Source organism: Shewanella sp. HL-SH4, assembly GCF_051164845.1.
Classification (GTDB): domain Bacteria; phylum Pseudomonadota; class Gammaproteobacteria; order Enterobacterales; family Shewanellaceae; genus Shewanella; species Shewanella glacialimarina.
In genome coordinates, this window is sequence record NZ_CP195037.1 from 2,784,631 (window position 1) to 2,842,301 (window position 57,671).

The 57,671-nt window shown below is 39.7% G+C and carries 52 protein-coding genes, 1 tRNA gene and 1 pseudogene (2 of these 54 only partly in view); 33 read left to right on the forward strand and 21 right to left on the reverse strand.

Annotated features, from left to right (window positions below):
* Positions 1–60, reverse strand: partial view of an ATP-binding protein gene (locus tag ACRWQL_RS13175; protein WP_434950422.1) — the beginning only. It extends 1,563 nt beyond the left edge of the window; the window shows 60 of its 1,623 coding nt (coding positions 1–60); it begins with the start codon at positions 58–60; its stop codon lies beyond the left edge, outside the window.
* A gap of 211 nt (positions 61–271) precedes the next feature.
* On the opposite strand from ACRWQL_RS13175, the gene ACRWQL_RS13180 reads away from it, so the two are divergent.
* Complete coding sequence (locus ACRWQL_RS13180) at positions 272–883, forward strand: superinfection exclusion B family protein (RefSeq protein WP_434931960.1); 612 nt, start codon at positions 272–274, stop codon at positions 881–883.
* Positions 884–1,040: 157 nt separating this feature from the next.
* Here the strand turns inward: ACRWQL_RS13180 and ACRWQL_RS13185 are convergent, their stop codons facing one another.
* Complete coding sequence (locus ACRWQL_RS13185; protein WP_434939202.1) at positions 1,041–1,178, reverse strand: DUF3149 domain-containing protein; 138 nt, start codon at positions 1,176–1,178, stop codon at positions 1,041–1,043.
* 404 nt (positions 1,179–1,582) lie between these two features.
* On the opposite strand from ACRWQL_RS13185, the gene ACRWQL_RS13190 reads away from it, so the two are divergent.
* Together ACRWQL_RS13190 and ACRWQL_RS13195 are read left to right on the forward strand one after the other, a co-directional pair.
* Positions 1,583–1,667, forward strand: a tRNA-Leu gene (locus ACRWQL_RS13190).
* 276 nt (positions 1,668–1,943) lie between these two features.
* Positions 1,944–2,078, forward strand: coding sequence for a hypothetical protein (locus ACRWQL_RS13195; RefSeq protein WP_434950424.1), 135 nt, complete (start codon positions 1,944–1,946; stop codon positions 2,076–2,078).
* Between the two features lie 74 nt (positions 2,079–2,152).
* Here the strand turns inward: ACRWQL_RS13195 and ACRWQL_RS13200 are convergent, their stop codons facing one another.
* The 5 genes from ACRWQL_RS13200 to ACRWQL_RS13220 all read right to left on the reverse strand — a co-directional run bounded on the left by ACRWQL_RS13200 (position 2,153) and on the right by ACRWQL_RS13220 (position 8,273).
* A complete protein-coding gene (locus ACRWQL_RS13200; protein WP_434950425.1) occupies positions 2,153–6,007 on the reverse strand; it encodes a S8 family serine peptidase in 3,855 nt (1,284 codons plus the stop codon).
* 236 nt (positions 6,008–6,243) lie between these two features.
* Entirely contained in the window at positions 6,244–6,705 is a 462-nt protein-coding gene (gene asnC / locus ACRWQL_RS13205) for a transcriptional regulator AsnC (RefSeq protein WP_235088016.1), read from the reverse strand.
* Between the two features lie 69 nt (positions 6,706–6,774).
* Positions 6,775–7,452 carry a bifunctional tRNA pseudouridine(32) synthase/23S rRNA pseudouridine(746) synthase RluA gene (gene rluA, locus ACRWQL_RS13210; protein ID WP_434950427.1) on the reverse strand — a complete coding sequence of 226 codons (678 nt, stop codon included), beginning with the start codon at positions 7,450–7,452 and terminating at the stop codon, positions 6,775–6,777.
* Positions 7,453–7,538: 86 nt separating this feature from the next.
* Positions 7,539–7,829, reverse strand: a complete 291-nt coding sequence (locus tag ACRWQL_RS13215; RefSeq protein ID WP_434950429.1) for a hypothetical protein — start codon at positions 7,827–7,829, stop codon at positions 7,539–7,541.
* Positions 7,830–7,850: 21 nt separating this feature from the next.
* Positions 7,851–8,273: a hypothetical protein gene (locus ACRWQL_RS13220; protein WP_434950431.1), complete on the reverse strand. Its 423-nt coding sequence runs from the start codon at positions 8,271–8,273 to the stop codon at positions 7,851–7,853.
* Between the two features lie 237 nt (positions 8,274–8,510).
* Here ACRWQL_RS13220 and ACRWQL_RS13225 point away from each other — a divergent pair, with 237 nt between their 5' ends.
* The 3 genes from ACRWQL_RS13225 (at position 8,511) to ACRWQL_RS13235 (ending at position 12,358) form a co-directional block, all read left to right on the forward strand.
* Positions 8,511–10,292, forward strand: coding sequence for a flavocytochrome c (locus ACRWQL_RS13225; protein ID WP_434950433.1), 1,782 nt, complete (start codon positions 8,511–8,513; stop codon positions 10,290–10,292).
* Between the two features lie 279 nt (positions 10,293–10,571).
* Positions 10,572–11,561, forward strand: coding sequence for a 2-hydroxyacid dehydrogenase (locus ACRWQL_RS13230; RefSeq protein ID WP_434950435.1), 990 nt, complete (start codon positions 10,572–10,574; stop codon positions 11,559–11,561).
* A gap of 59 nt (positions 11,562–11,620) precedes the next feature.
* Positions 11,621–12,358, forward strand: coding sequence for a dienelactone hydrolase family protein (locus tag ACRWQL_RS13235; RefSeq protein ID WP_434950437.1), 738 nt, complete (start codon positions 11,621–11,623; stop codon positions 12,356–12,358).
* 120 nt (positions 12,359–12,478) lie between these two features.
* On the opposite strand, the gene ACRWQL_RS13240 is transcribed toward ACRWQL_RS13235, so the two are convergent.
* Entirely contained in the window at positions 12,479–13,018 is a 540-nt protein-coding gene (locus tag ACRWQL_RS13240; RefSeq protein WP_434950439.1) for a mechanosensitive ion channel domain-containing protein, read from the reverse strand.
* A 123-nt stretch (positions 13,019–13,141) separates the two neighbouring features.
* Between ACRWQL_RS13240 and ACRWQL_RS13245 the strand changes: the two genes are divergently transcribed.
* From ACRWQL_RS13245 to ACRWQL_RS13265, 5 genes are all read left to right on the forward strand, one after another.
* Complete coding sequence (locus ACRWQL_RS13245; protein WP_434950440.1) at positions 13,142–13,885, forward strand: spermidine synthase; 744 nt, start codon at positions 13,142–13,144, stop codon at positions 13,883–13,885.
* Between the two features lie 224 nt (positions 13,886–14,109).
* Entirely contained in the window at positions 14,110–14,679 is a 570-nt protein-coding gene (gene ahpC / locus ACRWQL_RS13250; protein WP_434927205.1) for an alkyl hydroperoxide reductase subunit C, read from the forward strand.
* Between the two features lie 150 nt (positions 14,680–14,829).
* Entirely contained in the window at positions 14,830–16,395 is a 1,566-nt protein-coding gene (gene ahpF / locus ACRWQL_RS13255; protein ID WP_434939194.1) for an alkyl hydroperoxide reductase subunit F, read from the forward strand.
* Between the two features lie 174 nt (positions 16,396–16,569).
* Positions 16,570–17,655 (forward strand): GGDEF domain-containing protein, encoded by a 1,086-nt coding sequence (locus ACRWQL_RS13260; RefSeq protein WP_434950442.1) that lies wholly within the window; start codon positions 16,570–16,572, stop codon positions 17,653–17,655.
* Between the two features lie 293 nt (positions 17,656–17,948).
* Entirely contained in the window at positions 17,949–19,568 is a 1,620-nt protein-coding gene (locus ACRWQL_RS13265; RefSeq protein ID WP_434950444.1) for a methyl-accepting chemotaxis protein, read from the forward strand.
* A 1,099-nt stretch (positions 19,569–20,667) separates the two neighbouring features.
* Here ACRWQL_RS13265 and ACRWQL_RS13270 read toward each other — a convergent pair.
* Positions 20,668–22,863 (reverse strand): annotated as a pseudogene (locus tag ACRWQL_RS13270) (S46 family peptidase); the annotation flags it as partial.
* Between the two features lie 126 nt (positions 22,864–22,989).
* Between ACRWQL_RS13270 and dnaB the strand changes: the two are divergent.
* Together dnaB and alr are read left to right on the forward strand one after the other, a co-directional pair.
* Positions 22,990–24,399 carry a replicative DNA helicase gene (dnaB, locus tag ACRWQL_RS13275; protein ID WP_434927201.1) on the forward strand — a complete coding sequence of 470 codons (1,410 nt, stop codon included), beginning with the start codon at positions 22,990–22,992 and terminating at the stop codon, positions 24,397–24,399.
* Positions 24,400–24,483: 84 nt separating this feature from the next.
* Positions 24,484–25,575 carry an alanine racemase gene (gene alr, locus ACRWQL_RS13280; RefSeq protein ID WP_434927200.1) on the forward strand — a complete coding sequence of 364 codons (1,092 nt, stop codon included), beginning with the start codon at positions 24,484–24,486 and terminating at the stop codon, positions 25,573–25,575.
* A gap of 113 nt (positions 25,576–25,688) precedes the next feature.
* Here the strand turns inward: alr and ACRWQL_RS13285 are convergent, their stop codons facing one another.
* Complete coding sequence (locus tag ACRWQL_RS13285) at positions 25,689–26,156, reverse strand: chemotaxis protein CheX (RefSeq protein WP_226413222.1); 468 nt, start codon at positions 26,154–26,156, stop codon at positions 25,689–25,691.
* 257 nt (positions 26,157–26,413) lie between these two features.
* Between ACRWQL_RS13285 and dusA the strand changes: the two genes are divergently transcribed.
* The 3 genes from dusA to ACRWQL_RS13300 all read left to right on the forward strand — a co-directional run bounded on the left by dusA (position 26,414) and on the right by ACRWQL_RS13300 (position 28,466).
* A complete protein-coding gene (gene dusA / locus ACRWQL_RS13290; RefSeq protein WP_434950446.1) occupies positions 26,414–27,412 on the forward strand; it encodes a tRNA dihydrouridine(20/20a) synthase DusA in 999 nt (332 codons plus the stop codon).
* Positions 27,413–27,769: 357 nt separating this feature from the next.
* Complete coding sequence (locus ACRWQL_RS13295) at positions 27,770–28,081, forward strand: hypothetical protein (protein ID WP_434950448.1); 312 nt, start codon at positions 27,770–27,772, stop codon at positions 28,079–28,081.
* 184 nt (positions 28,082–28,265) lie between these two features.
* Positions 28,266–28,466, forward strand: coding sequence for a PspC domain-containing protein (locus tag ACRWQL_RS13300; RefSeq protein WP_434927148.1), 201 nt, complete (start codon positions 28,266–28,268; stop codon positions 28,464–28,466).
* A gap of 157 nt (positions 28,467–28,623) precedes the next feature.
* On the opposite strand, the gene ACRWQL_RS13305 is transcribed toward ACRWQL_RS13300, so the two are convergent.
* Entirely contained in the window at positions 28,624–29,358 is a 735-nt protein-coding gene (locus tag ACRWQL_RS13305; protein WP_434927147.1) for an enoyl-CoA hydratase-related protein, read from the reverse strand.
* A gap of 35 nt (positions 29,359–29,393) precedes the next feature.
* Between ACRWQL_RS13305 and ACRWQL_RS13310 the strand changes: the two genes are divergently transcribed.
* The 4 genes from ACRWQL_RS13310 (at position 29,394) to pyrC (ending at position 32,963) form a co-directional block, all read left to right on the forward strand.
* Entirely contained in the window at positions 29,394–29,882 is a 489-nt protein-coding gene (locus tag ACRWQL_RS13310) for a copper chaperone PCu(A)C (protein ID WP_434931174.1), read from the forward strand.
* Between the two features lie 12 nt (positions 29,883–29,894).
* Positions 29,895–30,866: a DUF2333 family protein gene (locus ACRWQL_RS13315; protein WP_434929137.1), complete on the forward strand. Its 972-nt coding sequence runs from the start codon at positions 29,895–29,897 to the stop codon at positions 30,864–30,866.
* A gap of 2 nt (positions 30,867–30,868) precedes the next feature.
* The gene (locus ACRWQL_RS13320; protein ID WP_434927145.1) at positions 30,869–31,642 is read left to right on the forward strand and encodes a TIGR04219 family outer membrane beta-barrel protein; all 774 of its coding nucleotides are present in this window, start codon (positions 30,869–30,871) and stop codon (positions 31,640–31,642) included.
* 289 nt (positions 31,643–31,931) lie between these two features.
* Positions 31,932–32,963 carry a dihydroorotase gene (pyrC, locus tag ACRWQL_RS13325; RefSeq protein WP_434950450.1) on the forward strand — a complete coding sequence of 344 codons (1,032 nt, stop codon included), beginning with the start codon at positions 31,932–31,934 and terminating at the stop codon, positions 32,961–32,963.
* Between the two features lie 90 nt (positions 32,964–33,053).
* Here pyrC and ACRWQL_RS13330 read toward each other — a convergent pair whose 3' ends face one another.
* The 4 genes from ACRWQL_RS13330 to ACRWQL_RS13345 all read right to left on the reverse strand — a co-directional run bounded on the left by ACRWQL_RS13330 (position 33,054) and on the right by ACRWQL_RS13345 (position 38,656).
* Complete coding sequence (locus ACRWQL_RS13330; protein WP_226413344.1) at positions 33,054–33,725, reverse strand: hypothetical protein; 672 nt, start codon at positions 33,723–33,725, stop codon at positions 33,054–33,056.
* A gap of 311 nt (positions 33,726–34,036) precedes the next feature.
* Entirely contained in the window at positions 34,037–34,744 is a 708-nt protein-coding gene (locus tag ACRWQL_RS13335) for a response regulator (RefSeq protein WP_434950452.1), read from the reverse strand.
* A 29-nt stretch (positions 34,745–34,773) separates the two neighbouring features.
* Complete coding sequence (locus ACRWQL_RS13340) at positions 34,774–36,381, reverse strand: ATP-binding protein (RefSeq protein WP_434927142.1); 1,608 nt, start codon at positions 36,379–36,381, stop codon at positions 34,774–34,776.
* A gap of 514 nt (positions 36,382–36,895) precedes the next feature.
* Positions 36,896–38,656 carry a hypothetical protein gene (locus ACRWQL_RS13345; RefSeq protein ID WP_434950454.1) on the reverse strand — a complete coding sequence of 587 codons (1,761 nt, stop codon included), beginning with the start codon at positions 38,654–38,656 and terminating at the stop codon, positions 36,896–36,898.
* Positions 38,657–38,849: 193 nt separating this feature from the next.
* Here ACRWQL_RS13345 and ACRWQL_RS13350 point away from each other — a divergent pair, with 193 nt between their 5' ends.
* Together ACRWQL_RS13350 and ACRWQL_RS13355 are read left to right on the forward strand one after the other, a co-directional pair.
* Entirely contained in the window at positions 38,850–38,972 is a 123-nt protein-coding gene (locus ACRWQL_RS13350) for a hypothetical protein (protein ID WP_434950456.1), read from the forward strand.
* A 70-nt stretch (positions 38,973–39,042) separates the two neighbouring features.
* Positions 39,043–39,513, forward strand: a complete 471-nt coding sequence (locus tag ACRWQL_RS13355; protein ID WP_434950458.1) for a hypothetical protein — start codon at positions 39,043–39,045, stop codon at positions 39,511–39,513.
* Positions 39,514–40,050: 537 nt separating this feature from the next.
* Here ACRWQL_RS13355 and ACRWQL_RS13360 read toward each other — a convergent pair.
* Positions 40,051–41,094, reverse strand: coding sequence for an IS110 family transposase (locus ACRWQL_RS13360; RefSeq protein WP_434950460.1), 1,044 nt, complete (start codon positions 41,092–41,094; stop codon positions 40,051–40,053).
* Positions 41,095–41,228: 134 nt separating this feature from the next.
* On the opposite strand from ACRWQL_RS13360, the gene ACRWQL_RS13365 reads away from it, so the two are divergent.
* From ACRWQL_RS13365 to ACRWQL_RS13385, 5 genes are all read left to right on the forward strand, one after another.
* Positions 41,229–41,528 carry a hypothetical protein gene (locus ACRWQL_RS13365; RefSeq protein WP_434950461.1) on the forward strand — a complete coding sequence of 100 codons (300 nt, stop codon included), beginning with the start codon at positions 41,229–41,231 and terminating at the stop codon, positions 41,526–41,528.
* Positions 41,529–41,621: 93 nt separating this feature from the next.
* Positions 41,622–41,975 carry a hypothetical protein gene (locus tag ACRWQL_RS13370; RefSeq protein WP_434927139.1) on the forward strand — a complete coding sequence of 118 codons (354 nt, stop codon included), beginning with the start codon at positions 41,622–41,624 and terminating at the stop codon, positions 41,973–41,975.
* Between the two features lie 79 nt (positions 41,976–42,054).
* Positions 42,055–42,486: a hypothetical protein gene (locus tag ACRWQL_RS13375; protein ID WP_432309461.1), complete on the forward strand. Its 432-nt coding sequence runs from the start codon at positions 42,055–42,057 to the stop codon at positions 42,484–42,486.
* 266 nt (positions 42,487–42,752) lie between these two features.
* Positions 42,753–43,547, forward strand: a complete 795-nt coding sequence (locus ACRWQL_RS13380) for a hypothetical protein (protein WP_226413351.1) — start codon at positions 42,753–42,755, stop codon at positions 43,545–43,547.
* A 2-nt stretch (positions 43,548–43,549) separates the two neighbouring features.
* The gene (locus ACRWQL_RS13385; protein ID WP_059746163.1) at positions 43,550–44,020 is read left to right on the forward strand and encodes a hypothetical protein; all 471 of its coding nucleotides are present in this window, start codon (positions 43,550–43,552) and stop codon (positions 44,018–44,020) included.
* 439 nt (positions 44,021–44,459) lie between these two features.
* Here ACRWQL_RS13385 and ACRWQL_RS13390 read toward each other — a convergent pair whose 3' ends face one another.
* Positions 44,460–45,503 (reverse strand): IS110 family transposase, encoded by a 1,044-nt coding sequence (locus ACRWQL_RS13390; RefSeq protein WP_434950460.1) that lies wholly within the window; start codon positions 45,501–45,503, stop codon positions 44,460–44,462.
* Positions 45,504–46,115: 612 nt separating this feature from the next.
* Here ACRWQL_RS13390 and ACRWQL_RS13395 point away from each other — a divergent pair.
* The 4 genes from ACRWQL_RS13395 (at position 46,116) to ACRWQL_RS13410 (ending at position 51,133) form a co-directional block, all read left to right on the forward strand.
* Positions 46,116–46,796 carry a hypothetical protein gene (locus ACRWQL_RS13395; protein ID WP_434950463.1) on the forward strand — a complete coding sequence of 227 codons (681 nt, stop codon included), beginning with the start codon at positions 46,116–46,118 and terminating at the stop codon, positions 46,794–46,796.
* A gap of 2 nt (positions 46,797–46,798) precedes the next feature.
* Complete coding sequence (locus tag ACRWQL_RS13400; RefSeq protein ID WP_434950465.1) at positions 46,799–49,150, forward strand: EAL domain-containing protein; 2,352 nt, start codon at positions 46,799–46,801, stop codon at positions 49,148–49,150.
* A gap of 19 nt (positions 49,151–49,169) precedes the next feature.
* Complete coding sequence (locus ACRWQL_RS13405) at positions 49,170–50,390, forward strand: hypothetical protein (RefSeq protein WP_434950467.1); 1,221 nt, start codon at positions 49,170–49,172, stop codon at positions 50,388–50,390.
* 155 nt (positions 50,391–50,545) lie between these two features.
* Positions 50,546–51,133: a hypothetical protein gene (locus ACRWQL_RS13410; protein ID WP_434950468.1), complete on the forward strand. Its 588-nt coding sequence runs from the start codon at positions 50,546–50,548 to the stop codon at positions 51,131–51,133.
* Between the two features lie 161 nt (positions 51,134–51,294).
* On the opposite strand, the gene ACRWQL_RS13415 is transcribed toward ACRWQL_RS13410, so the two are convergent.
* Positions 51,295–52,737, reverse strand: coding sequence for a DUF4892 domain-containing protein (locus ACRWQL_RS13415; protein ID WP_434950470.1), 1,443 nt, complete (start codon positions 52,735–52,737; stop codon positions 51,295–51,297).
* Between the two features lie 77 nt (positions 52,738–52,814).
* A complete protein-coding gene (locus ACRWQL_RS13420) occupies positions 52,815–53,444 on the reverse strand; it encodes a helix-turn-helix domain-containing protein (RefSeq protein ID WP_434927134.1) in 630 nt (209 codons plus the stop codon).
* Between the two features lie 668 nt (positions 53,445–54,112).
* On the opposite strand from ACRWQL_RS13420, the gene ACRWQL_RS13425 reads away from it, so the two are divergent.
* Together ACRWQL_RS13425 and ACRWQL_RS13430 are read left to right on the forward strand one after the other, a co-directional pair.
* The gene (locus ACRWQL_RS13425) at positions 54,113–54,544 is read left to right on the forward strand and encodes a DUF4339 domain-containing protein (protein WP_434927133.1); all 432 of its coding nucleotides are present in this window, start codon (positions 54,113–54,115) and stop codon (positions 54,542–54,544) included.
* A gap of 23 nt (positions 54,545–54,567) precedes the next feature.
* Positions 54,568–55,407, forward strand: coding sequence for a DUF4339 domain-containing protein (locus ACRWQL_RS13430; protein ID WP_434950471.1), 840 nt, complete (start codon positions 54,568–54,570; stop codon positions 55,405–55,407).
* Between the two features lie 254 nt (positions 55,408–55,661).
* Here the strand turns inward: ACRWQL_RS13430 and ACRWQL_RS13435 are convergent, their stop codons facing one another.
* The gene (locus ACRWQL_RS13435; RefSeq protein WP_434950473.1) at positions 55,662–56,684 is read right to left on the reverse strand and encodes an ABC transporter substrate-binding protein; all 1,023 of its coding nucleotides are present in this window, start codon (positions 56,682–56,684) and stop codon (positions 55,662–55,664) included.
* 381 nt (positions 56,685–57,065) lie between these two features.
* Positions 57,066–57,671: the 3' portion of a DUF72 domain-containing protein gene (locus ACRWQL_RS13440; protein WP_434950475.1), read on the reverse strand. It continues 276 nt past the right edge of the window; 606 of the gene's 882 nt are visible here — the last part of the coding sequence; its start codon lies beyond the right edge, outside the window; its stop codon occupies positions 57,066–57,068.

Genomic DNA, 57,671 nt, shown 5'->3' on the forward strand with positions numbered 1-57,671 from the left:
CGAAAGCATAAGCTTTCGACCGATAGGGCTAGTGAATAGTTGGTTGGAAAATTTCAGCATAGTTTTATTTATTTAATTAATCTAAGTGCTTATATAATAAGTTAGTTCAAAATTTATATTATAGCTATATTTAATTTATTACTTTTATATTGATTTTTTCAATTTCAGAGCAAACTTTATTATATTGATGTTTATTAATTTACCGGCTAAAGGTGGCATTAAATTTGCTTTGAAGAAATTAGATGTTCAAATTTCTGACACTGAGGCTGTGATGAAAAAAGCGATGATTAAAGCAATTAGCTTAAGTAATGCAAAGCGTACTTTCATGAGTGCGATGTTATGGTTGGTAGTGTTATGCTTGGGGTTATTATTTGCCCCGAAAGATCTTTTGTCTCAGTTAGCCCTTGCTGAAATTGTCGCACAGTATAACTATCTGATTGGTTTAGCTTTAATCGTGGGGGCGGCATACTTTTTAAGTCAATTGGTGAGCTTTGTTGCTGATGAGTCCATACAGCATTTACGTCAAAAAAGAACAGTTGAAACTATAGAAGCTAAAGTAAAACTACTTGATCCTGCCGAAAGGGCGTTGTTGAGAGAGTTCTTTTTACAAGGTGCAACTATATTAGCATTGCCCCAAAATGAGTTGGCAGTTAAAAGTTTATTGCATACCAATATTCTCGAAGAGCTGGGTAACCAGCGCCATTATGCGATTCAAGGTCCTACAGCAGAGTATAAAATCTCCATGCCTGCGAGGATTTATTTAAACCGTGACGTGCTACGTTTACCTGCAGGAGAACCTACACAAGAAGAGTTGACTTATTTATTGAAGACCAGACCTCACTTCATCAGTGGCCTGGTACAACCTCGCAAACATGCAGCTTAATAGTCTTCATTTTTAGAGACAAGGGCGTCATCAACTCTGTTTTATAGAAGTTTGTGTAACAAGAGAGGGGCTGAATTAGCCCCTAAAATGGATCAAAATTTATAATTATCGTAAATGACTAAGAATAACGAAGAGGTATAATATTACAGTACTAATGTTAATCATCATTGCCTGGAGCAGACTTCACAATAAACATCCACATTAAGTAAGATACAATTCCCAAAGTACTAAAAATGACAATCATAGACATTAATCCAATTGGGTTTCCAAACATTAAATCTAACCAAAATGCCATGATAGCTATCCTTTTATTTGTGAAGTCCCAGTTATCATAATGCTGAAATAAAATTGCAAAACTGATCTTGATCAATGATTGACTCTATTATTAGGTATACCAGTGTGTAAATGTGATCTTTATGGCGTTTATGCGCTCTAGCTGGTAGAAATTAGCTTCTGCTCACTACAGCGAACTTTTTAAATTAGTGGTGTTTTTTACAGCTTATTTTGAGGAAGCGTTGAGAATTTAGGCAATTGTTCACTTTTGTCAGTAAAGTCAACCCAAAGGACTTGCCATTGTCATAAGCATGGGTATAATTCTGTTCACTTAATTGATACTCATTAAGTGAAGTAATACTAGAGTTTTGCAAAGATATTTTTTTAAGATTTCTTTGCAAAGCTAAATGTAGCTTAAAAGGCACTGCCCGAGTGGTGAAATCGGTAGACACGTCGGATTCAAAATCCGATTTCGAAAGAAGTGACGGTTCAAGTCCGTCCTCGGGTACCATTATTTAAAGCCCTGTTCTTAATTGAATGGGGCTTTTTTATGCTTATTTAGTGATACTTGATACAAGTACACCCCTTCCTTTAATTTTATTTCTGCTCTTACTGTACTATGAGATTATTACATCTAATTTTTAGAAAAGAATAGATAGCCGTCAAAGTCATTTAATCGAGAGTTCTATTATCTGCATTTTACCGTCAAGACTAACTCTAGAGTCTTAGCTAAGCATATCAAATAGCGGAGTATCAATTCCCTGAAGCAGAACGCATTGTGAGGCAGTTGCAACAAACTGCAGCAGAGGGGCTGACTCGTCAGTTTACAATGGTTGGCTCAAGTTTCTGGTTTAGCAAGTTTGCTGAAATAGAACAGTTTGATGCGACATCTCATGCAGATGTTTTAGATGAAGATGAATAAATTGAATTAAGCTTAACTAATAAAAACCAGTTGCCGGAGCAACTGGTTTTTGTTTTACGAGCTAAGGTTATTTATTAGTGCTTACGACGACGGAATGCCGCTAAAGGTAATAATAAAGTTGTTAACCAGCCTAAAGAACCACCATCATCATCTCTTGGTAAAGATTGAACAGTTACTTCTCCAGTATTACTTTGTAATGCTCCATCACTAGCAACAACGCTGAATGAATATGTTCCCACTTCAGAAGGAGCAAAACTAATGCTCGCCTTAGTTGGGTCAAATGCAAGAGAAGGGCCTCCTGTTTGAGTCCAGCTATATGTTAACTCTGAGCTATCTATATCAGCAGCATTTGAGTTAACTGTAACAGTTTGTCTTACAAGGCGATCAACAGCAGATGGTGCAACTGTTGGCGCATCGTTAACATTACTAACATTGAACATTACTTTAGTTGGAGTGATCTTATTACCCGCATTATCTTCAGCAGTATAAGTCAGTGTATCTGTTCCAAAGAAATCATTCTTAGGTGTATAAGTTATCTCACCCGTTGAGGTTACAACAGCTGTACCATTTGTAGGATTAACAGTAATAGCAGCATTAGATAAATCGCCTGATGCTGAAATATCAATTACACTTTGTGCTTTTGCTGTCATACCAGCACCCGATACTTGAACTCGAGCCACTTTTTGGTCGACTTTAGTATCATTCAGAAGCACATTCATTGATGCAGAACTGTCTTCAACAACCTCCAGTGTATCTGCTTGGCCAAGGTTAAACTCAGTGGTTTTTACCTTGTAAGCTAACTCGACACTACCTGCTGAAGCTGCTGAAATTTCTACATAATCATTTGCAGCTACAGTTCCACCAGTACCATTGAAGTGGTAAGTTGTACCAATCGATCCACCGATGTTTTCTGCGCCGATTGTTAGTGCCGCAGGCATTGTTGGAACTTTGAAGTAATTAAATGTCACTTCTTCAGCCGCACCGGTTTTAAACCATACGCTGAAGCTATATTGATCACCTGAAGTGTCACCATATAACTGTGCGTCATTCCATTCAACAACAACCCATTGTGAAGTACTACCATTTACGACACCAATAGACATTGCTCCGCCACCAGTATCACCAACAGATCCATCGCTTAAATCGAAATCAGACCAGAATGGGGCAACAATGTTGTTAGGAGTGCCAGAATCAGGTAGCTGCTTGTTAGCATATGTGCCAGCAGTTGCGCTGCTACCAGGGATAACAATACCATTGTCAGACATGGTAATTTGAGTATATTCTTGGCCGTTATACTTATAGGCAGGAACATTAAATACAAAGTTAGCTTCATCACAACCATCAGCACATACTGGGGTAAACGACAAACCTAAATCTGTAATATTTGGATAAGAACCCGTTCCTTTAGCTGAAACCATCTTAGGAAGTTTCATGTTACCAACCCAAGTAATTACACCTGTTTCTTCATTAACGCTCATACCATTCTGAGTCGCATCTGCCATGTTAACCATAACATCATCTTTGCTTGTCAGTTTTGTGCCTTTAGGGGCTGTAGCTGTGATGGTGGTATTACCGTTAAACATAGTGTTATTAACAACAGCCTTGATTTCAAACTCATCAGCAGTGGTAATATCTGCATCAGTTGTAAAGGTGTTGATTAAAGAAGAGTCACTAGTTTCTCTAGCAAGTACAGCTAGAGGTAGGTGTGCACCTTGTTTGCCACCATTGCTAGTTAGCATGATGTTACCAAATATCCATTCACCGTAAGTGCTGTACGAAGTGTCAACGGTCACAGTGAAAGTTGCAGAAGCGCCTGCAGCCAGTTCCAATGTCGTTGGCGAAATCATGATGCCAGCAGAGTCTGCTTTAGCAGTTAAAGCCCATGATGTTGCTTCTGCACTTTTGTTGTTAACTGTACGTGTGAAGGTACATACACCTACACATGAATCAGCAGCAATAGAAGGCTTATCGAAAGTTAACACTGCTTTAGCTGCAGCGTCTAAATCCATACGGCCAGCGCCCATAGCAAATGGTGATGCTGGCGTAACACCGTCATCATCTAAAATGCCAGCCATTGTAGCTGTAGAGGTCAATGCGGTTTTAATATCAACTGCAGACCAGTCAGGGTGTAATTGCGCCATTAAGGCTGCAGCACCAGCAACATGAGGACTAGCCATACTTGTACCAGTAATGGCATTAAAAGGTTCTCCGCCATCATCTGGAGAGAATGCAGATAAAATATTTGTTCCAGGAGCGGCTAAATCTGGTTTTAGTATATTTTCATTACCGTTCGGTCCGCGAGAGCTCGACTGGTTGATCATATCAGCAAGGCCCTGCGATACAATACGCTTAATCTCTGCAGAAATCGTACCAGAGGTAGCAGCGTCACCTAATGAGTCAACAATAGCAATACCGTCAGCTTTTGAAATCATAACAGATGGAAAAGTTTGACCTGGCATTGACATAGTAAATGGTGCGCCTGGAACGCTATTATATACTACAAGAGCTTTAGCTCCTGCGTTTATAGCGTTTTGTGCTTTTATGCTAAAGCTACAGGTACCACGAGAAATCAGTGCTATGCCGTCTTTGAAAGAATCAGCGGCAAAAGGATCACAACCATTGACATTTTCTGCATTGATATTTTTAGCCGCAATAATTGGTGCGGTAATATCTAGTTCAAAAACAGTATCCGAACCCGGGATAGCTAATAAGTCTTCGCCACCAGCATTAAATGCGTTAGCAAAAAAACGACCAGTAGTGCTGTTTGCTACAGTAATACCTGATTCGATACAAGCGGGACAACCAATAGTTTTAGCGCCATTACCGTCATTACCAGCTGCACTAACAACAACAATGCCAGCAGCTTCGGCAGCTTCGAACATTACTTTGTATGGACTGTTAGCAGGATCACCACCAGCACCGCCGCCCCATGAGTTGTTAATTACATCAGCGCCATCATTTACAGCGTGTTCTAATGCTTCCATAAGCATAATGTTAGAACCACTACCGCCAGAACAGTCTTCTTTGTTGTAAAGCGCTTTATAGGCCATTAAGTAAGCCGCTGGAGCAACACCTGAAAGGGTGACATCAACGCCTTCATAAGTTACATCAACTTTATTACCTACTGCAGTACCAGCAACGTGAGTACCATGACCACCATAACCTAGTGGGCTCATATATTCGTCAGCACAAACTGGGAATGTAGGAGCAGACCAGCGAGCTACAATGAGTTTGTTGTTACAAAAGCTGGTATCAACTGTTGAACAGTAATCATCTGTTGGAAGAGCACCTTTTGGCGCTTCAAAGCCGTCATCTGTAAACATTGGGTTTTCTGGGCGAATACCACCATCAATGATAGCAACCTTAACGCCTTTACCAGCATTTTCCATGCCGTTAACTGCATTCCACATTGCTTGGCTATTGATTATCTCATGTGAAGCATCCATTTGTGCTTCATACATTGTTTCAGGGTAAACAGACTTAACACCAGGAATTGCCATTAATGCTTCAATGGTTAGGCCCTGGCCGGCAATAGATACACCATTAAATAGTGTCTTAAACTTACGCTCTACTTTTGCATTACCGGCGACTTTAGTTAACGCGCTAGCAAAGTTGTTTTGCTCAGTAGCTAGATATGAGGCGTAGTCTTTGACTGGAGCCGATTGAATGTCAATCTTACCATCTTTAGATTCGATTGCTGTGGCTGCTAGGTTTTTAATGCCACCTTGATAAAGAGCTACTGCTGGAGAAGACAGTTCAACAATAAAGCGTTGAGGAGCTGTTATACCATTTGCTTTAACAGTAGATTTTTTATAATTGTCAGTGGATTGTAATTCTGGAGAATACTGTAAACCAGTATAATCAGTGCTTGCATAAGTAACACTTGAAATTAATGCCGCTGATATTGCGAGTGATAGTTTAGTCTTCAAAACGTCTTCCTTGTTCAAGTCACCCTCAATGTGTGTCTTAAGAATTGAATAACAATCCGTTAGATAGGTCGTGGGGTGTAATTGTAATATTTTTATAATGATTATGTTGCACTACCTAGTGCGCCGTAATCATTTTTATCACAACCGAGCAACAAATGTAATGCGGTTGGGGAAAAAATTATTGTTTTTATTATACGGAATAGCATGTTGCTTGTATTAACTTATAGCTAATTGTTCTAAGGCTTAACCGCTCTTACGATGGGGTTTTGTAGGCTAATTAAGGTTTCTGTGGACTGAATTTCGTCTATTGATTGTATACGATTAATCAGTACATGTTGTAATCCATCTATAGATTGGCACATTACCTTTACAAAAATGGAGTAATTACCCGTAGTATAATATGCCTCAACCACTTCATCTAATGCATTTAATTTTGCTATTGCGGCTGGATAATCACCGGCACTTTTCAAATTAATGCCAATAAAGCAGCAAACATCGTAACCCAATGCTTTAGGGTTAACGGTAATTTGTGCCCCTGTTATGATGCCTGCTTGTTTCATTTTTTCAACGCGGACATGAATGGTGCCAGCACTCACTGAAAACCGTTTAGCCAGTTCGGCAAATGGCGTACGTGCATCTTCCATTAATGCCGATAAAATTTGGTTGTCAAGTTGGTCGCGCTGAAATGAGCTATCCACAGTAAAATGCCTATTTTCTATTTGAATAGGCATTAATTTACGTCTTTAGTTATGTAATTACTATCAAAATTACTGTTCAGTGATTGGCTCTATAAAATTGGGTAACGAACTAAAGTGCATTGGCTGCGCCGAGTAAGGATGTTTTATAGATAACTCGGTGGCATGTAGCAGTAAGCGTGGTGCCAAACTTTTTGCTAATGGGTCTGCATAGAAACCGTCTCCAAGAATAGGATGACCTAATGCCATCATATGCACACGGAGTTGGTGTGAACGGCCAGTAATAGGGGTCAATTTTACTAGGGTTGAACGCTTAGCGTAGCTGATAATGTCAATCAGTGTTTCAGAGGGCTTTCCCACCAAATGGTCGACCTTTTGTTTGGGACGGTTAGGCCAGTCACAAATTAATGGCAGCGATACACGGTTCACTGATGGCTTCATATGGCCTGCTACACGGGCAAAGTATACTTTGTGGGTTTCTCGATCTCTAAACTGACGTTTTAATTCTCGTTCAGCATTTTTTCGTAAGGCTAAGACGATAATCCCTGATGTCGCCATATCTAAACGGTGAACGATTTGTGCATTAGGATAATCACGTAATACGCGAGAAAAAACACTGTCATGGTATTGCGCTTCTCTGCCTGGAACCGACAGCAAGCCAGACGGTTTATTGATCACAATAATATCTTTATCTTGATGGATTATATCCAACCAAGGTTCAGTTGCTGGTTGGTAGATAAAGTCTGCCATGGTGTGTCTCTGTAGCGGGAGGTATGAAAGGATGGCAAAGATACTGATCCACCTTATAAGATGCAAGTGGATCATAAAAAGCTAACTTAAGAAAAAGCTTCGCCATTGACCAGCATAATGGTAAATGTCCACACCACAAATGCTAATGGAATATGCACTAGCGCATAAAAACATTGATCTAATCGACTCATCCCCTTTGCGAGCCAAATTAAATAACCATGAAATAAAATAACAAATGGAAACAACGTTATTAGGGGGTAAAGTGCAAATGGACTCGCATCGGCAAAGATACTGTGACTCAGTAAAGCCCAAAACACCATAAAAGTGGTTGTTAGTGGGGGCGTCGCAGTGCGATATTGTTCTGGATAGGGGAGCATCCTGTGTCCTTTGATGAGAGACTAACCTTTAATCTCTTTTTTACCATGGATAACCTTGCGATGCACTATTGAATAATGACGCAGACCAGCAGGACCATGTGACACCAGCACCGAAAGTAATACTAAAAGAGTAATAATTTCTACCTGCCAATCAGTTAGTGGCATCAACAAAAATAATAATCCAACCTTGGTAAGCGTCAGCACCCCTTTTAATTGAATCAGCCAGTGCCAATCTCTGATAATTTCCCATGTTATCAGCAAAATCCCTGTTGTCAGGGTGATTATCCAGTAAGGCAACCATAAACTTTTATCAACGTGCAGTAATATGCCGCCACCAGCACCAACAACACCAATAATATGTAACGCCCTAAGGCCCGTTTTGGTTAATCGTTCAAACCAAAAGCGTGTTTCGGAAAGCCGTTGCTGTTTTGCATGTTTGCTCATTAAAGCTTCTTATCATCGGTTGATTCTAATCATATTAACAACCCCAAAGTTAATTAGCAGAAATCAGCTTATTTTTTGAGAGGTAAATCAATATCTGACTATGTTAAACAATGCGCTGACACGCAAATATATCCATAGATTGAATGAGGTTATTGATGTGTGACCTTGCTAGCAGTGTACCTCTTTAGAGGGTGGTATGTTAGTTGTACGATTAATGCCGCAAGGCAGGGGGATATAATGCTAACACACACAACAAAATCACTATTAGCGTTACTGGTTTCGGGTGCGTTAAGTTCAGCTGCATATGCAGCACCAGAAAACTTAGCCGATTTTCATGCTGAAATGGGGAGTTGTGATACTTGTCACGTTAATAAAAAAGGGCCAACTGACGACAACTTAACCTATGAAAATGCCCAATGTACCAGTTGTCACGGCACTCTAAAGGAAGTTGCCGAAACAGAGCGAGAAGGTATTGTTTCACCACATCAATCACATTTAATTGGCGATGTTAGCTGTACCAGCTGTCACTCTGGGCATGAAAAGTCAGTCACTTACTGTGACTCTTGCCATAGCTTTGAATATCAAATGCCATTTTCGGGGAAATGGCAGCGTGAGTTTGTGCCAGTTAATGCCGACAAAACAGCACAAGATCAAGCGATTGCTAAAGGCGCAAAAGAAACGACCGATGTGGTTATTATTGGTTCAGGTGGTGCGGGTTTAGCGGCGGCCGTTGCTGCACGTAATCATGGTGCTAAAGTTATTTTATTAGAAAAAGAACCAGTGGCTGGCGGTAATACAAAATTAGCCGCAGGGGGCATGAATGCGGCTGAAACCAAAGCACAAGCAACACTGAAAATTGAAGATAAAAAACAAGTTATGATCGATGACACCATGAAGGGGGGCGGTAATCTTAATGATCCTGCATTGGTAAAAGTGTTAGCGAATAATTCATCTGATTCCGTTGACTGGTTGACAGCATTAGGTGCAGATTTAACTGATGTTGGCCGTATGGGAGGCGCGAGTGTTAATCGTAGTCATCGTCCCACTGGTGGTGCAGGCGTTGGCGCACATGTGGCACAAGTACTTTGGGATGCTGCAATAAGCCGTGATACTGATATTAGGCTTAATAGTCGTGTTGTGCGCATTATTGAAGATGCATCCGGCAAAGTCACCGGTGTCTTAGTTAAAGGTGCATACACAGGTTATTACGTGATAAATGCAGACTCGGTTGTTATTGCAACAGGTGGCTTTGCTAAAAATAATGAACGTGTGGCTAAGTATGACCCTAGCTTAAAAGGCTTTAAATCTACTAACCATGCTGGTGCTACTGGCGATGGATTAGATGTTGCTGAGTTAGCAGGCGCTGCAACCAAAGATCTTCAATACGTACAAGCGCATCCAACTTACTCACCTGTGGGTGGCGTTATGGTGACTGAAGCAGTCCGTGGTAATGGTGCAATTTTAGTTAACCGTGATGGTAAACGTTTCGTTAATGAGCTAACCACACGTGACAAAGCATCGGCTGCTATTTTAAATCAAAAAGGTGCCAGTGCTTACTTAGTATTTGATGACTCAGTGCGTAAAAGTTTGAGTAAAATAGAAGGTTATATTCACTTACATATAGTTAATGAAGGCAAAGATTTAAACGAGCTTGCTAAAAAACTCAACATGCCTGACGCAGAGTTAACCAAAACATTAGCTGATTACAATGGAATAGTTAAAGCGGGCAAAGATACTCAATTTGAACGTCAAGACTTACCTCGAGAATTAGCATCTGCTCCTTATTATGCTATCGAAGTGGCGCCAGCTGTGCACCACACCATGGGTGGGGTGGTTATTGATACTGAAACCGAAGTAAAAGGCGTCAGTGGTAAAAATATTCCTGGGATGTTTGCTGCTGGAGAAATTACTGGTGGGGTGCATGGTACCAACAGACTCGGCGGTAATGCGATTTCAGATATTGTCACTTTTGGTCGTATTGCCGGAGAGCAAGCAGCAAAATACGCTAAAGAGCATTAAGATAAGCCGTTATTTGTTTTGCAATTGGCGATTTACATTCTCAGCGAGCCCTTCCTCAGGCTCGCTTTTTTGTTGTTATGGCCCGCCATAAATAGGGCGAAACTACTCACATTTTCGATTTTTGTAGCGACTTATTAACGACAACAATGCGTCATTCACATACACTGGATGCAAAATTGAGTTTGCTGACAAACTGGCTGGTAGACCTAACGCGCTTTTAACTAAGAGTGAGTCTAGAAATACAGCAGTATTGTTAAGCCTTTAGCTGTAGGACATATTATGAGAATTGGTTTTTTTAGTGCTAAAACATATGATATTCATCACTTTAATCGCACAAATAAAGAGTTTGGTGCACAAATTGAATATTTTGATTATCGACTTTGCATGCAAAATGCCAAACTGGCAGAAGGCTTTCAAGTTGTTTGTGCTTTTGTTAACGACTCATTGTGTGAAGAAGTATTAGTTGAGTTAGCCAAAGGTGGCACAAAAGTCATTGCGATGCGCTGTGCAGGCTTTAACAATGTTGATTTGGTTGCGGCAAAGCGTTTGGGAATCCAAGTTGTTAACGTCCCTGCTTACTCGCCTGAATCTGTCGCTGAGCACAGCGTTGCGTTAATGCTAACCCTTAATCGTAAAATTCATAAAGCGTATCAACGTACACGTGATGCTAATTTTGCCCTAACAGGGTTAGTTGGTTTTAACATGTTTGGTAAAACTGTTGGTGTTATTGGTACCGGTAAAATTGGTCTAGCGACCATTAAAATACTCCAAGGTTTTGGTTGTAAAGTTTTGGCATATGATCCCTATCCTAACCCCGCGGTTACTGATTTAGGGGTTGAATATGTCAGTTTGGATGAGATTTATCCGGTATGCGACATCATCAGTCTACATTGCCCTTTAACTGCGGATAATCATCATTTATTGTGTCAAAGCAGTTTTCATAAAATGAAAAAAGGGGTGATGGTCATTAACACCAGCCGTGGCGGTTTACTCAATGCGATAGATGCAATGGAAGCCTTAAAAGAAGGTCAGCTTGGATCATTAGGGCTAGATGTTTATGAAAATGAGAAAGGATTATTTTTTGAAGATAAATCCAGTGAAATAATCCAAGACGATGTTTTTCGCCGCTTATCGGCGTGTCACAATGTTATCTTCACTGGGCATCAAGCCTTTTTAACCGAAGAAGCCTTAAACGCGATAGCCTTAACCACTTTGAATAATGTTAAAGCGCTGCTAGCAGGTGACAAATCTGGCAACGAGCTCTGTTAACAGAGACTCATTATTGATAGATTGGCGTCTTATGGCGCCAATTTTTTGCAAGAGGCATTATGATTATTTCAACCCAAGTACATGATATTACCACGCCTACAGGCACAATGCGCACCACGGTATTTCGCCCTGATCAAGCAGGGCAGTTTGCGAGTGTGATTTTTTATTCTGAAATTTTTCAGTTAACTGCGCCAATAGCGCGTACCGCAGCCATCATGGCGGGGCATGGTTTTGTCGTGTTGGTGCCTGAAGTCTTTCATGAACTTAATCCTATAGGGACAGTATTGGCTTATGATGATGCAGGCAAAGATAAAGGCAACCAAGATAAGTTTGCCAAACCGCTTGAGCACCATGACAGTGATACCCAGGCATTAATTGATTTTGCACGTTCGCAAACCTATTGCAGTGATAAAGTTGGCACAATGGGTGTATGTATTGGCGGTCACTTAGCGTTTCGTGCTGCATTGAATCCTGATATTAGGGGCGCATTTTGTTTATATGCAACCGATATTCATTCTAATACGTTACCGTGCAAGCCTGATAATGATTCGCTTACCCGTGCGAGTGATATTAAAGGTGAGTTGGTGATGGTGTTTGGCAAGCAAGACCCACATGTTTCAAGTGAAGGGCGTAAAGCTATTTATCATCAGTTAGAGCAAGTAAACGCTAATTTTAGTTGGTTAGAAGTGAATGCTCAACACGCCTTTATGCGCGATGAAGGCGAGCGTTACGACCCCGCATTAGCTATGCAAATGTATTTGCAAGCGGTGGCTTTTTTTCAGCGAACCTTGAATTAAACTTCTCTGTTTTAATGGTGTTATTATCAAAAATCACTCGAAAGCGTAAAATTGACACTATGATAGACAACAAAAAGGCGCTTCAGGCGCCTTTTACGTTTTACAATTGAGGTTAGTTTATTATAACCGTTTGGGAATAACCCGTTTAGCGGTGATTTTTTGTTTGGTCGGTGCCTCATTCGCTAGCTTAATCACCCCTTTTTGGAGCATCAAACTATTTGGGTAAGTCATTACATCACCTGAGTCGCGTTTAAGCAGAATATGAAATAAGGATATTTCGACGATTACTCCAGACATATCTTCATCTTTTTCAACAATTTTGATCCGATCGCCAATGCGGTACGGAAACACAAAAAAGATCAATACGCCTGCGGTAATGTTACTCAAAATAGACCATTGAGCAAACAGGGCCACACCTAATACAGCGAATGCTGATGAGACGAATAATGACACTTCTTGGTAGCCTAAACCCAATGAAATGGCAATAACGGACAAGGTAACAAAAAACATAAAATATGAAATCAGTCTCGTCACCAATCGGCTACGCACTTCACTAACCTGTTTTTTAATGGCTTGAATTTTAATCCACTTTTTTAACTGATTTTGGGCAATGATAAACACCGCTAAATACAGCAACACCATCATAGTTTGATTCAACATAACACGTCCTAAATAATACAATCTCAATATGCAGTTGTGATCAGTTATAATACGGCTTTTCAAGCAATTTGGCTTGTTGATTAATTTAAAGTTAATTTATTTTAAATTTAAAGATGGAATGATATGTCTGATTATAAAGTGTTACACACAAGTGCCGATGAGTTTGGTGACATATTTGTGCTTGATGATGGCCACTTTAGGGTCTTATCATTTGGTGATAATGATGAACAAAGTAAAATGGATAAAACAGAGCCTTTTGTCCCTCAGCATACCTATGTGCAAGCTATGTTATGCGCATTAATGGCAAAGCAGCCTAAAAGTGTGGTGATTTTAGGATTAGGTGGTGGCGCATTAGTGCACGCTTTACGTCATTACGATGCGGCGATTAAAATCACTGCCGTAGAGTTAAGGGAGCAGGTTATTCACGCCGCTAAACGATTTTTTCAATTACCCGTAGGCAAAAAGCTGACTGTCGTGCATCAAAACGCGAATCATTTTCTAAAGGCTGGTGATTTTAAGAAATGCGATATGTTGTTTGTCGATATTTACAGTGAAAAGGGAGTTGACCCAACACTACTATCCGCTGAGTTTACCGAGCATTGTTACTTAGGGCTTAAAGCCGACGGGATATTGGTACTTAACTGCTGGAAAGAACACCGTAACAACACCACATTACTCAGCCACTTACATATGCACTTTAGTCATATTCATGCGTGTTTAACTGGCGGGGGCAACTGGGTTGTTTTTGCTACAAATCAAAGTCAGGGGCTTGCTGCAATGAGTAATAAAGCCAACCAGCAAACTTTATCCCAAGCATTAGATATTAATATACCTAGGGTGCTAACCCGTTTTGAGCCTTGGCAGTAATCGCTATTTTTAAACATTCTGCTATTCAATATAATAAATCGATAACGGATTATGGTTCAGTTGTAAAATCGATTAGGATGATAGATTTTATCCGTTATACATAATTAACCTGTCAGCGTATTCTAACTCCATCGAAACAGGGCGCAGTTTTAAAGCAAGATTAAATTAAAACTAAGTCCACATTAAAAAACCTTACTAAGTTAATTAATACAATGGAGTTAATCATGACACAATCAATTATCAACAGCACTATCAAGCCATTCAAAGCCACAGCATTTCACAACGGCGCATTCGTTGAAGTGACAGAGCAAGACTTATTAGGCAAGTGGTCTGTAGTGTTTTTCTACCCAGCTGACTTCACCTTCGTATGTCCTACAGAATTAGGTGATATGGCTGACCATTATGAAAAGCTTCAATCAATGGGCGTAGAGGTTTACTCAGTATCAACTGACACTCACTTTACTCACAAAGCATGGCACTCAAGTTCAGACACTATAGGTAAAATCACCTATCCAATGATTGGTGACCCAACGGGTACTATTACTCGCAACTTTGGTGTGATGATTGAAGAAGATGGTTTAGCGCTGCGTGGTACTTTCGTTATTAACCCAGAAGGCCAAGTTAAAGTAGCTGAAATACACGACCTAGGTATTGGCCGTAGTGCATCTGAATTACTGCGTAAAATTCAAGCTGCTCAGTATGTTGCTAGTCACGATGGTGAAGTATGTCCAGCTAAATGGCAGCCAGGTGAAGAAACGTTGGCGCCATCAATCGACCTAGTCGGTAAGATTTAAGGCTAACTGCTAACGCGAAATAGATGACTCGTTAGATAGTATATCCAGCCAGTTAATGCCCCTGCATTAACTGGCAATCTCCAGCCTTGCACTCTTTTATTTTTTCCAATCTTTGTTTCCCTTAGACAAATATCATTCTTAGGAGTTGTTATGTTAGATACCAACGTAAAAAATCAACTGAAAACTTATCTTCAGAATCTTAAACATCCAGTTGAGTTAGTGGTATCAACTGATGACTCAAAAAAATCAGCTGAGCTTAAAAGCTTAGTACAAGACATAGTCGATAGCTCTGCACTGGTTAGCAGTATTGAAGCTACAGGACTACGCAGTCCAAGCATGACAGTGATTAACCCTGAATTAACTACCAGCATTACCTTTGCAGGCTTGCCTATGGGTCACGAATTCACTTCTCTGGTATTAGCTTTATTACACAGCGGCGGTCACCCAATTAAGCTAGACGCTGACACTATTGAGCAAATTCGTTCTTTGCCAGGTGAATACCATTTTGAGACTTATGTGTCATTAAGCTGCCAGACATGTCCTGAGGTTATTCAAGCACTGAATATGATGGCGGCAATTAACCCAAATATTACCAATGTGATGATTGATGGCGCGTTATTTCAACAAGAAGTTGAGCAGCGCAATATCATGTCGGTGCCATCAGTTTACTTAAATGGTGAGTCATTTTCTGTAGGCGCTATCAGCGTTGTAGAAGTATTAAATAAGCTAGATAAAAATGCGGGCAGTCGCAAAGCGGAGCAATTAAACCAAAAGTCAGCATTTGATATGTTAGTTGTCGGCGGCGGTCCAGCAGGTGCTTCTGCAGCAATATATTCTGCCCGTAAAGGCTTGGTTACTGGAATAGTGGCTGAAAAATTTGGCGGCCAAGTTGCGGAAACTGTCGGTATTGAAAACTTTATCTCAGTTTCTAAAACAGAAGGACCAAAACTGGTCGCAAACCTTGAAAATCACGTTAAGGATTATGATGTCGATGTGATGGAAAACCAGAAGGTAGTTAAGTTGGCATCAAACGGTTTATTCGATGTTGAACTGGCTAATGGCGCTATATTACAGAGCAAAACAGTGTTACTGGCAACTGGCGCAAGATGGCGCGAAATGAATGTACCAGGTGAAAAAGAATACCGTGGTAAAGGTGTTGCTTATTGTCCACATTGTGACGGGCCATTATTTAAAGGTAAACGTGTAGCTGTAATTGGTGGTGGTAACTCAGGTATTGAAGCAGCCATTGACTTAGCGAACATTGTTGAACATGTCACTGTGCTTGAGTTTGACAGTATTTTACGTGCAGATGAAGTGTTGCAACGTAAAGCAAAATCTATGGGTAATATTACTATTATTACCCAAGCACAAACGACCAAAGTGAATGGTGATGGCAGTCGTGTTACTGGACTAACCTATACAAACCGTCAAACAGGTGACAGCCATGAGGTGACTCTAGCGGGTATTTTTGTACAGATTGGTTTGGTGCCTAATACGGAGTGGTTAAAAGGCATTGTAGATTTAACACCACGCGGTGAAATTATCGTTGATGCACGTGGTCAAACATCGATACCTGGTGTGTTTGCCGCAGGTGATGTGACTAATATTCCCTATAAGCAAATTATTATTGCTATGGGCAGCGGTGCAACCGCCTCGTTAGGTGCATTCGATTATTTGATCCGTCACTCTGATAATGCAGCAGAGCAAGCTGCATAATTAACTCGACTTGATTATTGGATTAGACTTGAGCAGAGTGTTTTTGAGTTTTCCAATTTAGTATCTTATTCAAGCCAGCATTTTTGCTGGCTTTTTATTTTGAGGACTCACTTTGTCTATTTGGACTTGAGCAATTACACTTACCTTAACCAAATAATAAGAGCATGCATCAAAATGACCTTTGAGCAGCAACTGCACAATGAAACACAGCTTTATTTAAAGAAAAGCTTTATTGGCCTAAAGCTACTTTCGCTTGGTTTATTGCTGTTAGTGTTAATAAATCGGCCTTGGTATATTTATGGTGAAATACCGCTAACGAACATGCTGTTATCTATGCTGCCCTTAATGCTAAGCTTGTTTCTTACTGATACTATTGCGAGTAAATTACTGCCTAAAAAAATTAACTCTTCATATTTTTCATTTATATTCTTGTTTCTCAGTTGGCTTATTTTTACCACTTCACTGTTAATTTATTCTGCCAGCTTTATTGGCGCGGCTATCACGATTACTGATATGTTGGTGCTGGCATTTGGCATATCACTTTTTCCTAATCGAGCAATGTTCTTTAGTATAATTGCTATTTTATCAGCTTATCACCTCAGTATTAATGTGTTGTATGTGACCTCAGAACTGTGGTTTTCAGGTATTCGCTTATTGTGCTTTGTGGTGATAGTTTTTGCCGGACATCATGTTACAGAAACATGGTTTAAACGGGCGATACAAAAAGATATTGATAACCAAAGATTAATCAAAGAGCTAGAAGAGTTGGCTATTAACGACGGACTAACCCAAATCGCTAATAGACGTCATTTTGATGATGTCATTAATAAAGAAATTGCCAACAGTGAACGAACTAAGCAGCCACTGGCAATAATCTTAATTGACATCGATTATTTTAAAAAACTTAATGATAGTTTGGGGCATCAACAAGGTGATAAATGTTTAATTAGCTTTGCTAATATGCTTAAAAATATCGTTAATCGTCCGCGTGATCTTTGTGCAAGATATGGTGGGGAAGAATTTATATTATTGCTTGCTGAAACAGATCTTGCTGGCGCGATTATCGTGGCGGAAAAAGTCAAACAGCAACTTGAGCAATTAGCTATTTTACACCCTGACTCCAGTGTGAGTGATAAGGTCACTGTGTCGCAGGGTATTGCTGTTCTACTGCCCGGTATGTCTGCAGATGAATTATGCCATTTAGCTGATGAAAAACTTTATCAAGTAAAACGCACGTCTCGAAATCATTTTGCCTATTAAATTAGCTCATTTTAACATAATGAAAGCTTTCAATTATTTAGTTTAGTTTATGCTTGCACAGCCGATAAACAAAGATGATGATAATCAATAGGACTAAAGATAGATTTGTTATAATTTTTTACACCAATTAAGGCATCTGTTGACTATGATTACAGATATCGATCTTTTTTAGGTTAAGTAAAAACAAAAATAAGCGTCACAGCCTCTCACGGATCGAGATATGTTAAAAATTTTAGCTCTGTGAAATCTTTAATAAGATTCACCATATGTCGATAATCGCTTGGGGGCGAAGTATGAATTGGTTTAATAACATGTCCATTTTTAAAAAAGTGGGATTAATATTCGTATTGTCTGTGGTCATATTTACTGTCAACTTAGCAATTAGTATAGTGGCAATAAATAAAAACCAAGACACCATGAACTTTATGCAGAGTAAGGTCAGCGAGCGTGTTGAACTTGCCAATCAAAACGTTATCTTTGTCCAGAGATTAGATGAGTTATATACACAATCGGTTTCTTTTGCTGACGAAGATTTATTGGCTAATGCCACTAAGGTGTTCAAATCCTTAGATTCAAATCTCAACAAACTCAGTACAATAGATGGTAATCAGTCACAAGCGTTATCATCATTATCTCGCTCACTTGAACAATATAATGAAATGACATCTAAATTGGCTCGGGGCATGCTTGATGGCAGTATAGATATGAGTCAAGTTGGTCAAATTAGCGTCAAGAAGTCAGAAATATTTGACACGCTGACTCGGGGGATTAATCAATATAAAATCGATAAAGTCGATGAGTTTTCATCAACCCTTGCTGAAGCCAGTAATCGTTCCGAGCAAAGCTTATATCTCACCTTAGGTATTGGTATTGCCCTATTAATTATCATGGCTATTGCCACCATATCTATTGCTCGTTCAATCAGCAGTTCTGCCAGTGACGTGGCAAGTTCGTTAGGTGAGCTAGCAGACGGTAAAGGTAACTTACGTCATCAATTAAAAGTGATTGGTACCGATGAGCTTGGTCAGGTATCCAGTAACTTTAACCGTTTCTTACGCTTGTTAGCTGATTCAATTCAAGGCGTTGTGAGTGTAACCAATCCATTATTGGACAGTGCTAAATCTTTGAAAGAAAGAATGTCCTTAGCGACCAAAGCAACTCAGCAGCAAAGCCAAGATGCGCGCAATGTACAAGTTTCGATGGAAGAGATGCGTCATTCTGTCAATAATATATCACTTAGTGCGCAACAAGCTGCAGAAGCCGCGCAAGAAGCAGAGCGTGAAGCGACAGCAGGTTTAGTGGTAGTCGAGCGTACAATTAATATTTCCCAAGACTTAAATAAAGGTATCGAGCTAGCCTCTAACTCTATTAATGAATTAGCTAAAGATACTGAAAGTGTCGGTTCTATTTTAAACGTGATCACCTCGATAGCGGAGCAAACTAACTTATTAGCACTGAATGCCGCAATTGAAGCCGCACGTGCGGGTGAACAAGGTAGGGGCTTTGCTGTTGTGGCTGATGAAGTGCGCGCGTTAGCATCTAAAACGGCCGATGCAACCAAAGAAATTCGTGAAGTCTTAGACAGATTAAAAGGTGCTGCGGTGTCATCTGTTTCGACTATGGATGCGGCAATTACCAAATCATCAGACAATGAGCGTTATGCCAAAGATACTGGTGATGTACTTAAATCTATTCAATCCAAAATTGTCAGCATTAATAGCATGAATACCCATATTGCATCAGCGACTGAACAACAATCAGTTGTGGCTGAACAAGTGGGCGGAAATGTCATTGAAATGAATGAATCATTTGAGAACACCTTAAATATCTTAGGTGAAGTACATAATATTTCTCAAGGATTAGATGATTTTGCTGTGCAACTTAAAAATGCAACCTCACAATTTAAGTTATAAATATTAGTCCTTATTAAATGATAGCTGAGTTGATATAGTGTAAAAAAATGGCGCTCAAGTGAGCGCCATTTTCGTGTATTGCCGTTAGTAATTTCTATTGTTCAATTTTATCTTGTTGAGCTTTATTTAGCTTCACTTCAGCTTGTTTCACTTCAGCTTGTTTCACTTCAGCTTGTTTCACTTCAGCTTGTTTCACTTCAGCTTGTTTCACTTCAGCTTGTTTCACTTCAGCTTGTTTCACTTGAGCTTGTTTCACTTCAGCTTGTTTCACTTCAGCTTGTTTCACTTGAGCTTGTTTCACTTGAGCTTGTTTCACTTCAGCTTGTTTCACTTGAGCTTGTTTCACTTCAACTTGTTCCACTTCAGCTGGTTTCACTTCAGCTGGTTTCACTTCAGCTTGTTTCACTTCAGCTTGTTTCACTTCAGCTTGTTTCACTTCAGCTTGTTTCACTTCAGCTTGCTTCACTTCAGCTGGTTTCACTTCAGCTGGTTTCACTTCAGCTTGTTCAACTTCAGCTTGTTCCACTTCAGCTTGTTCCACTTCAGTTTGTTCAACTTTAGCTTGTTTCACTTCAGTTAGTTCAACTTCAGCTTGTTCAACTTCAGCTTGTTCAACTTCAGCTTGTTCAACTTCAGCTTGCTTAACTTTAGCTTGTTTGGCTTCTTCTAGTTGAGCTTCATCTGGTTGAGCTTCATCTGGTTGAGATTCATCTGGTTGAGCTTCATCTGGTTGAGCTTCATCTGGTTGAGATTCATCTAGTTGAGTTTCTTCTAGTTGAGCTTCTTCTAGTTGAGCTTCTTCTCGTTGAGCTTCTTCGAGTTGAGCTTTATCTAGTTGCGATTTACCGAGTTGAGATTCTTCTAGTTTGGCTTCATCTAGTTTGGCTTCATCTAGTTGAGCTTCATCTGGTTGAGCTTCATCTGGTTGAGTTTCATCTAGTTGAGTTTCATCTAGTTGAGTTTCATCTGGTTGAGTTTCATCTGGTTGAGTTTCATCTAGTTGAGTTTCATCTAGTTGAGTTTCATCTAGTTGAGTTTCATCTAGTTGAGTTTCATCTAGTTGAGCTTCATCTAGTTGAATGAAAGGTTGAAACTCGGGGTTACGTACTAGGGTTAATTCTTTAATCAAATTATCCGCATGATCAACTTGATCCATCATCCACAATATATAGCGAATATCGACATGAACAGCGCGAGTGATAGTTGGGTTAAAGAACCAGTCTTTGGTAATAGCTTCGTATGTAGAGTCAAAGTTTAAACCCACTAGCTCACCTCTACCATTGAATATCGGTGAGCCTGAGTTGCCGCCTGTGGTATCGACACTGGATAAAAAGTTAACCGGAACCGAGTTAAAATCATCTTTAGGCTCAATGCACGATATAAGTCTACACAGCCAAGAGCGTGGATCGTTATATATCGACTGAACAGTATGTTTGCCATAATCGTTAGTCGCGATAGCGGCTAATAGCTTGGCCGGGACATTATATGGCTCTGCTCCTGTATGTTTAGCAGAAATACCTTGCAAGCGGGTGAATGGTTGCTTGTATAAAGCATCTTTAGACTGATAACCATCAACCATGCCATAGGTTATCCGTAAAGTACGGTTTGCATCTGGGTAAACAGGCCAGTTATTGGCTTTATAGTAAGCTATTATCGCAGCCATATATTCTGGACGAGCTTTAGATAATTTACCCTCAATGACCTTACTTTCTTGTTCCAGTGCCATATTAGTATCATGTAACTCAACCGCTAAGCGGATGAAAGGGTCTGTGCTGGTTTGAAATTCTTCAACCGTTTTATCTATCCAAGCCAAGCGGGTTGCTTGATCTGTTAGCTCTGTTGACGCATATATGCCATGAATTTTGGCGACAAATCCTTGGTGGTCAGAACTATTGTTTAGTGCGTCATCGAATACTTTAACTTTTAAGGGTTGTGCAATATAGGCGTTTAAATCCTGTAACCATAAGGTTTTATCCACTTCAATATCAAACCTGCTATCAATACGCTTCAGGCCTGCACGGAACATTTTCATATCACGTTTTTGGTAACCTGATTCACGCATCGCATCAGGCTTCTGTTTTTCTTGGGCTAAACGGTACAAACTTTTAGCTGCAAGCAGTAAGGCACTTGATTGCGCGTTTTCAAAATAGTAGTTAATTTGATCATATTTCTGTTGTTCAGCAAGTAAGACTTCAAGCTCTTGAATTAATAAAGGATTAGCTGTCTCATCCTTTTTTAACCATGCTAAAAAGCCGTCTTCTCTACTTTGTTTTATGCCGACAATGTCAGTCGCTTTAAAGCCATCTAATAGACCATTAAGCTTCTTCATCCTATTTGACATCGAAGCCATAGTGCCGGCATATTTAATCGCGATGTTTTTATCTATATTTCCCATTTGGGTGATAGTGTCAATTTGTAACAGGTAACGGGCAGCAAGGGTTGGGTATAACCAATCACTGGCAAATTTAAGTTCACTAGTGAGGTTGTAACGACTAGTCGATCCTGGGTAACCGGCGGCAAATACACCATCGCCAGCCTTAACACCGTCAGTATTTACTTTTAAATAGCTTTTAGGTTGAAAAGGGACATTGTCTGCCGAGTAAGTTGCTGGTTTACCATTTTTGCCTACATAGGCGCGCAAGAAGGTGAAATCACCCGAGTGGCGAGGATATTCGTAATTATCAATATCACCGCCAAAGCCACCAATACTTTCAGGTGGTGCATAGACTAAGCGGACATCGCGAATGATAAGCTGTTTTATCAGGAAATATTCTAGACCGTTATGATAACTATTTACTGAACAATGGTAGTTACTATCGGCTTCACATATTTTAATTAAACTTTTGCTGTTAGTTTGAATTTGTTCGTAACGAATTAACGGCTCATTACTTAAATCCGCAGTAACAAGTTGGGTAACATCAGATACATTTTCAGTAATGTATAGACGTTCATTAGGACCTGTAGAAGGCTCATCGGCCATTGTTTTAGCTAAGAAGCCATCAGCAAGGTAATTATGCTCTTTTTTACTGTTATATTGAATGCCGCGATAGGCACAATGATGATTTGTGACAACTAGGCCTTGGGGAGACACGAAACTGGCGGTACAATAGCCCAAACTGACAACCGCATTCATTGGATATTGACCTAGATCTGCAAGTTGTGTTGCGGGAATTTCAATACCGCGTTCAATCAGTTTATCTGCGATAGAAGGCATCTGGTAGGGTTGCCATTGGCCTTCATCTGCATAGGCTAAAGCCGATGACAACACTAAAGCGGCTATCAATGTAATACGCATGTTTTTTCCTTATGCAGTTTATTTTTCCGTATGTTTACAATCGCCGCTGGGTTAATATCACTCAGCTAAATTCGACAACGGTGTTATACCATATTTTTTGCAAGTCGTTAGAATTTTGGAGTGTTAATGTCGCAACAATCAACCGCATTTAGAGCAAGAAATAGGCAGAAAGATGTCGAAGTAAATGCCTTAAAGTTACCTCCTCATTCAATCGAGGCAGAACAGTCTGTGCTGGGTGGACTTATGCTCGATGCCGAAGCATGGGATCGCGTAGCTGAAGCGGTTGTAGCGGAAGACTTTTATTCTCGATCGCACCGAATGATTTTCAATGCAATGCAACGTTTAATGGAGCGAGCTCAACCGATAGATCTAATCACGGTATCTGAACAACTCGAAATCGAAGATCAATTAGATGATGCCGGCGGATTTTCTTATTTAGGTGAAATTGCTAAAAACACCCCTAGTGCTGGCAACATCTTATCCTATGCGCAAATTGTACGTGAACGCGCAGTGGTGAGAGACATGATTAGTGTTGCCCATGAAATAGCTGATGCGGGTTATAATCCTGAAGGAAGAAATTCAAGTGATTTATTAGACTTGGCTGAAAGCAAAGTATTTAAGATTGCAGAGTCTAGGGCTAATTCAAGTGAAGGCCCAGAAGGAATAAAATCCATTCTGGAAAAAACCGTCGATAAAATTGAGCAGCTTTATAATAATCCCCATAACGGTGTAACCGGTGTTTCTAGTGGTTTTGCTGATCTTGACAAAATGACCGCAGGTTTTCAGTCTGGAGACCTGGTCATTGTTGCAGCGCGTCCATCTATGGGTAAAACCACGTTTGCGATGAATTTGTGTGAGCAAGCCGCCATGAACGAAGATAAGCCAGTGCTTATTTTTAGTCTAGAGATGCCCTCAGAACAAATTATGATGCGTATGCTGGCCTCTTTAGGCCGCGTTGACCAAACCAAAATTCGTACAGGTCAGTTAGATGATGAAGATTGGGCTCGAGTGTCATCAACTATGGGTATTATGCTTGAGCAAGGCAAAATGTATATTGATGATAGTTCAGGCTTAACCCCAACAGATGTGCGCAGTCGTGCAAGACGTATTGCACGTGAGTATGGTGGTTTATCGATGATCATGATTGATTACTTGCAGCTAATGCAGGTGCCAGCGCTAAAAGATAATCGTACCTTAGAGATTTCTGAAATCTCTCGTTCATTAAAAGCCTTAGCTAAAGAGCTTGAAATTCCAGTGGTTGCCTTGTCTCAGCTCAACCGTTCTTTGGAGCAACGAGCTGATAAACGCCCGATTAACTCTGACTTACGTGAATCAGGGGCAATTGAGCAGGATGCTGATCTTATTATGTTTATCTATCGTGATGAAGTTTATAATGACGATACAGAAGACAGGGGCACAGCCGAAATTATTATTGGTAAGCAACGTAACGGTCCAATTGGGCGTGTTAGGTTAACTTTCCAAGGGCATTTCTCACGATTTGATAATTATTCAGGGCCGCAATTCGAAGAAGATTAATATCATCGATTACCTGTTTAATTTAACAACATAATTAACGATGGTTTAGCTTTGCGGCCATCATTTGTTTTATAAGGCCATTTTTTGAAACCTTTTCCCCGCGCTGAAATTAGTCGTCACGCATTGAAACATAATCTTGCCAGATTACGTGAGATAGCTCCCCATAGCCAAATTATGGCGGTAGTAAAAGCCAATGGTTATGGCCATGGGTTGTTAAATGTCGCCCAATGCGTCAGCAATTATGACGGTGGAGCCGATGGATTTGGATTAGCAAGATTAGAAGAGGCACTTGAACTACGTAATGGCGGAGTGCAAGGGCGCTTATTATTGCTTGAAGGCTTTTTTAGGGCCTCAGATCTGCCATTAATTGTTGGAAATGATATTGAAACCGCCGTTCATCATGAATCACAGCTGCTGATGTTAGAACAAACGAGTTTGTCCAAACCGGTTAAAGTGTGGCTTAAAATTGATTCTGGTATGCACAGGTTAGGATTCAGTCTTGAGCAATTTTCTTCTATTTATCAGCGCTTAATCGCTTGCGATTCGGTCGCTAAACCGATTAACTTAATGACCCACTTTGCCTGTGCCGATGAACCCGACAACCCACTGACATTAAAGCAAATGAAAGCATTTGAAGACCTGATTGCTGGGCTTGATGGTGAACGAACGTTAGCGAACTCTGCCGCCACTATTTTTTGGCCACAAAGCCAAGCAGATTGGGTACGCCCCGGAATTGCGCTTTATGGAGTATCACCAGTAATGGGTGATAAAGGCATTAATCATCAATTAATCCCTGCTATGGAATTAGTGTCTAATTTAATAGCAGTAAGAGAGCATAAAGCCGGTGACTGTGTGGGTTACGGGGCAACTTGGCAAGCAAAAGAAGATACTTTACTGGGTGTTGTCGCCATAGGATACGGAGATGGTTATCCCCGTAATGCGCCTGAAGGAACGCCGGTATTGGTTAATGGACGCAGAGTGCCGATAGTGGGCCGAGTCTCAATGGACATGCTGACAGTCGATTTAGGCATAGATGCCACTGACAGTGTTGGTGATAGCGTGCAGTTATGGGGAAAAGAGCTTGCGGTAGAAGAGGTTGCAGAACATATTGGCACAATAGCTTATGAACTCGTGACTAAATTGACTCCCAGAGTCGTGGTCGAATTGTTGCCATAAGGGAAATCGACCGCTTCAACTTTCGATTACAGATTACGGATCAGCGAGCGAGCCATTAAGTGATGGCATGCTCGCTTAAGTCTATCTAGCGTTCAAGTCTTGCACTAGGAGTCTTATTCTTCTTCAAAGCATATTTCAATAAAAGCCATACCGTATTCATGAGAGAATGGCATCATAATTTTTTTGCCTTTGGCTTGATGTGAAATAGTGTGATTCTTTCCTGATACTACCGCAGGGGTCGCCATATCAAAATCATAACCTTTACTGCTGAGTAAATTTTTAGCTCCGCCAGTGACCATATTGGTAATTTCACCCACTAAATCAGTAATATCTGCGTTAATACCGCTCGGCTTTTCACCTAACATCTTATTCATAATCTCTAGAATAAGTGGCTCTTCGAAAGTAATCGACAGAGACCCTTTAGTTTTAGGCCCCACCATACCAATTAAACCTGAGACATCTCCTTTAGCAAGATCATGATTCTTCAATTGTGGTTTGCCTGGCTTAAGGTCCATCGTAGCCATTGTCGATATCACATTTACTAACGACACAAGAAAAGGGTTAATAAATTCAACGTTCATATTAAATTTGATCCTTATAGGTAAATGCAGTTAAGGGGAAAGGTAATTAGACTATAAATTACTCTAGCATTAACTAACAGTCTAGAACACCCTTCATTATTTGGGTATCTGAACCTAAGATATACATGATATAATTATCCCATATCGCCAGCTTATTGCAGGCCCGTCTCTATCTTAGTTATATCTTCTTTAATGATGCTGTGGTTATCACTATAGATTAACTAGGGTGGCCGCTTCAGATACAAATATTGGTTTTTATGACTGCTAATGTAAAAATAGATCGCACTTTTTCAATTGCTCCTATGCTGGATTGGACAGATCGCCACTATCGTTATTTTGCTCGCTTAATGTCTGCTAATACTTTGTTATATACAGAGATGGTTACTACGGGTGCCATCATATATGGTAAAGGTGACTATTTAGCTTACAATGAAGAAGAGCATCCTCTGGCATTGCAATTGGGTGGCTCAAACCCAAAAGACCTGGCTCATTGTGCCAAGCTTGCAGCTGAGCGCGGTTATGATGAGGTTAACATCAATGTAGGCTGCCCGTCTGATCGAGTCCAAAATGGTCGTTTTGGTGCCTGTTTAATGGGTGAACCTGAATTAGTCGCTGAATGTGTTGATGCTATGAAGCAACTAGCGGATATTCCTGTTACCGTTAAAACCCGTATTGGTATTGATGATCAAGACAGTTATGAGTTTTTAACGCGATTTGTTGAAACTGTCAGTGCGAAAGGCTGTACCGATTTTACGATTCATGCTCGTAAAGCTTGGTTACAAGGTTTAAGCCCAAAAGAAAATCGTGAGATCCCACCACTGGATTATGATCGTGTGTATCAATTGAAGCGTGATTTCCCAGCACTTAATATCGGTATTAATGGCGGGATTACCAGCTTAGACCAAGCTAAAATACATCTTCAGCATGTTGATGGCGTGATGGTTGGCCGTGAAGCATATCAAAACCCGTATATCTTAGCCCAAGTTGAACAACAGCTTTTTAACAGTAATGCGGCGCAATTAAGTCGTGAAGAAGTGGTTGAGTTAATGCTGCCTTATATTGAACGTCATATTCAGCAAGGTGGACGATTAAATCACATTACTCGCCACATGATTGGTTTGTTCCAAGGGTTGCCTGGCTCAAGAAGCTGGCGCCGTTATTTAAGTGAAAATGCCCATATAGCGGGCGCTGGAATTGAGGTGGTGCGAGGGGCGATAGCCTTGATGGATGAAAATGCTCCTGAACCGATAGCCTAACTAATTCCCCTAAATTAAGCGCTCATAAGAGCGCTTTTTTTGTCGCTGAATTCCGCGCTGAACATGAGTTTTTAAGTATTTTTAAGTCATATATTTTCATGTAAGCGCGTTCTTTTAATGTGATTTAACATGAATTAGTAAAATTGACTAACCATGTGGTTAATTTTACTAATTGTTTGTTTTTTATTCTCAAACATAGTTTGAAATAGGCGAAATATTAACTTATATATTTATTTATATATTATTTTTCAGTTGGTTAGTGTGTTTTTTTGAAAGTTGGCACGGTGTTTGTAATACTAAGTCTGTCAGCAGCGAAAAACAGGTTTCACTGCAAACTAAACAGAAAAGGAAGACATCATGTTTATTTCAAATTCAACAAGTCGTTTAAGTCGTATCGTTGGCGCCACAGCAGTCGCATTAGTTATATCGGTTAGCAGTTTTACAGCGCAAGCAGATGACCTAATGGTTCAAGATACCTTCACAATGCTAGAGCAAAATATTTCAAAAGCTAGCCAGGATTTAATTTTATCAGCCAAGCAAGAGTTTGTGTTGTCATTAAAAACTCAAATAGCTGAACAAATATTTAACAGCAGTTTTTATTCAGAAGATAAAGCCATCGCGAGTGAAGTAACGGAGCGTTCAGTCACTACTGCTGCGAATAAGAAGTAATGATGTTTGCTGAGCAACTAGGCTTGGTTATGCCCTTATTAGCCATAGTGTTACTGCCCTTTGTGAGTTTTATTTGTTGTGCAGTTATCGCTCACTTGCTGACCAAGTTGCAAAATCAAGCTTAGTTTAAGTGGCTGTTAGTTAAAGCCGTTTGGCTAGAATCATTAAGATGTTAAGGAGTATTATGGATAGAATAATTGCAAAACTAGCTGATAAATCAAAGATTATTTGTGGAGTGTGTTATTACCTGGCAAAACAATTTGGTTGGTCGGTTATGTGGACAAGAGTCGTGAGTGTATTAGTATTGTTTGCTAATCCAATAGTGTGTCTATTAGCCTATATTGTGTTAGCTATAATGGTGGATAAAAAATCAACTCACTATTAAAGACTCTCTAGTTCAGTGCTTCTTTTAAAAAGCTCTGCCGAACAAGCAACAGAGCGACCGGCTATTGAGGCATCATAACCACTGAATTAGAGAGTGCATCTATAAAATGATGGTTTCAAACAAGCCATATTTTACAGCTTTATCCCTCTTATTATGATTATCTATTTAGAAATGCTTGAAACATTTGCTTAGCTTCATCACTTTTTAATCGTTGTCCAAAGTGAGTTAATTCAAGCTGCATTTGTTGTTTCACCTGTTGCTGGTTATATCGCAACAATTGTCGTGATGCTTGCAAGGACTCAGGCGGCTGACTCGCCAACTTTTTAGCCTTAGTTAATGCAAAATCAATCACATCAGTTTCAATTACTTGATTGATAATATTTAATTTAGCAGCCGTTTCCGCATTAAATGCATCGCCAATTAAAATAAGTTCAGCAGCTTTTTGTTGACCGACGATTAATGGTAATAATAGGCTTGATGCAGCTTCTGGCACTAATGCTAGACTTACAAAAGGCATTTGAAATTTTGCGCTATTGTCAGCATACACTAGATCACAATGCAGTAATAAGGTTGTGCCAATGCCAACCGCAGCGCCTGATACTGCCGCTACTAGCGGTTTTTTTAATTCCAGTAAGCACATTAAAAATTTTACGGTTGGGTGATCACTATTGAGGTCGCCACTTTGCAAAAAATCAGCAATATCATTGCCAGCGGTAAAGCAGTTTCCTTCGCCATGTAACAGAAAGGCACGAATCTCATTGTTGCTATCGCCCTCGATAAGGTATTCTGTGAGTTGTTGATACATTGCTAGATTAAATGCATTACGTTTTTCTGGGCGATTGAAGCTGATGATACGTACACCTTGTTCATCACGCATTTTTATAAGACTCATTCGTTGTTTCCTTTGTAAACACGAGCAGGGATTACATGGAGTTTAAGACATTGAAACCAATATTCAAACATCTGTTTAATTTTTTAGCGCTAACGTCTTTATCATTTACTGCAGTAGCAAATGTTATTCTAGTAGATGGGCACGTGCGCGCAATGCCAGCATCTGTTCCAAATACAGCCGCATATTTAACATTAGAAAACCATGGTGATAAAGCGGTTAATTTAGTCGCAGTAAAAACCGCTGTTGCCAAAGAAGCACAATTGCACACTATTATTGAAGAAAATGGCATGGTCAAAATGCGTCAAGTCGAGGGCTTAGCTATTGCTTCTCATGGGGCGCTCAGTTTAAAACCGTCTGGCGATCACATTATGATATTAGGCTTAAATAAGCCATTAGCCGAAAACGATAAGGTAGTATTAACATTGATATTTGATACTGAACAGCAATTGCAGGTTGAATTGCCTGTATTAAAACAAGCTGGTTCTGAACATCAAGATAATAGCGAACATCATCACCATCATTAAGGAGTACTATTGATGCTATTTACAAGGAATAAAGTTTTTGCCGCCGGCGCTTTAGTCGGTTTAATAGGCTATTTTGTTAGCGTTTGGTGGAGTATAGAGCCAGACCCTATTGAACCCGTTGCTATGCAAACAGATCAAGGAAAGTTGATTACAGGATATGCGACAACAAACTCCTTGATTGCCACAATGGAAACCTTACTGGATAAACCTGGTGGCTGGTTAGCCAACGATATGATGCCGCCGTCGATATTTATGGATAATATGCCGGCATTTGAGTTTGGTGCACTGGAACAGTCACGTGACTTAGCATTGGTTATGCGTAAAGAGTTTAGTCGCTCGCAATCCCAGTCTACCGCCGATACGGATTTATCATCAGCACATTCCAAATTAAATATTGAGCACACGAGTTGGTTGGTACCCAGTGCTGAAAGTGAATACCGTGATGCGATTAAATTACTTAAGCTATACCAAGCCAGAATAAGTGATTCAGGCAATACTAACGCGCAATTTTATGCCCGAGCAGATAACTTAAACGAATGGCTTAAAGAAGTACAAAAGCGTTTAGGCAGTATTTCTCAGCGCTTATCAGCGAGTGTTGGTCAAGATAGATTGAATACCGATTTAGCCGGTGATACCGCAGCTCGTCAATCGACTCCTTCAGCAATGAGTGCAGAGATTAAAACCAGCTGGTGGAAAATTGATGATGTGTTTTATGAAAGCCGCGGTTCGGCATGGGCATTATTAAACTTTATGCGCGCTATTGAAGTTGATTTTGCCGATGTATTAGAAAAGAAAAATGCCGAAGTCAGCTTACGTCAAATAATTCGCGAGTTGGAAGCCACTCAGCTAACGGTGTGGAGCCCGATGGTGTTAAATGGTAATGGCTTTGGTTTGGTGGCTAACCATTCATTAGTGATGGCAAACTATATATCGCGTGCCAATGCAGCGGTAATTGATTTAACTAATTTACTTTCTCAGGGATAACAATGAACAAGACTCTTGTAGCAACAGCCATTTTTGGTTTGTTAAGTGTTTTTTCTGCACAAGCAGCAACCGTAGTCGGCTTTAAAGTCGGTGGCGATTTATGGCAAACTGACGCAACAGGTACGTTTAATGCCGACAGTAATGTTGGCAATGCGACGGGTCCTGCCCAAACCTACGACTATGATTCAGAAACCCAGGGCAGTGTGTGGTTAGCGATTGAGCATCCAATTCCAATCGTGCCAAATCTTAAAATTCGTGAAAATCGTCTAGAAGGCTCCGCTTCAAAAGATAGCAGTGGTTTTTATTATAACGGGGTGAACTTTGAAGGTGCATCACAGGTTTATAATGATCTGAGTAACACTGATTTTGTTTTGTATTATGAGATTTTAGATAACGATATTGTGTCTCTAGACTTAGGCGCGGCTTATAAGAAAATGAACGGTTCACTTCGTGTTGACGGTTTCGCTGGTGAAGAGTTAACACGCATAGCCACACAGCGCGATATCGACAGCGGTGTCGTTATGGGATATGGCAATGCACACGTTGGTGTACCAGGGTTAGGGCTTTTTGCTTTTGCTGACATCATGGTAGGTCTTAATGAAACAGGCGTACACGATTACAGTGCAGGTTTGGGGTGGCAGTTTGATGGCATTGCCTTAGATACGCTGGTGCGTGTTGGGTACCGTGATTTCAGTTTTGATGTAAATGGTTTTTCTGGTAGTAGCCAGGATATGCAATTTTCCGGTGTATTTGCGGGTGTTGAGCTAGCATTTTAGTCCGCAGTGGCCACATTACTGCACGATAAGTATTGGTCACTTTTAAATAGGCTATTTGCATAATATATTGAGTAAGCCGGATGTCGTTTAACGATGTCCGGCTTTTTTTAGCATCAAATAACGTCATACTATTTGTAATTGCAAAGTCAGCGTTCAAATTCCGCATCTATTAAGCAAAGCGGTTTTCAGGCACAATAGCGGCAAAATTTGGCTCGCATCTTTCACGCTCATTTAATTAGCCCGCTTTTATGGCTTGACGTAAATGGGGTGGCACAACCTAGGACTCATTATGACGCAAATTACTCTCACAACCCCTGATGACTGGCATTTACATTTTCGTGATGGCGACATGTTACAAGAAACCGTGCCAGCTACAGCACGCCTATTTCAACGTGCGATTGTCATGCCAAACCTTATGCCACCAGTCACTACAGCCCAGATGGCCGTTGATTACCGTGAGCGTATCCTTGCAGCACGTCCTCAAGGGAGCAGCTTTGAGCCCCTAATGACTTTATTTTTAACCAACAGCACTACAGCGCAAGACATCATTGATGCAAAAGCCGTTGGTGTTGTGGCCGCAAAATTATATCCAGCAGGTGCTACAACGAACTCTGATGCCGCAGTGAAAGCATTAGATGCATTGTTTCCAATTTTTGAAGTGATGGCTGAGCAAGGTATGTTGTTGCTTATTCATGGTGAAGTAACTGAATCACACATCGATATATTTGATCGCGAGAAAGTCTTTATCGATCGCTACCTTGCTCGTATTGTCGAAACCTTGCCACAACTTAAAGTGGTGTTTGAACATATCACCACCAAAGAAGCCGCTGAGTTTGTTGCTGCTGCTTCATCTAATGTTGCAGCAACCATTACCCCACAGCATTTATTATTAAACCGTAACGATTTATTAGTCGGTGGTGTTCGTCCGCATAACTTTTGCTTACCGGTCTTAAAACGCAATATTCATCAACAAGCGTTGCAAGCTGCTGTGGCAAAGGGCTCAAGTAAGTTTTTCTTAGGGACAGACTCCGCGCCGCATGAAAAGCACCGTAAAGAATCGGCTTGTGGTTGTGCTGGCTGTTACAGCGCCTGGAGCGCATTAGAGTTATATGCCCAAGTATTTGATAACTTAGGCGCATTAGATAAGTTAGAAGGCTTTGCTAGCTTACACGGTGCTGATTTTTATGGCTTACCGCGTAATACTGGCACCGTAACCTTGGTAAAAGAAACCTGGACCGTGCCAGAAGAAATTATTTTGCCTAACGGTAACCCTATTGTGCCGTTTTTTGCCGGCCAACAAGTGAATTGGAAAGTGAAATAATATGATGTACTAAAAATATTGCCACCTCATTTGCAGGCAGCTTTTAAAGCCGCCCGTAAATGAGTAAGTTGTTGTTTTTAAATGTAAAAATCATTCTTCTGTCATAACTCGTTTACCATTACCATCTACTACGAGTAAGTAAGAACTGCTAATGTTACCCGTACATAAATCAATGGTATTACCTGCCACTTTCAAACTGTTAGCGCAGTTACTAACTGCTAGATAATCAGTCACAATACCTTTTTCCGTAGTCAATATGGCTGTGTCGTCAACAGAGACATCGTAATTACCATTTGCAAATAAACGTACGTTGAATACATCAGGAGTATTGTGTTGCTTTTTGTTTATCGCTGACAATGTGCTGCTACCTGACGATTCCCATGCGATGACCCAAAGATGATTACCATTACTTAAATTGGTCGTTATACGTTTTTCTTGATTAGCATTGATACTGTCTTTAACGCCTAAATTAACCATATTATTAATGGCATCGTAACTATAGTTGTAGACACTACTTATATCATTGGCTTTAACATCGCTTGAAGCGATATTCTTGCTATCAAATAGGCCAGTATATCCTGTGCTAATATTTCTTTTACTAACATGAAAATCAGCCATATAAGCCAGTGAATTTATGAAAGACATCTTTACAGTATGAGTTAATTTTTCATCCAACTCATCAGAGTTTCCACTGCAGCCACTCAGTACTGCGGAAACACTTACTATTAATGCAACAATAATCCCTTTATTACCTCTGTTCATAGAATCTCCATAGTGTCTCAATATTGTTGTGGTTAAAATTCAGTTAGTCATTGCTTTGCGTTTTAATACTTTTGACTATTTAGTCATTAAGCACGGCATTGCAGACGGGCTAAATTTATAAACAAAATGCTAACACACGCCGACAAGAACAACTCTCAGCGGTTGTCAGCTGCTGTCAGATATTGTCACGAATTGTCTTTAGGTTCAGAGGGGAGGGCAATTTTAATTTCAATTTATAAAGTCGTATTTGTTTTATATTAATAGTTTAGATTTTTTGAATGATGGTGTTTACTATGATGGCAGGCTTAATTTCACCAGCCGCTAGAAACAAACAAATAACCTTTTGTGCGAATCGTTTTAATTTTAAATGGATTACGGGCGTTATCCCCCAGTTTTTTTCTAAGTTGGCTGATATGATTATCGACGCCACGCTCAATACCATCGTAGTAATGACCTTTTACTTGTTCTACTAGGTCATTGCGGGACAATATATTGTCTGCATGTCTAGCTAAAGTGACTAACAGATCATATTCACCATCTGTGAGTGGGATAGGCTCATCACTTAAGATGACACTTCGCTTTTGGATATCAATCGTTAGTTGCCCGAAATTCATACACACATTGGGCTGCTGATGCTCATTGGGTGCTTCAGTTGATAACTCCCGCCTTAGAAAGGCTTTTATTTTAGCCAATAATAAACGAGGCTTGACGGGTTTTAGTAAATAATCATCTGCGCCGATTTCAAGCCCTACAATTTGATCTATTTCTTCTTCTCTGGCAGTAAACATTAAAATATAGCCGTTATATTTTGGCCTAACCTCACGGCATACGGTCAAACCATCTTTTCCTGGTAGCATGATATCGAGCATAACTAGTGCAGGTTGCCATTCCAGTATGTGTGATACGGCTTGCACTCCGTTAGAGACGATCTCTACCTGATAACCTTCATATGTGAGGTATTCCTGAATAGATTCCGCTAAGGGTAAGTCATCTTCTACCACTAAAATTTTTGTCTTCATCACTTGTTCCATATTCAACTCGCAATGAGTCATGATGTTTTTTCTGGCCAATCGAGGACAAAGCGTGCACCTCCTAAAGCGGAAGTGCTAACGCTAGCGGTTCCTCCATGCCAATTTAAAATTTGCTTTACAATTGCCAGACCTAATCCTGTGCCACCCTTTTGTAGATTACGGCTTTCATCTTCGCGATAAAATGGCTCAAACACTTTATCTCTTGAAGCTAAGGGGATACCAGTGCCATCATCTTCGATGAATAGCATCCACCCAACACGCGACTTTTGGTAGCTTATTTGGATTTGATTTTGTCCGTATGCTATTGCATTCCTAATTAAATTGCAGATAGCGCGGCTCATATAAAACCGGTCAATCATGGCATTACAGTTACCCTTTTCAAGTAAAATAATTGTCATGTTTGGATTAGCTTCTTGCCAGGTGATGAGCTCTTGTTTCAACCAGTGCTTAAGTTCAACAGACTCAAATGTCAGTACGGGCATTTCTCTATCAAATCGTGCATGTGCAAGCATTTCTGAAACCAATGAATTTAACTCATTTAATGAAAACTCAATACGATCTAATTGCTTCAGTTGATAGTCATTTTTAGTGCTGTTTCTGAGTAGCTCGAGATTAAATTCAATCCGTGCAATAGGCGTACGCAGCTCATGGGAAACCGCATTAATAAGGTTTTTATGTGAAGAAATTAAACGCTGTATTTTCTCCGCCATATGATTAAATGTTTTTGATAAATGATTCAAATGACTAAAGCGGATCAGTTTGGCACGAGTGTCGAATTTACCTTGGCCGAGTAATATCGCAACTTTATCAAGACTGAGCATAGAGCGCCACGCAGGTATTAGCCACACAACAATAGGCACCAGCAGCGATAAGCTAAATATCAAATAAAAGATACTTAACATGTACTGTACTTTACTTTTTAGTTCGGGACTGAATGGTCCTAATACAATGACCTTGTCACTGTTAGCAATACGCTGAATAACAATATCCGCTGGATAGCCAATGAAATCAGAGTCGGCAGTGGATATAGCAATAATACGTCCTTCATTTAAGTCACTCATTTGTGCTTTGCTATAATTTAATTCACTCATGGTTTGCAGTGAAACGGGATGTTCAAAATTATCGCTAATAGAACCCATAAGTGATGGCCAGTTCTTTTCTGGCTGTCCTGCTAACCTTTTATGAATAAGATAGAATGAGCCCATACTCCAACGCTGTGCATCATTAATTAAATATTTAGGTACAGTATTCGGATTGATCACGACTAACATCTGTTCACTGTCTATTTTTCGGTATACCAGATCAGTTAAAGGATCCCCCAACACTTTATCTTGCTCAAGCCATTGTTGTTGTTCGATGGAAAAGTCATTTTTTTTGAATTCTTGTAAAGAAAGTTCAACGCCAAAATTAGCCTGTATGGTTTGTAAGTAGAGCGCTCTTTCTTGTTTGGGTAACGGCTGTAATTGCTGTGCAAGTATGTTGGTAAAACCTGAAGTTAAAAACTCTAAAGCCCATTTTTCTGTTGGATGTCTGATATGACTTTCAAACAGCGGAATGATGAAAAGTTGAATGCCCACCACTGAAAAAATAACAATCATGGCTAAAGATAATAATGATTTTTTCATGAGTAACCTGTGATCGAAAATAGATATCTATAACTGATTGTTTTGTATAGGTAATCTGATAAGGAAGGAGCGTTGCAGATATTTTCTGAATCGATTCATCTTCCTGATTGATATGCGCTTCATTTAACACGCAATAATGTGCGCGCCATCCTTTTAACGCTGCATAAATACATTGTTACCTTGGCTTTACTTTAGCTAAGATAGCTTGGGGCTTTAAGCCTGTCTACTAATTTGACCTTGTTAAATCATATTTATTAGTAGGTTACAAATGTTGTATTTTTTTCTATTGAAAAATGTAGTTTATATTTTACTTTCAATTATTCTTTTTAATATTGATGGAAAGTTCGGCGAAGGCCCAATATATACGGAAAATATCTATAATCTACTGATGATTAAACGGGTTAACTAAACTGGTTTATATTGTTCGCAGACCTAAGTAATGCAGGACGTCTTTATTATATGGAGTAATTAAAAGCCATCTTCTTCAGTAGATGGCTTGATTTCTATTTATTATCTAGTTGATTAATAAGCTGTGTAAAGTTTGGAAAAGGTTATCACCAAACGCATAATTATCACCAAAGCTTAATTGCAGGTAAGAGGGTGTATTTGCATAATTGAATTTTTCGTTTAATTCAACTTCAATAAATACTCCATCAGTATATAAATAATAACTTGGAAGCACATTTAGTTGTTTGTTTTCTGGTAATTGTTGTTTTACTTCAATTAAAGGCAACATGTTTGGGCTGGTCAATAATTTCCATCCATAAGTTTCCCCAGAATCAACAAATGTATAGGTGTCTTCTTGATCATTAATCAATACATCACCAGGTAATATATAAGAGTAGAAAGTATCAATAACGCCTAGCGTATTAAAGGTGGCGGGATTAAAAGTATCCGCATATTCATATACCTGGTAGGAATCTGCTTCTCTACACATCACATCATCCGCCTGTGAAAAGTATAGGCGGTAAATTGTGCTAGGCCATTCAATATCGGCTAACTTTAAAAATGAAGGCGACGCAGACAAAAATGATTGCCAAACTTCGGAAGCCGTTTGATATTTTTCTATGGTAATTGTGATTGGTACATTGGTTCCCTCATAGACTAAGTGCAGGGTATTACCTTGGATATCAGGTGCAATCGGAAGTGTCGGATTGCTGTTTGGCTTAACCCAAATTGACTCTTGGCTGTTCCAACATTCTTGCTGTCTTTCGTTTTCATTAGGAGAGTCTTCTTGAATAAACCCAAAAAACTGGCCAGCATCCATAATCCCTACCAGTGTTGATTTTGGTTGGCTTTTAGACATAGAAAAAATATGAAAGTCACCTATAGAATTCAAAGTAAAGACATTGGTCATGTCTTTTAGGTTTTCCATAACAGCTTCCCATTCCTCAAATGAAACTATTTGGCTGTCTATGGGTTGCTGAATTAATCCAAGCAGAATCAGCTCATCATTAATGATGAAACGAGCATCAAGTGGGTTAGCTTGCACAAACTGTTGCGGAGTTAAATTTAAAGTATCAATAAGTATTTCAAATTGATCATAGATATTCGCAAGTAGTAGTTCAATAACCAGAATTGAATCTACTTGGCCGGCAATAACTTGTTGTAAATATGCATGTAATAACTCAACAGTTATTACGCGTTCTGAAATAGATTGCGCGACACTTAATTGATATAAAGAATTAAGCTGCTGTCCGTAAAGAAATGCTAGATAACCATCAAGCTCAGCAGATTGAGTTTGAATATCTGCAGCAGATAATCCCTGCAACTTCATTGTTGCAAGCCGACTGGCCTTTATGTGAGTTAACCCATTAATTGCACCATTATGTTCTGGTAAAGCAATTAACATACCTTGGCCATTTTCATCGACGACAGAAGACGGTGCTTGAATAGGTTGCGGATTTTTAAAATTAGCGCTTAGCACTTTTGCAGGCGTTATTGATGCCGCAGTTAACGCGGTCCAATTTGCCAGTAGGTAATACTCAGGTATTTCAACTTCACTTTTCCAATCTATCTGGTAGTTACCATTAACATCAGTAACAGAGGTGGGTTCGTCATTATCACACACATAGTTTTGGTTTAAATCGATGCAGATACTTGCGCCGGATAAAGCACCTTGATAAACCGCTAAACCTGTAACTTGATGATTATACTCTGTTGGTTGTACAGGTGGTTTTAGGTCTGGAACTTCTTGTACTGGCGTGTCCGATGAACCACCGCAACCAGAAAGTAATGCTAAATAAACAAATGAAAAAAAATATCCTTTTTTCACAGAAAATCCTTTTAAACGTTAATTAAAAACGATGCCATAATAACGATTAAATCAGGATTGTAAAATTTAAATCCCTTTAGTTATCATAAAGTATGTAGTTATATTTTTTATAATTACTAGTGATAATGTTGATTGTTAAGGAAATGTGAAATGATGCTGACCGTTTTTCACTTTAATATTTTTGGAGAATGGAATGCTTAATTGCAAACAAAAAGGTCAAGGTATGACTGAATATATTATTGTGACACGAATTGCAGCTAAAGAAGGTGGTTTAGATAAATATAATGCGACAGCAGGATCATCAATTAAGAAATAATTGAAAAAACAGTATCACATTATAGTGCGGGTCTCCCGCACTGATTTTTTATTTAAATGAAGAGATTTTTATGTCAACCAGGTCGCTTTTTAAACTAAAACTCACTTTAGTGATGGCCTCACTATTGTGTTGTGCTCAAAGTTACGCCACAGAAAAAAAACAAATGCCGTGGGACTTTGACAGTAATATTTATAGGGAGCAACTAAGTGAAAGTATACAAAGTGGTATTAACAATCAAGACCTGATAAATAAAGATAAGCAGTGGGATGAATGCTCAATGATGGCGACTTCGACTGACCGAATGACTCTAGGAGTGCAATCTAACAAAGAAGATCATGATTTTGCGCGTGAGATAATCCTTGATCTTTATCCCGTGGATAATGATAGTTTTCGTGATGTGATTAATCAGAAAATAATGGGGCTGGCCTTTGAAATGGCAGATTTAGCTGACGGTGATAAAACCAGTGACGAGTCACCTGTAACCCAATCCGCTTGGGATTGGTGTATTGCCCAAGACCATCAACATTTTGCTGATTTATAACAAGTATCCTAATTGTTAGATCAGATATAATTATTGTAGCGACGATGCTACTGAAAAGCTAAGCGAGTCATCGACATGGAATGTCAAAAAAATAAAGAAGAACATGGCCACCCAAAATTACTGTGCTTACTAATAACATGGCCATATATGGACGCTCCCGGTGAGTCAAGATAATACTCTGCTAACCCAAAGTTTTTTGGCCTTAGTTTTCTATTTTATTGCTTCACACTTGTCATTGCTTTTAATGCGACTCATTTACCGCTAGAAGCGGTTGTACTGCCATATATACGGGCTTTACAGTCAAGCTGCGCCCCTAATGAAATCCGTACCACTGCGCCTTTAATTGTAAAACACCCATGCGGATTAGGTTTATCCTATCCTTGGCCTATTCGGGCTAGCACTGGTTGGACTGAGCCATTTCTTCATCGTTAACAACAACCTTGGTGAGTATGTAATGTGCTATCTTGCGGCTCTTATCACCCACTCGGGTTATTTACCCTTGGCCAGACCGAGCTCTGCAAGATAGCGACAACAGTATTAACAGGTACCATGGTTTACTCCTTGGTGCGCAGCGTATTGCGGAGCATAAGGCACTTGTTTTTGTAATAAAATCCATATCAGTCTGGCGAGCCTATGGGCAGTGGCAACCACCGTACTGCAGATGCTTTTTCGGCTTCTTAACTGCGTTATCCAACGGTTTAAATCATCCTGCTTTTTACTCGCATGGCTGACGACTGTTCTGGCGCCATGAATAAGCTGTTTACGTAAATAGCCATCGCCTCGCTTGGTAATACTACCATTGACACTTCTATGGCCAGAGGCAAATTGCTTGGGGGTTAACCCCAGCCACACACCCAGTTCTTTAGCGGTATTAAACGCCTGACCTCGGCCAATCGATGCGGCAAATGCTGACGCGATGATGGGGCCGACACCTGGAATGCTCAATAATATTTTGCCATTAGGGTCACGCTCGACAAGCTTTTTAATCAAGGTATTAATTCTGTCTAAACGAGTATTAACACTTTGATATTCATCCCAGAAATCATTAGCCATCAGTTTAATGATAGGACGTTGTGATGCATCGTTAATGATGTCCCACATAGCCACTTCAAACGCCTTATAGCCTTGGGCAAAGCAAATCCCAAAATCAACTAATACACCTCGAATTTGGTTAGTGCAGGCGGTTTTCTCCTTCACTAATCGTTCTCTGACACGGTGTAACATCAATATTTCTTGCTGCGCTTCGGTTTTCACTGGCACGAAACGAATGTTAGGCCTAAAACTGGCTTCATAAATAGCTAAGGTGTCATTGTTATCATTTTTACTACCTCGTACGAACGGGGTGACATGTTGGGCAGGAATGAGCTTAACGGTATGTCCCATATCGAGAAACTTACGCCCCCAGTAATGGGATGAATAACAGGCCTCGAAGACCACATCGCAATTGGGCTGTTGCAACATAAATTCTGTCAGTTGAGTGCGATTTAATCGTTTATTGAAGACTTGTTTTGCATGGCAATCCATTCCAAGGACTTGAAATACATTCTTTGCCAAATCAATCGCAATAGTGGTAACTTTCATAGTGGACGCTCCTTAAGTAACTGTGTGGTTCAACATCAGTTTGGCGCATTGACGCCGTATTAGGGAGCGTCCATCTAATCACCCAAGATTATTGGCTAAACATTACACCATAATAACATGGCCACCCAAAATTATTGCTTGATATTACGTTTGGGGATAACGGTAATTTTAACGACGATATCTTTAAATTAGTCGTCGATGATAAAGTTATTACAGACGGTTCAAGTCCTCAAAGAAAAGTCGGCCCAATATCTGTGCCTCTCGCAGCAGGTACTCATACGGTCAAATTAGTTGGTATACGTGCTGAAGATGAAATTGGAACCTATTATATCGAATTTGCTGGGAATGTAGTGTCAGTAAATGGCGATGCATTAGAAGGTAGAGATTTACTCAAAGACAGTGTGAAGACCTTTACCGTTGAATACAAGAAATAACATGGCCACCCAAGATTATTGCTTCTTGCGCCATTAGCGCTTCCAGTGGTTGGTGAAGCGATTATTCCAAAATAACATGGCCACCCAAGATTATTGCTTGATATTACGTTTGGGGATAACGGTAATTTTAACGACGATATCTTTAAATTAGTCGTCGATGATAAAGTTATTACAGACGGTTCAAGTCCTCAAAGAAAAGTCGGCCCAATATCTGTGCCTCTCGCAGCAGGTACTCATACGGTCAAATTAGTTGGTATACGTGCTGAAGATGAAATTAGAACCTATTATATCGAATTTGCTGGGAATGTAGTGTCAGTAAATGGCGATGCATTAGAAGGTAGAGATTTACTCAAAGACAGTGTGAAGACCTTTACCGTTGTAATTGGTAACACCACTCAAAAAATCTTTCAAAACAGTGAACCACTGCTTTATTTACAACAAGAGTAGGCCCTCGTATTATTAACAAACTAACCTAGGTGCATCACCGTCGATGCCCTTGGTTTTATTATATTAAAAAGGATGTCCCATGCTCTTAAGGAATAAGATTGTTTTTCTTCTCGCCATATTACTTGGCTCCCATAATGCTTTGGCAAACAGTGATAAAAGCCTTGATAATGAATTAGGCCAACGCTGCTTAGGCACGCTTGATTTTATTAAGAGCCAAAATTTGTCAGCTTTTATGGCAGAAATGCCACCAGAGTCAACAAAAGGCCAAGAAAAACGATTAACAAAAATATTAGAACGAGCTAATAAGCGTAGGTTTGGTAAAGGTGAGCCTCACACAGTAAAGATTACAGGGGTTAGCTACGAAGATGCACCAAAAGCAAAGCAGGAAAGATTTGCTGCAATTGAGTTAGCAAAAATAAATCTCTACATTGAAAGTGACTCATTAACATCTTATGTTAGATGTAAATACATGAGAACCGCTGATGGCTGGTTTTTATCTTCACTGCCCTAATCAATAAATAATTGTTGTTAGCAATGAGTGACAGCTCCATTTACAACAAGAATAGATCCTCTTACCATAAACGAGCTTACCAAGGTGCATTATCATCAATGCCCTTGGTTTTATTATATCAAAAGGGTGCCCCATGCTCTTAAGGAATAAGATTGTTTTTCTTCAAGGGATATTACTTGACTTCAATAGTGCTTTGAAAAACAGTGATAATTAACAACAACTAAATGCGTAACCAATAAGCTAACCGTAATACAAGGACGTCGTACATGGAGTATTCGCAGCTACCCAAACAAGCGCAACGATTTATAAAGCCTGCGGGTTTGCCAGATAAGGTACGCTTGCCTACCAAATATCATTATATTTTTCGCGGCTTCGCAATATTAGGTTTATTGCCATTATCTGCTTCTGTATTAATGGCGCTAACACTGAGTGGAGCAGAACAAACTTTCTATCAGGTTGTCACGTGTTTACTGTGTCCTCCTCTATTGCTGCTTGTCTTTCTTAAGCATCATTTGATACTGGATAATCAGACCCAGCAACGCTTTGTACAATTAACCATCTTAGGCTACCACGGCAAAAAGTCACATCTGGCACCGCTGCAATCGACAGAGTTGCTATTACGCCATAATAGTCATAACAGAAGTCAGTTTGAGCTTAAATTGCATGATATTGTCTATCCCATCGGTGACTTAGCAGACACCAAGCTTTTAGCGATGTTTTTTGCAAATTTATTTAAGCTCACAGCCAAAGAGCAAATTAGCGATTTTCCTCATATACATCAACTCACTTTCGACTCGGCAACTGGCAGTGTTAGTCGTGAAAAAATACCAAATACTTCGAACAAACAAGCCCAAGTCGAAAGCAAACCTTGTGCTGAAGTAACACTGTCACAGGCACGACACTCGCTGGATAACAACCAAAAAAATCAATCAGCAGTTCCAATTAACAGTGCGCCATTTATCGAACCACTTTTGCAGCCTAAATTGGTAATACGGATTTTTTATCCTTTGCCATTTTTAATGGTATTTGGCTTTATCATGAAATATGTGGGGAGTTTATAAACATGCCTTTTAAACAACTTTCTGCAAGCAAAGCAGTCATAGCCAACACTCACACGCATATTATCACTCGACGGATTTTTGCAGGTCTATTGGCCTTTTTGGTTCTGTTTGCGACTGCAGGTTTTGAACGCTGGTCAAACGATGAAGTTTTTATTTGGTCACTTGTCGCTTTGCTCAGTTGGCACTTTCTCTTTTTCCGTAGTTATGTTGAGTTTGATCTAGATAAACAATTAATCACCAACCACGTCAGCTCTCTTTATCCTCTGAGTCAACAGCTGATCCCAATACAAAATATTAGTGCATTTCAAATCCGTCGACGCCTTGGTGATTCAAAAGGCTATGAGTTATGTATTGTATTGGATAGTCAAATTGAGCCGCTGAAGTTTGACTATGGCAACCTGTCACACATAAAGAAAACTGGCCAGCAACTCTCACAGTTTTGTATGGTTCCCTTACTATCGGACGTATCTTAATGGTATTTACAATATGAATGAACCTTGGATGATAATAACATGGCCATATATGGACGCTCCCGGTGAGTCAAGATAATACTCTGCTAACCCAAAGTTTTTTGGCCTTAGTTTTCTATTTTATTGCTTCACACTTGTCATTGCTTTTAATGCGACTCATTTACCGCTAGAAGCGGTTGTACTGCCATATATACGGGCTTTACAGTCAAGCTGCGCCCCTAATGAAATCCGTACCACTGCGCCTTTAATTGTAAAACACCCATGCGGATTAGGTTTATCCTATCCTTGGCCTATTCGGGCTAGCACTGGTTGGACTGAGCCATTTCTTCATCGTTAACAACAACCTTGGTGAGTATGTAATGTGCTATCTTGCGGCTCTTATCACCCACTCGGGTTATTTACCCTTGGCCAGACCGAGCTCTGCAAGATAGCGACAACAGTATTAACAGGTACCATGGTTTACTCCTTGGTGCGCAGCGTATTGCGGAGCATAAGGCACTTGTTTTTGTAATAAAATCCATATCAGTCTGGCGAGCCTATGGGCAGTGGCAACCACCGTACTGCAGATGCTTTTTCGGCTTCTTAACTGCGTTATCCAACGGTTTAAATCATCCTGCTTTTTACTCGCATGGCTGACGACTGTTCTGGCGCCATGAATAAGCTGTTTACGTAAATAGCCATCGCCTCGCTTGGTAATACTACCATTGACACTTCTATGGCCAGAGGCAAATTGCTTGGGGGTTAACCCCAGCCACACACCCAGTTCTTTAGCGGTATTAAACGCCTGACCTCGGCCAATCGATGCGGCAAATGCTGACGCGATGATGGGGCCGACACCTGGAATGCTCAATAATATTTTGCCATTAGGGTCACGCTCGACAAGCTTTTTAATCAAGGTATTAATTCTGTCTAAACGAGTATTAACACTTTGATATTCATCCCAGAAATCATTAGCCATCAGTTTAATGATAGGACGTTGTGATGCATCGTTAATGATGTCCCACATAGCCACTTCAAACGCCTTATAGCCTTGGGCAAAGCAAATCCCAAAATCAACTAATACACCTCGAATTTGGTTAGTGCAGGCGGTTTTCTCCTTCACTAATCGTTCTCTGACACGGTGTAACATCAATATTTCTTGCTGCGCTTCGGTTTTCACTGGCACGAAACGAATGTTAGGCCTAAAACTGGCTTCATAAATAGCTAAGGTGTCATTGTTATCATTTTTACTACCTCGTACGAACGGGGTGACATGTTGGGCAGGAATGAGCTTAACGGTATGTCCCATATCGAGAAACTTACGCCCCCAGTAATGGGATGAATAACAGGCCTCGAAGACCACATCGCAATTGGGCTGTTGCAACATAAATTCTGTCAGTTGAGTGCGATTTAATCGTTTATTGAAGACTTGTTTTGCATGGCAATCCATTCCAAGGACTTGAAATACATTCTTTGCCAAATCAATCGCAATAGTGGTAACTTTCATAGTGGACGCTCCTTAAGTAACTGTGTGGTTCAACATCAGTTTGGCGCATTGACGCCGTATTAGGGAGCGTCCATCTAATCACCCAAGATTGTTGTTCGTTTGATTGCTTAAGAACTTACTGCCCTAAAACAGCATGGCTATCCATAGTTTCTAAATAACATTTTCACCCTAAATTGTTGCCATCATAGACTAAGTTTATGTTGCTCTGGATGCTAGAATTCATATTAAATTCCTGATAGTAATGCAAAAGTAAGTGCCACTATTGTTTTTCTGACAATGCTGTGGTGTGCTCACTTACATTAGAAGTGACACTTATTACTAACACACATATTCCCGAGGTCGTTAAGTCTGAACCAGTCGATATTTATTAATAATAGAGGGGAATTTTTAGTCTATATTATAGGTGTTATTGAGTTATTCATTGCACTCAGCTTCTCTGCGGTAAACGCTATCGATATTTAAATGAAAAAGCATTATGTTGTTTTATCAAGCCATGAGTTGCTTAATCATAATGATTAATCGAAGTAAAAATGCTGTTGGTTGAAATTAAATATGGATAAATGGGGTCAGTTACTGAGGTATTGAAAATGTCTCACAATTAAGGGTTTAAAAATGGTTCTGAAGTTAACGAATGTCGTCAAACATGTTTTATTGAGCTGCACCTTAGCCGGTTTGTTTACGGTATCAGTATTTGCGCAAGAGATTAATGTTCTTGATCAAAACGGTAAAGGGCTTGAAAACATGGTGGTGTATTTATTACCCAAGCATTCTGTTAGCGCTGAAGGCGTTGATAACAACAAAAAAGCTGAAGTCCATCAAGTTGATAAACAGTTCTCACCTTATATTACCGTGGTGCAAAAAGGTAAAGATGTTGTGTTTGTGAATGAAGATGATATCACTCATCACATATATTCTGCACTTGGGCCTAAACGATTTTCATTTAAACTACGCACGGAACAACAGCAACAAATTATCAATTTTGAACAAACCGGTCATGTGTCAATGGGGTGTAATGTTCATGATTGGATGTCTGGGCACTTGTTGGTGGTAGATACTCCTTTCTATGGGATAACTGATAAGCAAGGTCGAGTGAATTTTGACCACATTGCCGATGATGAATATCAAGTTGTTGTTTGGCACCCACAACTTAACATGCCGAATAATCAAATATCTGAAACCAGGCAGTTAGTCGCCTCTCAAGCGCAAGTTGTGCCGATAAATGTTGTTGCTGATTTTGATGATATTCCAGAACAACGTAGTCTAGATGAATTTGAATTTTTAGAAGGATACTAACATTGCGTTTTTTAAACCGCCTTCAAACCCGAATTTTCGCCTTTTTTGTACTGTTACTGCTTGCAGTGCAGCTAATGTCTTTTTGGTTAACTTATCAGTCAAACCAGCAGCTTGAAGATCAACATGTATCTAATCAATTAGCTGTTGCGGGGTTAGTATTTGAATCGCAGTTTAATAACCGAAATAACTATCTAGCGGCGTTTGCAGAAACGGCCGCGAAGGATTTTGGGCTTAAAGAAATCTTTATCGATGGAGACAACCGCAGTTTTCTGGTGGCATTAAATAATCATCGTAAACGTATCGACGCCTCGTTAGCCATTGCGGTGTCTGGCGAAGGTAAAGTGATTGGTCAGTTAGTGGCTAAAAAAAATGACCTAGGTAAAGAGCAAGTTGAATTAGGGTCTGAGCAAGGTAAGGATTTTAAATATCAACTCGATTCAGAATTTCAGCAACTGAGCCCATTTTATCTACTAGATGGTAAGCTATATCAAATCAAGTTTTCTGTGCTGACTAGTGGCGGTAGTAGCGTTATTGGTTGGGTCGGTTTTGGCTTTATTATCGATGATGTATTGGCGAATTCATTACGCCAACTTACCGGATTAGACAGCGGCTTTATGCTGAACGCTGACAGTAAAATGAAAGACATTGGTCATTCAGGTTCGGCATTAACATTGACAGAACAATCGGTATTAGCGCAATTTATTGAAAAAGATCAACGTAACAGTGATTACATATTGTGGCAGCAGTCTTTAGGCGATGTGCAAGGTGCTTCATTGCACGCTTATATGTATAAATCGCGTTCCGATCTACTCGCGGCTTTGCAATCGCAATGGTTACAACAAATTGGCTTATTGCTACTTATGGTGCCATTTTCACTTTTATTGGCATTTGTTATTTCGGGCAGTATTACTCGCCCCATTAAGCAGCTGATTGAACAAGCCAAGTTTATTGCGAAAGGGAATTATGACTCACAGGTGACGGTAGATTCCAGTGTAGAACTGACTCAACTTGCTAGTGAGTTTACCGTGATGCAGCAAGCAATTTTAAAGCGTGAAGGGGAAATTGCCCATCAAGCGTTTCATGATCCACTGACTAATTTACCCAATTTAAATGAACTAAAACGGGTCAGTGCCTCCTGGTTTATGAGCCACTCTACCATGGCAATTTGCTTAATTAATATTAGGCGTTTAACTGATGTGAATGTCACGTTAGGCCATGCAGTGGGTGACGATGTTATTAAAGAAGTGGCTAGGCGATTGTGTGTAATGAGTCCAAAAGCACTAGTGTGCAGACTATCAGGCGATGAGTTTGTATTGGCTTTTGAGTCATGTGAGCAACATTCATTTGAGATGTTTTTAAATCAACTTCAACAACAAATTGGTCAACCGTATCAATTCCAAGATGTGATATTGAGCCTACAATTTACTGCGGGGGTGAGCTTTTATAAGCAAGATGCCAGCTTAGTCACATTATTACGTCATGCCGATACTGCACTGCAATATGCGAAAAAGAACAAGCTTGATTATCAAATTTATGATGCCAATATTGATAAGAACACCCTCGAACGATTTCAGCTTATTAATGAGTTAAAGTTAGCCATTGAGCAAAATGAACTGGTGCTTTTTTATCAACCAAAGTTACATTTAGCCAGTCAAAAAGTGACTCATGTAGAAGCGCTTGTGCGTTGGATGCATCCCCAAAAAGGACTTATCCCACCGGATACGTTTATTCCTATTGCTGAAAAAACCATGCAAATGAATTCACTCACTCGCTGGGTGATAAATGAAGCGATTGCGCAATATTTGCGTTGGCAGCAAATGGACATTGAAATATGTATAGCAGTGAATATTTCAGCTGAAAATTTAAAAGACGAGCAGTTTTGTCATTGGGTGATTAATGTATTGGCAAAAAATAATGTGCCCGTATCAGCTATGACGCTAGAAATAACCGAAGATGCGGTAGTGTCAGACCCTGAGCAAGCGGTGAAACAGTTGAATATGCTGCGTGAAAATGGCTTAAAGTTATCTATTGATGATTATGGCACCGGTTACTCGTCTTTAGCGCAATTAAAGCAGTTGCCTGTGGATGAGCTTAAAATAGATAAATCATTTGTGTTAAAACTCATGCAAGATGAATCAGATCAAATTATTGTGCGCTCGACACTGCAATTGGCACATAGTTTAGGTTTAACTGTCGTTGCCGAAGGAATAGAAGACAAACTGACACTCGATTGGCTGACTGAGCTGAAATGTGAAATGGGCCAAGGTTTTTATCTTTCACGCCCATTACCTGCAGAAAAATTTAATCAATGGCTTATGGCGTCACCGTATCAAAAGGAAACATCCGATCATTAACAGATTCTTAGCCACCATCATGCTTTGCCTTTTATTACCCATAGTCGGCAAGGCAAACGAGATAGAACATGACATATCTGGCATTGTTGATGTGCGCTTAAGCTATGGCGACACAATCCAGTCCTATGTTGATGGTGGCCTGGGTAAGTTTCGGTTTAGCCCTAATGAAACCCTATCGTTAGGCCAGCTAGGCGGTAGCCTTAACAGCCAGTGGAGTGAAAGTTGGTCGAGTCATATTGTTGTAAATGCATATGCAGACGGGCTGGAAAATAATATTGGCTTTACCGAGGCTAGATTGCAGTATCGTGATATTCCGAATGAAGATGGGATTAGATTGAGCGCCGCATTTGGCTTAATGTATCCACAAATTTCAATGGAAAATATTGCCACAACATGGTCATCGCCTTATACCTTAAGTTATTCGACCATGAACAGTTGGATAGGCGAAGAAGTCAGGCATTTAGGTGCAAGCTTTACCGTTGAAACATTAGGGAAGTATCGACAATCAAAGCATGATTTTTCACTGACCAGTGAGTTAATTAGTTCAAATGACACAACAGGTGCCATGCTTGCGTGGCATGGTTGGACTCAAAGCTCTAGGCAATCACTTCATCAGCAACGTTTACCTATTACCGCTATTCCTGCTATGGCCGAAGGGGGCAAACTCGCGGCACAAGCACCAGAATCTAATCCCTTTATCGAACTGGATAACCAAGTCGGCGGCCATGTAGTCGCTAAATGGACATGGCTTGAACAGGGTCAAGCTCAGGTGGGGTATTACGATAATAATGCCAATACCCTTATTGTCAAAAAAGGTCAGTATGTTTGGCATACTCGTTTTAGTCACATAGGTACTAAATGGCGTTTACCCTATAATATTGATTTTATAAGTCAATTTATGACAGGTAGCACCTTGATGACATCAACACTTGGTGAGCCAGTTGTCGATAATGATTTTGCATCATTTTATAGTTTATTCAGTAAAAAGTGGCAAAGGCACCGATTAACTGCACGGTTTGAAGACTTCAGTGTTACCGACAAAGATAGCACCCCTTATGATGATAATAACGAACAAGGGCATAGCATTACGCTAGGGTATCAATATCAAATCGAGCGGCCCTGGTTTTTGCATCTTGAGTATAATTATCTGGATACAACCCGATCAGCACGTGTTTATTTAGGTGAGTCAGTAGACTTGCAGGAACAACAGGTTCAGCTGGCAACGCGGTATTTTTTTTGAGGTATTTAAAAATATACTTGATTGAGTTTTTATTAATTATTTAATTGATAGTAAAGGTTTTCATATCGCATACTCGAGATACATAATTTTATACGTAGTAACTGACACAGTTGCTATCAGAATTTAGGAATTAAAGGATTAAAGGATTAATATAAATGGAATTGACAAGAAACACTCTCATGGTGGCAGTACTTGCCACAATCAGTTTTGCATCATCGGCAGGAAACCAAGCGGCTATTAAATCGTTTGATGCTAAAACGTTACCGATAACAGAACGCAGCCAAGTAATAACCAATAAACAGTTAGCACTAATGGAAGAGTTTAATGAACTGGCGCAAGCGCGCACGAGTGCTGTAGGTGTGTTTAAAAGCGGTAAAGTACAGCAGTTGCAACAGCTCGGTGAACAGACTCTGGTTGAGGCCAATAAGTTTGTTGAAGAGTATCAGGTTTTTTTAAGCCAACTGCCAGAAACATCTACCTGTTACACGCCTGAAAATGTTACCGAATACCAACGTATGATTGCTGAGCTCACCGAGGCGAATTTAGCATTAAGTCAAACCGCTTTATCGGTAGGTGATGATGAGGTGGGCGCGACTATGGCGCTTCTAAACATGCAAATGCATGCAGGAAGGGTTAGTGCATTAGTACAAATGTTTCAGTTAGTAAAAGTGTGCTACATGACAGATGCTATGGGGCTAACTAAAGCAGATGTAGAACGCCAAAGGGCTGAGCAAAATAATTAGTCTATTTCAATATCAAGTCATTAAACGATGATAAAAGCCCAATAAATAAACATATATTTATGTCTATTTATTGGGACTGCTTAAGTCGGTTTAGTTTATAGATGTTAGATTTAGATGTTAGCTGTAAGAGTGTGAATTCAGCTTGTTATCCCGCACTGAGGTTATTTGACATCTGAACGTAACACTAGCTCTACTCGACGATTTTTATGTCTTCCGGCTTCATTTAGGTTATTTGCAACTGGGGCATATTCTCCAATACCTTTGGCTTCTAGCTGTGATACAGGGATAGAAAATTGTTGCTGCAAAATGCTTTTAACCGCCGCGGCGCGTTTTTCTGATAAAGTGTAATTGTATGCTTGGCTGCCTTGGTCATCTGTATGACCAATAACATAGAACTGTTGTTTTGGATGACTTTGTAGATATTGGGCAACCACTTTAATCACATCTATGGTTTCAGCTTCTAGTTCATCACTATCAAATTTGAAGATAAGTCCTTCTAGCGCCACATGACCGGTTTCTGCAAGCTTATTGGTTAACCCTTCCAAATCAATTGCGACCCTTTTGTCGTTAAGGTCGGTTTGTTCAATAATGCGGATTTCAGCTGATAAACCGTTGTTATATCCAATCACAAACGTCATGACCTGAACATTACCCTGTGGTCTTTGCAATTGATATAAACGGTAGCGCTGGCTTTCATCCATGCCATTTGATTTTAATAATTTCATATGGTGATAAAGCTGGCTTGTTTTACCACAAGCTTTAGCTAAGCAGCTATATTGTTCTATAAAGCCGAGTTGCTTTAATGCATTTTGATAGTTTGCATCAACCTCGAATTCAGAATAACCACGTGGCAGGGTGTAACCAATATCGGTGATTCTACCTTGGTAGGTTTTAACTTGATGTTGTTTGTCCAGAATGCCTGTTACCAAAGATGTTTCACCAAATTCCACCTGTTGATATTCATCAATATATGCCCCAGGAATACGGGTTAACATAGGATGGTCTTTAGTATTTTTTTGGTCTTTATGGCTTAAGTCGGCAAACTTTTTCTGAATAATATCCGTGCCTAGGTAAGCTTGATTAATGTTAAGTAGGTCTAAAGGCTCTTCAATCACTTCAATAATGTCTAATTGAACGTGAGCCGCGCGCTTCCAGTTCATGGCATACACAGAAACATAAAGCTGTTTTTGAGCCAATTGGATCTTAGCGGTTATCAATGACGGTTCATCTTTTGGAGTGGTATCTAACGGCGAAATGAATCGTGCTAAATCATCCTGATCAAAACAGCTAGGTGTATGACATTCAAAAATAACTTGCCCATTGAGTGCGTTAATTTGTTGTTTATAGTTATTAATGAGGTTTTCTGGTGACAATGAAACGGGTAATTGATAATTAATTCTGCTCAGTTGCCCCTTTACCACTTTGCTATCAATTTTAGCCTTGCTAATTTGGGTGATAATGTCATAGGCGATGAAGTTTCTGGTTTCCGTTTTAGTTTTGATCACTTCTTTAGGGGGACTAAACAAGGTGTCATTTTGTGTCGCTGCCGCGATTGATGGTGAAATAGCGATTAATGCAAATATGAATAGTAACTTTATAGACATTTTGTCCCCTGTAGACGATTAAGGTGAGAGATAGTTGTCGGGTTAGATAAAAATATGTGGTTCAAGTTTTTATATCTTTATCCAGCCAATGCAAATAATTGACCACGACTTTTAATTTTGGTTTTTTTATATATATTCTGCACATGCATTTTGACCGTGTTTATCGAAATGCCTAGCCTGTGAGCGATTTCTTCATTTGAATGTCCATCCCAAATAAACCCTAGTATTTGTTGCTCTTTTTTAGTTGTAAGCGCCAAAATTTTGGTGCGATTGGTGAACGAAGGTAAGCGCTTTTTTTGTAATACATAACGTGAAATAGCTTTATGGCTAAAACTTATCTCTTTCGCTTGTACTTGTTTAATAGAATTTATTTTATCTACAACAGAATCATCAGCTTGCATGTTGCAATGAAATCCCGATGAGATAAAGGTGACTTCCAGTTCTGTCGTTAATTTAGGGCAGATTGCGATATGTAGGTGTGTATTGAGTAAGTCGCTGTCTATGTGTTGAAGTGATATTAGTGGGGACTCGAAATAATGCACGATTATATGCATATCTTTAGGGTTAGGCTCAAGGGTGTTTAATGTATTTTTAACATCATCTGAGTGAGACTGAATTAAATTTAATGCCAGTAAATTTGAAATATGAAAAAATTGATTGGTTTGCTGTAGCGGTAAATCAATTGTAATAATATTCTGTAAAGACATTGAACAATCCTTGTAAAAATATAATTTGCAGTCATTGCAAAAGAAATCCTTCATTAGGTTAACATATTTTTAAGCCAGTTAAATAGTGTTTTAACCCCCAATGTTATTGAGTTTTCGCTTTGAATAATCATGCCGATGTAAATAAAAATGACAGGGCCATCTTATGAGTACTTAACCTTAAAGCCAGCCTTTAAAAATTCCCCAAGCATAGGTGTATTATCATGGCTTATTTTTGTTTTCCAATAATGCTTGCCCTGGCGGGCTCGGCTGGTATTTAGTTGGTCAGGAAGTGAATTATAAGGTGAAGTAAGGCTATGGCGTTGGGCGTATAAAATAACCCCATTTTTTGAGGTTTATTGTTATGAATTGGGGTCAGTTTTTGCTAATCATTGAACAGCGCATTGTTGTATATATGGCGCTTTAATGTTGCAGGGTGGTTGTGTTTTTGTTGTGACCTTGGTTTGAATGAGTGAATTGGTTAAATATCCGCTCAAAAGTAGTCGAATTAAGCAACATGATATATTATCGCAAACCTGTATCGGTGTTATATACATACCTTCCTTTATCGACATATATTTTTCATATGTTCGTCGTATAAAATCACCACTATAATATGATTTTATTAAACAATTATCATCCAAAAACCATTTAAGGATAAGAGTGGAACGATGAAAGAATGGTACTTCTCAAATAATGGCGAACTTAACGGACCATTAGGCTTAGCTGAATCAATCAAGTATGTAAAAACCAATCCAAACACTTATGCATGGCATCCTTCCTATGCTTATTGGATGCCAGTGAGCGATATTGCCGATTTTGAAATGACAATAACACCGCCACCATCTCCGATTGAAATTCCGCTTGAGCTTATTGAGAGTTTTTTAGTAAAAGAGAAAGAACTTAATACAGCTTTGAGTCGGATAGAAACTACTTTGCAAGTTATTGGTGTTTCAATGAGTGATTTAGATCGCGACACGATTAGCTGTAAGAATAAGACCCAAAACTTAAATGAGCAGGTTAAGGCGACTATTAGAGCGGTTAATGAGCAGTATGAAGCCTTGCAGAAAGCCCTGGCTGGTGTCTCTAGTTCACATACTTAATAACTAATAAAAGAATAATAAATATGAATACGTGGTTTTTTTCAAAAAAAGGCGATGTTACAGGCCCTTTAACAACGACTGAAGCAATAGCATTTGTTAAAAATGATGCAAACTGTTACGGATGGAACCCACATTTTACTCAGTGGAAGCCAGTTGGTATGATTGCTGAGTTTGACGAATATGTCTCAGCTATTACACCTCCAGCACAAGTACCTCAGTCACTAGTTGATGATTTTATTACTAAAAAGAACAAACTCGAGTTAGACATTGTATCGATGGACGACAATATCAAGTTTACTAAAACTTATTTGTACGAACTTGAGCAAGAAATCAATATTTACAAACGCTTAACCAATAACTTAAGCGACGATATGAAGGGGAATATTACTCCTTATGCGCAAAACTATAATAATTTTAATCGGATATTTGATGAATTAGTGGCAGCTTTAGCTATTGCAAAAAGTGAAATTAATGAAGTTGTTTTAGAATTTGATCAACGTGTGGCACAAAGAAAAGCTGAAACGTTGGCAAGTCTTTCAATATCCGACAAAATCGTTGCAGATTCTCAAAGTGATGTTGTTGATGTGATTACACAACCACTTAATGCGACAACAAGTTTAGATCCGGTTGCTCAATCGCCTAAGAAATCTGGCGTAACTAATATGCTTAAATCAGTGTTCAAAGGTGATTCAAAAAAATTGAATACCTTAGCTGAAATCAGCATCAAAACAACTGATACTCCACTCGTAAAAAGCGCTATCACCGACGATAATTCTGAAGCTAAAGATGAAGTCGTCAACGAAGAAAAGCAAGCTGCTCCTCATTATTGGAACATGCTAAACGCGCCCCGCACAATCTATTAACTTGAGCAATGCTGCCGTTATTATGAGTGTTAAGATTGCCGTAAAATAAATTATCGGCAATCTTAATCTTGCTCAACTCATATTAACTTTTACAAAAATAATTGTAGCATTGAGTTACTGACACGGTTTGATACCATAACTTAGTCATTAACATAGCTCATTTGTTAATAACTAAGCTTTTAATTATTAAAGAATAAAATAAATATAATGATCAATTATATTGATGAGCTATTTTTTATGGTTTGATTCTTTAGTTAATTTGCCTTGGCTTTGTTCCACATTTGCTTATAGGTATTACGTGTTCTTGAGCTCAGTGGACGCCATAAATACTGCTCTGAAAAAAATGTTTCATCACCTACTCTGGCATCCTTAACCAACTGAGGGTCAAGTAACTTGGCCGTTTCACCGTTAACTATGATAGAACCGTACATTTCTAGTATGCGCTTTTGCACTGGCTCGCTGATCATAAAATCTAATAATAGATAGGCGGCATCTAGTTTTTCGCCATTGAGGTGTTTACCTATTGCTAAGGTATCTAACCACACAGTTTGGCCTTCTTTTGGGGTAGCCAATTTCCAATTCTGTCCGCTTTGATTGGCTGCAGCAACGCCAAACCAATAGGTTGTAACCAGCTCTAGATCTTTCATGCGTTCTACATCAGCCATCCCGCCCCAAAATGAGTCTGCATTTTGTACTAGGCTATCTAATTTTGCTTGTACTTTAGATTTGTCTAATGTTGCGGCATCTATGTCATAAAAAGATTCAGGTGGATAACCTAATACCAATAGAGTGGTATAAATATTGGCTTCAAATTGATCACCTGTGATGGCGAATTTACCTTTGTTTTCTGGTTGCCATAGGACTTCCCAGGATTTAGGTTCATCCCGCTTAGCCGCATTGTAAGCCAGGCCATAGGAGCCTCCTAACAAAGGTACTGAATATTTTTCGCCTTTAAATTCATCGTATTGGCTGGTCCTTAATGAACCAAGTACTTTAGAATAGTTGGTCAGTCTACTGAAATCTATCGGCTGAAGAACTTGAAGTAATCTGTCTTGATTCATCTTGTAGTAATTGTGTGTAGGGGTAGTAACATCCGCAGCACTGGCTCGCATCTTGTTGAAAATAAGCTCAGGGTCTGTGATGTAGGGGTCCATAATATTTAACTCCACCTCCATTCCTTTTGTTTTGGCATAGGCCTTAAAATCCTCTTTAAACGGACTTATGTAGCCCTCCCATTCGAGTACGTTAAGAGTTACAGCTAGGATATTTGTCGACATCAACAGACCTACTATCAACAGGATGTGTACTTTTAAGTATTTACCTACTTGCATAATGTGTGTCCTTATCTAGCTTCGTGTTTTGAGAGTAGCGAATGTTAGTAAGTATGAGTACGTCTAAAGACGTACATCATGTGCTTTAAGGATCGCTCATAAAAGGGACTTTAGCCAGTTTGGGATTGGTTTTATATTCCATATATAGCCGTAATCGTTGCTAAGTGATTGTAGTGATAACGAGAAATTATTTTAGCCTTGTGGCATTTGTGTACGGTACTTGTATGAGGTGGATATTAGTAGGGTTATTGCGGGTTAGCTTGCAGATAATAATAGTTTCATTTCTGGCTTAAATGCGTCTTACTTTTTACTGCAATCGAGTTTTATTTAGAACAACAAATCTAATTGGTCAGATTTGTTGTCACTGTGTTGGCGTAAATTTATTTCAGCGAGCTCATTTGGTTTAACGGCTTCTTTTAATGTGTTGTAAAGTGCGACCGCGAGCTCAGGTGCTTGAAGATTATCAGGAGTATGAATAAATATATAAGGCTGCTTTCCTTCTCTTATCCATTGCGCAAGCTTAATTCGCCAGCGTTGAAAAAAGGCCTGGTTTATTTGTGAGTCACATTGGCCAATAAAGCGCACCACAGGTTGATGAGCGGTTGCAATAGGATGAACAGGGACTTGAGGCTTTTTACGTTGTGCATCAATTAGCGCTGGATTATCTGCTTTTGCGGCAAATAGCGGCCGACTATCCATAATAATACGATTGCATTGATGCGCTATTAATAGTCGGTTTAACGCTCTTTCATGCTCGCCTTTGTTGAAAAATGCCCAGTGACGAACTTCTACGCCGTAGGTAAAATCCTTAGGTAATTGTTGTAAAAATCTCTCAAGAGCTGGCAACGAGCTAGGACCAAACTTTGCTGGAAGCTGAATTTTCCACATAGCGGTTTTGTCAGTTAACGGCTCCATCACATTAAAAAAGTGGAT

What these genes read in the sequence shown, in the direction of transcription:
- ACRWQL_RS13180 (WP_434931960.1), top strand. Translation starts at nt 272, where the DNA reads ATGAAAAAAGCGATGATTAAAGCAATTAGCTTAAGTAATGCAAAGCGT.
- ACRWQL_RS13185 (WP_434939202.1), bottom strand. Translation starts at nt 1,178, where the DNA reads ATGGCATTTTGGTTAGATTTAATGTTTGGAAACCCAATTGGATTAATG.
- rluA (WP_434950427.1), bottom strand. Translation starts at nt 7,452, where the DNA reads ATGGCAGACTTTATCTACCAACCAGCAACTGAACCTTGGTTGGATATA.
- ACRWQL_RS13215 (WP_434950429.1), bottom strand. Translation starts at nt 7,829, where the DNA reads ATGCTCCCCTATCCAGAACAATATCGCACTGCGACGCCCCCACTAACA.
- ACRWQL_RS13220 (WP_434950431.1), bottom strand. Translation starts at nt 8,273, where the DNA reads ATGAGCAAACATGCAAAACAGCAACGGCTTTCCGAAACACGCTTTTGG.
- ACRWQL_RS13225 (WP_434950433.1), top strand. Translation starts at nt 8,511, where the DNA reads ATGCTAACACACACAACAAAATCACTATTAGCGTTACTGGTTTCGGGT.
- ACRWQL_RS13230 (WP_434950435.1), top strand. Translation starts at nt 10,572, where the DNA reads ATGAGAATTGGTTTTTTTAGTGCTAAAACATATGATATTCATCACTTT.
- ACRWQL_RS13235 (WP_434950437.1), top strand. Translation starts at nt 11,621, where the DNA reads ATGATTATTTCAACCCAAGTACATGATATTACCACGCCTACAGGCACA.
- ACRWQL_RS13240 (WP_434950439.1), bottom strand. Translation starts at nt 13,018, where the DNA reads ATGTTGAATCAAACTATGATGGTGTTGCTGTATTTAGCGGTGTTTATC.
- ACRWQL_RS13245 (WP_434950440.1), top strand. Translation starts at nt 13,142, where the DNA reads ATGTCTGATTATAAAGTGTTACACACAAGTGCCGATGAGTTTGGTGAC.
- ahpC (WP_434927205.1), top strand. Translation starts at nt 14,110, where the DNA reads ATGACACAATCAATTATCAACAGCACTATCAAGCCATTCAAAGCCACA.
- ahpF (WP_434939194.1), top strand. Translation starts at nt 14,830, where the DNA reads ATGTTAGATACCAACGTAAAAAATCAACTGAAAACTTATCTTCAGAAT.
- ACRWQL_RS13260 (WP_434950442.1), top strand. Translation starts at nt 16,570, where the DNA reads ATGACCTTTGAGCAGCAACTGCACAATGAAACACAGCTTTATTTAAAG.
- ACRWQL_RS13265 (WP_434950444.1), top strand. Translation starts at nt 17,949, where the DNA reads ATGAATTGGTTTAATAACATGTCCATTTTTAAAAAAGTGGGATTAATA.
- dnaB (WP_434927201.1), top strand. Translation starts at nt 22,990, where the DNA reads ATGTCGCAACAATCAACCGCATTTAGAGCAAGAAATAGGCAGAAAGAT.
- ACRWQL_RS13285 (WP_226413222.1), bottom strand. Translation starts at nt 26,156, where the DNA reads ATGAACGTTGAATTTATTAACCCTTTTCTTGTGTCGTTAGTAAATGTG.
- dusA (WP_434950446.1), top strand. Translation starts at nt 26,414, where the DNA reads ATGACTGCTAATGTAAAAATAGATCGCACTTTTTCAATTGCTCCTATG.
- ACRWQL_RS13295 (WP_434950448.1), top strand. Translation starts at nt 27,770, where the DNA reads ATGTTTATTTCAAATTCAACAAGTCGTTTAAGTCGTATCGTTGGCGCC.
- ACRWQL_RS13300 (WP_434927148.1), top strand. Translation starts at nt 28,266, where the DNA reads ATGGATAGAATAATTGCAAAACTAGCTGATAAATCAAAGATTATTTGT.
- ACRWQL_RS13305 (WP_434927147.1), bottom strand. Translation starts at nt 29,358, where the DNA reads ATGAGTCTTATAAAAATGCGTGATGAACAAGGTGTACGTATCATCAGC.
- ACRWQL_RS13310 (WP_434931174.1), top strand. Translation starts at nt 29,394, where the DNA reads ATGGAGTTTAAGACATTGAAACCAATATTCAAACATCTGTTTAATTTT.
- ACRWQL_RS13315 (WP_434929137.1), top strand. Translation starts at nt 29,895, where the DNA reads ATGCTATTTACAAGGAATAAAGTTTTTGCCGCCGGCGCTTTAGTCGGT.
- ACRWQL_RS13320 (WP_434927145.1), top strand. Translation starts at nt 30,869, where the DNA reads ATGAACAAGACTCTTGTAGCAACAGCCATTTTTGGTTTGTTAAGTGTT.
- pyrC (WP_434950450.1), top strand. Translation starts at nt 31,932, where the DNA reads ATGACGCAAATTACTCTCACAACCCCTGATGACTGGCATTTACATTTT.
- ACRWQL_RS13330 (WP_226413344.1), bottom strand. Translation starts at nt 33,725, where the DNA reads ATGAACAGAGGTAATAAAGGGATTATTGTTGCATTAATAGTAAGTGTT.
- ACRWQL_RS13335 (WP_434950452.1), bottom strand. Translation starts at nt 34,744, where the DNA reads ATGAAGACAAAAATTTTAGTGGTAGAAGATGACTTACCCTTAGCGGAA.
- ACRWQL_RS13340 (WP_434927142.1), bottom strand. Translation starts at nt 36,381, where the DNA reads ATGAAAAAATCATTATTATCTTTAGCCATGATTGTTATTTTTTCAGTG.
- ACRWQL_RS13350 (WP_434950456.1), top strand. Translation starts at nt 38,850, where the DNA reads ATGCTTAATTGCAAACAAAAAGGTCAAGGTATGACTGAATATATTATT.
- ACRWQL_RS13355 (WP_434950458.1), top strand. Translation starts at nt 39,043, where the DNA reads ATGTCAACCAGGTCGCTTTTTAAACTAAAACTCACTTTAGTGATGGCC.
- ACRWQL_RS13360 (WP_434950460.1), bottom strand. Translation starts at nt 41,094, where the DNA reads ATGAAAGTTACCACTATTGCGATTGATTTGGCAAAGAATGTATTTCAA.
- ACRWQL_RS13375 (WP_432309461.1), top strand. Translation starts at nt 42,055, where the DNA reads ATGCTCTTAAGGAATAAGATTGTTTTTCTTCTCGCCATATTACTTGGC.
- ACRWQL_RS13380 (WP_226413351.1), top strand. Translation starts at nt 42,753, where the DNA reads ATGGAGTATTCGCAGCTACCCAAACAAGCGCAACGATTTATAAAGCCT.
- ACRWQL_RS13385 (WP_059746163.1), top strand. Translation starts at nt 43,550, where the DNA reads ATGCCTTTTAAACAACTTTCTGCAAGCAAAGCAGTCATAGCCAACACT.
- ACRWQL_RS13390 (WP_434950460.1), bottom strand. Translation starts at nt 45,503, where the DNA reads ATGAAAGTTACCACTATTGCGATTGATTTGGCAAAGAATGTATTTCAA.
- ACRWQL_RS13395 (WP_434950463.1), top strand. Translation starts at nt 46,116, where the DNA reads ATGGTTCTGAAGTTAACGAATGTCGTCAAACATGTTTTATTGAGCTGC.
- ACRWQL_RS13405 (WP_434950467.1), top strand. Translation starts at nt 49,170, where the DNA reads ATGCTTTGCCTTTTATTACCCATAGTCGGCAAGGCAAACGAGATAGAA.
- ACRWQL_RS13410 (WP_434950468.1), top strand. Translation starts at nt 50,546, where the DNA reads ATGGAATTGACAAGAAACACTCTCATGGTGGCAGTACTTGCCACAATC.
- ACRWQL_RS13415 (WP_434950470.1), bottom strand. Translation starts at nt 52,737, where the DNA reads ATGTCTATAAAGTTACTATTCATATTTGCATTAATCGCTATTTCACCA.
- ACRWQL_RS13420 (WP_434927134.1), bottom strand. Translation starts at nt 53,444, where the DNA reads ATGTCTTTACAGAATATTATTACAATTGATTTACCGCTACAGCAAACC.
- ACRWQL_RS13425 (WP_434927133.1), top strand. Translation starts at nt 54,113, where the DNA reads ATGAAAGAATGGTACTTCTCAAATAATGGCGAACTTAACGGACCATTA.
- ACRWQL_RS13430 (WP_434950471.1), top strand. Translation starts at nt 54,568, where the DNA reads ATGAATACGTGGTTTTTTTCAAAAAAAGGCGATGTTACAGGCCCTTTA.
- ACRWQL_RS13435 (WP_434950473.1), bottom strand. Translation starts at nt 56,684, where the DNA reads ATGTCGACAAATATCCTAGCTGTAACTCTTAACGTACTCGAATGGGAG.